This is a genomic window from Ruegeria sp. YTSA219 (assembly GCF_059609985.1).
The window spans coordinates 111,922-167,218 of record NZ_JBXWMT010000002.1 but is presented as its reverse complement, the minus strand read 5'-3'; the positions used below and the strand labels follow the sequence as shown (position 1 = coordinate 167,218).

At 57.7% G+C, this 55,297-nt stretch carries 58 protein-coding genes and 1 tRNA gene (2 of these 59 running past the window's edge); 29 read left to right on the top strand and 30 right to left on the bottom strand.

The annotated features are described in order from the left end of the window. Positions 1-320, bottom strand: partial view of a hypothetical protein gene (locus tag AC2FFB_RS03870; protein WP_496691088.1) — the 5' portion only. It extends 73 nt beyond the left edge of the window; only the first 320 of its 393 coding nucleotides appear in the window; the start codon lies at positions 318-320; its stop codon lies off the left edge, out of view. A gap of 8 nt (positions 321-328) precedes the next feature. Further along, positions 329-2,080, bottom strand: a complete 1,752-nt coding sequence (locus AC2FFB_RS03865) for an acetolactate synthase 3 large subunit (RefSeq protein WP_271947532.1) — start codon at positions 2,078-2,080, stop codon at positions 329-331. Positions 2,081-2,502: 422 nt separating this feature from the next. On the opposite strand from AC2FFB_RS03865, the gene AC2FFB_RS03860 reads away from it, so the two are divergent. Beyond that, positions 2,503-3,348: a HalD/BesD family halogenase gene (locus tag AC2FFB_RS03860; protein WP_142633288.1), complete on the top strand. Its 846-nt coding sequence runs from the start codon at positions 2,503-2,505 to the stop codon at positions 3,346-3,348. A 78-nt stretch (positions 3,349-3,426) separates the two neighbouring features. On the opposite strand, the gene AC2FFB_RS03855 is transcribed toward AC2FFB_RS03860, so the two are convergent. Both AC2FFB_RS03855 and AC2FFB_RS03850 read right to left on the bottom strand, forming a co-directional pair. Continuing rightward, positions 3,427-4,074: a response regulator transcription factor gene (locus tag AC2FFB_RS03855; protein WP_142633290.1), complete on the bottom strand. Its 648-nt coding sequence runs from the start codon at positions 4,072-4,074 to the stop codon at positions 3,427-3,429. Further along, the gene (locus AC2FFB_RS03850; protein WP_282027358.1) at positions 4,071-5,504 is read right to left on the bottom strand and encodes a cache domain-containing protein; all 1,434 of its coding nucleotides are present in this window, start codon (positions 5,502-5,504) and stop codon (positions 4,071-4,073) included. The genes AC2FFB_RS03855 and AC2FFB_RS03850 overlap by 4 nt, the downstream gene beginning before the upstream one ends. A gap of 245 nt (positions 5,505-5,749) precedes the next feature. Here AC2FFB_RS03850 and AC2FFB_RS03845 point away from each other — a divergent pair, with 245 nt between their 5' ends. From AC2FFB_RS03845 to AC2FFB_RS03835, 3 genes are all read left to right on the top strand, one after another. Beyond that, positions 5,750-6,832 (top strand): TRAP transporter substrate-binding protein, encoded by a 1,083-nt coding sequence (locus AC2FFB_RS03845; protein ID WP_142633295.1) that lies wholly within the window; start codon positions 5,750-5,752, stop codon positions 6,830-6,832. Between the two features lie 119 nt (positions 6,833-6,951). Further along, positions 6,952-7,878: a TRAP transporter small permease subunit gene (locus AC2FFB_RS03840; protein ID WP_271947526.1), complete on the top strand. Its 927-nt coding sequence runs from the start codon at positions 6,952-6,954 to the stop codon at positions 7,876-7,878. Positions 7,879-7,895: 17 nt separating this feature from the next. Then, positions 7,896-10,250, top strand: coding sequence for a TRAP transporter large permease (locus AC2FFB_RS03835; protein WP_281971950.1), 2,355 nt, complete (start codon positions 7,896-7,898; stop codon positions 10,248-10,250). A gap of 136 nt (positions 10,251-10,386) precedes the next feature. Here the strand turns inward: AC2FFB_RS03835 and AC2FFB_RS03830 are convergent, their stop codons facing one another. The 4 genes from AC2FFB_RS03830 to AC2FFB_RS03815 all read right to left on the bottom strand — a co-directional run bounded on the left by AC2FFB_RS03830 (position 10,387) and on the right by AC2FFB_RS03815 (position 12,600). Next, positions 10,387-10,776 carry a VOC family protein gene (locus tag AC2FFB_RS03830; protein WP_496874517.1) on the bottom strand — a complete coding sequence of 130 codons (390 nt, stop codon included), beginning with the start codon at positions 10,774-10,776 and terminating at the stop codon, positions 10,387-10,389. 6 nt (positions 10,777-10,782) lie between these two features. Further along, complete coding sequence (locus tag AC2FFB_RS03825; RefSeq protein WP_496688360.1) at positions 10,783-11,607, bottom strand: arginyltransferase; 825 nt, start codon at positions 11,605-11,607, stop codon at positions 10,783-10,785. A gap of 75 nt (positions 11,608-11,682) precedes the next feature. Continuing rightward, positions 11,683-12,114, bottom strand: coding sequence for an RDD family protein (locus tag AC2FFB_RS03820; RefSeq protein WP_142635100.1), 432 nt, complete (start codon positions 12,112-12,114; stop codon positions 11,683-11,685). A 63-nt stretch (positions 12,115-12,177) separates the two neighbouring features. Continuing rightward, positions 12,178-12,600, bottom strand: a complete 423-nt coding sequence (locus AC2FFB_RS03815; RefSeq protein WP_142633305.1) for a DUF2852 domain-containing protein — start codon at positions 12,598-12,600, stop codon at positions 12,178-12,180. Positions 12,601-12,882: 282 nt separating this feature from the next. On the opposite strand from AC2FFB_RS03815, the gene AC2FFB_RS03810 reads away from it, so the two are divergent. Genes AC2FFB_RS03810 through AC2FFB_RS03795 form a run of 4 tightly spaced genes read left to right on the top strand, consistent with a single transcriptional unit; the run spans position 12,883 to position 17,711 of the window. Further along, positions 12,883-15,672 (top strand): [protein-PII] uridylyltransferase family protein, encoded by a 2,790-nt coding sequence (locus AC2FFB_RS03810; RefSeq protein ID WP_496874516.1) that lies wholly within the window; start codon positions 12,883-12,885, stop codon positions 15,670-15,672. Further along, positions 15,659-15,931, top strand: coding sequence for a hypothetical protein (locus tag AC2FFB_RS03805; protein WP_496792504.1), 273 nt, complete (start codon positions 15,659-15,661; stop codon positions 15,929-15,931). The genes AC2FFB_RS03810 and AC2FFB_RS03805 overlap by 14 nt, the downstream gene beginning before the upstream one ends. A gap of 38 nt (positions 15,932-15,969) precedes the next feature. Next, the gene (locus AC2FFB_RS03800; RefSeq protein WP_281971954.1) at positions 15,970-17,172 is read left to right on the top strand and encodes an RSP_2647 family RNA methyltransferase; all 1,203 of its coding nucleotides are present in this window, start codon (positions 15,970-15,972) and stop codon (positions 17,170-17,172) included. Beyond that, positions 17,169-17,711, top strand: coding sequence for an RSP_2648 family PIN domain-containing protein (locus AC2FFB_RS03795; RefSeq protein WP_496695740.1), 543 nt, complete (start codon positions 17,169-17,171; stop codon positions 17,709-17,711). Before AC2FFB_RS03800 ends, AC2FFB_RS03795 begins: the two co-directional genes overlap by 4 nt. Before the next feature lie 71 nt (positions 17,712-17,782). Here the strand turns inward: AC2FFB_RS03795 and AC2FFB_RS03790 are convergent, their stop codons facing one another. Beyond that, a complete protein-coding gene (locus tag AC2FFB_RS03790; RefSeq protein ID WP_142633315.1) occupies positions 17,783-18,469 on the bottom strand; it encodes a M48 family metallopeptidase in 687 nt (228 codons plus the stop codon). Between the two features lie 171 nt (positions 18,470-18,640). On the opposite strand from AC2FFB_RS03790, the gene AC2FFB_RS03785 reads away from it, so the two are divergent. After that, positions 18,641-20,125: an inorganic phosphate transporter gene (locus AC2FFB_RS03785; protein ID WP_142633316.1), complete on the top strand. Its 1,485-nt coding sequence runs from the start codon at positions 18,641-18,643 to the stop codon at positions 20,123-20,125. Between the two features lie 36 nt (positions 20,126-20,161). Here AC2FFB_RS03785 and AC2FFB_RS03780 read toward each other — a convergent pair whose 3' ends face one another. From AC2FFB_RS03780 to AC2FFB_RS03760, 5 genes are all read right to left on the bottom strand, one after another. Further along, the gene (locus AC2FFB_RS03780) at positions 20,162-21,346 is read right to left on the bottom strand and encodes a vWA domain-containing protein (RefSeq protein ID WP_281971955.1); all 1,185 of its coding nucleotides are present in this window, start codon (positions 21,344-21,346) and stop codon (positions 20,162-20,164) included. Between the two features lie 3 nt (positions 21,347-21,349). Further along, positions 21,350-21,520, bottom strand: a complete 171-nt coding sequence (locus tag AC2FFB_RS03775; protein ID WP_496874515.1) for a hypothetical protein — start codon at positions 21,518-21,520, stop codon at positions 21,350-21,352. 16 nt (positions 21,521-21,536) lie between these two features. Further along, the gene (locus tag AC2FFB_RS03770) at positions 21,537-22,889 is read right to left on the bottom strand and encodes a DUF2927 domain-containing protein (protein ID WP_496874514.1); all 1,353 of its coding nucleotides are present in this window, start codon (positions 22,887-22,889) and stop codon (positions 21,537-21,539) included. Then, positions 22,886-23,335 carry a GNAT family N-acetyltransferase gene (locus AC2FFB_RS03765; protein WP_496688347.1) on the bottom strand — a complete coding sequence of 150 codons (450 nt, stop codon included), beginning with the start codon at positions 23,333-23,335 and terminating at the stop codon, positions 22,886-22,888. Before AC2FFB_RS03765 ends, AC2FFB_RS03770 begins: the two co-directional genes overlap by 4 nt. 115 nt (positions 23,336-23,450) lie before the next feature. Beyond that, positions 23,451-24,296 carry an AAA family ATPase gene (locus tag AC2FFB_RS03760; RefSeq protein ID WP_271948074.1) on the bottom strand — a complete coding sequence of 282 codons (846 nt, stop codon included), beginning with the start codon at positions 24,294-24,296 and terminating at the stop codon, positions 23,451-23,453. Between the two features lie 373 nt (positions 24,297-24,669). Between AC2FFB_RS03760 and dksA the strand changes: the two genes are divergently transcribed. Both dksA and AC2FFB_RS03750 read left to right on the top strand, forming a co-directional pair. Further along, positions 24,670-25,092: an RNA polymerase-binding protein DksA gene (gene dksA / locus AC2FFB_RS03755; protein ID WP_271947500.1), complete on the top strand. Its 423-nt coding sequence runs from the start codon at positions 24,670-24,672 to the stop codon at positions 25,090-25,092. Positions 25,093-25,162: 70 nt separating this feature from the next. Then, positions 25,163-26,314 (top strand): FAD-dependent monooxygenase, encoded by a 1,152-nt coding sequence (locus tag AC2FFB_RS03750; RefSeq protein WP_496688345.1) that lies wholly within the window; start codon positions 25,163-25,165, stop codon positions 26,312-26,314. Between the two features lie 4 nt (positions 26,315-26,318). On the opposite strand, the gene xth is transcribed toward AC2FFB_RS03750, so the two are convergent. Both xth and AC2FFB_RS03740 read right to left on the bottom strand, forming a co-directional pair. Continuing rightward, positions 26,319-27,098, bottom strand: a complete 780-nt coding sequence (gene xth / locus AC2FFB_RS03745) for an exodeoxyribonuclease III (RefSeq protein ID WP_496874513.1) — start codon at positions 27,096-27,098, stop codon at positions 26,319-26,321. A gap of 282 nt (positions 27,099-27,380) precedes the next feature. After that, entirely contained in the window at positions 27,381-27,704 is a 324-nt protein-coding gene (locus AC2FFB_RS03740; protein ID WP_142633331.1) for a HesB/IscA family protein, read from the bottom strand. 75 nt (positions 27,705-27,779) lie between these two features. On the opposite strand from AC2FFB_RS03740, the gene AC2FFB_RS03735 reads away from it, so the two are divergent. Next, positions 27,780-28,952, top strand: coding sequence for a deoxyguanosinetriphosphate triphosphohydrolase (locus AC2FFB_RS03735; RefSeq protein WP_496688343.1), 1,173 nt, complete (start codon positions 27,780-27,782; stop codon positions 28,950-28,952). On the opposite strand, the gene AC2FFB_RS03730 is transcribed toward AC2FFB_RS03735, so the two are convergent. After that, the gene (locus tag AC2FFB_RS03730) at positions 28,934-29,485 is read right to left on the bottom strand and encodes a putative pterin-binding protein (RefSeq protein WP_271947491.1); all 552 of its coding nucleotides are present in this window, start codon (positions 29,483-29,485) and stop codon (positions 28,934-28,936) included. The genes AC2FFB_RS03735 and AC2FFB_RS03730 overlap by 19 nt on opposite strands. A 131-nt stretch (positions 29,486-29,616) precedes the next feature. Between AC2FFB_RS03730 and argS the strand changes: the two genes are divergently transcribed. The 6 genes from argS (at position 29,617) to AC2FFB_RS03700 (ending at position 35,249) form a co-directional block, all read left to right on the top strand. After that, positions 29,617-31,362 (top strand): arginine--tRNA ligase, encoded by a 1,746-nt coding sequence (gene argS / locus AC2FFB_RS03725; protein ID WP_496874512.1) that lies wholly within the window; start codon positions 29,617-29,619, stop codon positions 31,360-31,362. An 87-nt stretch (positions 31,363-31,449) separates the two neighbouring features. Next, positions 31,450-32,514, top strand: a complete 1,065-nt coding sequence (locus AC2FFB_RS03720; protein ID WP_281971960.1) for an SPOR domain-containing protein — start codon at positions 31,450-31,452, stop codon at positions 32,512-32,514. Beyond that, positions 32,511-33,518, top strand: coding sequence for a beta-N-acetylhexosaminidase (gene nagZ, locus AC2FFB_RS03715; RefSeq protein WP_496874511.1), 1,008 nt, complete (start codon positions 32,511-32,513; stop codon positions 33,516-33,518). Before AC2FFB_RS03720 ends, nagZ begins: the two co-directional genes overlap by 4 nt. Beyond that, entirely contained in the window at positions 33,508-34,302 is a 795-nt protein-coding gene (locus AC2FFB_RS03710) for a segregation and condensation protein A (RefSeq protein WP_142633343.1), read from the top strand. Before nagZ ends, AC2FFB_RS03710 begins: the two co-directional genes overlap by 11 nt. Further along, positions 34,295-34,942: an SMC-Scp complex subunit ScpB gene (gene scpB / locus AC2FFB_RS03705; protein WP_281994496.1), complete on the top strand. Its 648-nt coding sequence runs from the start codon at positions 34,295-34,297 to the stop codon at positions 34,940-34,942. The genes AC2FFB_RS03710 and scpB overlap by 8 nt, the downstream gene beginning before the upstream one ends. A 64-nt stretch (positions 34,943-35,006) precedes the next feature. Then, positions 35,007-35,249 (top strand): hypothetical protein, encoded by a 243-nt coding sequence (locus AC2FFB_RS03700; protein WP_142633348.1) that lies wholly within the window; start codon positions 35,007-35,009, stop codon positions 35,247-35,249. On the opposite strand, the gene AC2FFB_RS03695 is transcribed toward AC2FFB_RS03700, so the two are convergent. From AC2FFB_RS03695 to AC2FFB_RS03660, 8 genes are all read right to left on the bottom strand, one after another. After that, a complete protein-coding gene (locus AC2FFB_RS03695; protein WP_496688338.1) occupies positions 35,250-36,329 on the bottom strand; it encodes a 2'-deoxycytidine 5'-triphosphate deaminase in 1,080 nt (359 codons plus the stop codon). It lies immediately after the preceding gene. Positions 36,330-36,390: 61 nt separating this feature from the next. After that, positions 36,391-36,467 (bottom strand) — tRNA-Pro (locus tag AC2FFB_RS03690). Between the two features lie 61 nt (positions 36,468-36,528). Next, positions 36,529-37,128, bottom strand: a complete 600-nt coding sequence (locus AC2FFB_RS03685; protein WP_496688336.1) for a MerR family transcriptional regulator — start codon at positions 37,126-37,128, stop codon at positions 36,529-36,531. 18 nt (positions 37,129-37,146) lie between these two features. Then, positions 37,147-37,449 (bottom strand): integration host factor subunit alpha, encoded by a 303-nt coding sequence (ihfA, locus tag AC2FFB_RS03680; RefSeq protein ID WP_037316145.1) that lies wholly within the window; start codon positions 37,447-37,449, stop codon positions 37,147-37,149. 96 nt (positions 37,450-37,545) lie between these two features. Then, positions 37,546-38,517: a beta-ketoacyl-ACP synthase III gene (locus tag AC2FFB_RS03675; protein WP_281994500.1), complete on the bottom strand. Its 972-nt coding sequence runs from the start codon at positions 38,515-38,517 to the stop codon at positions 37,546-37,548. 21 nt (positions 38,518-38,538) lie between these two features. Continuing rightward, positions 38,539-39,627, bottom strand: coding sequence for a phosphate acyltransferase PlsX (gene plsX, locus AC2FFB_RS03670; RefSeq protein ID WP_142633356.1), 1,089 nt, complete (start codon positions 39,625-39,627; stop codon positions 38,539-38,541). Positions 39,628-39,649: 22 nt separating this feature from the next. Then, positions 39,650-39,856 carry a 50S ribosomal protein L32 gene (gene rpmF, locus AC2FFB_RS03665; protein ID WP_037316137.1) on the bottom strand — a complete coding sequence of 69 codons (207 nt, stop codon included), beginning with the start codon at positions 39,854-39,856 and terminating at the stop codon, positions 39,650-39,652. Between the two features lie 206 nt (positions 39,857-40,062). Next, entirely contained in the window at positions 40,063-40,599 is a 537-nt protein-coding gene (locus AC2FFB_RS03660) for a YceD family protein (protein WP_281994501.1), read from the bottom strand. An 85-nt stretch (positions 40,600-40,684) separates the two neighbouring features. Between AC2FFB_RS03660 and AC2FFB_RS03655 the strand changes: the two genes are divergently transcribed. From AC2FFB_RS03655 to AC2FFB_RS03645, 3 genes are all read left to right on the top strand, one after another. Continuing rightward, a complete protein-coding gene (locus AC2FFB_RS03655) occupies positions 40,685-41,161 on the top strand; it encodes an outer membrane protein assembly factor BamE (protein WP_142633360.1) in 477 nt (158 codons plus the stop codon). Between the two features lie 98 nt (positions 41,162-41,259). Next, entirely contained in the window at positions 41,260-41,994 is a 735-nt protein-coding gene (locus AC2FFB_RS03650) for a GNAT family N-acetyltransferase (RefSeq protein ID WP_496688333.1), read from the top strand. 41 nt (positions 41,995-42,035) lie between these two features. Beyond that, positions 42,036-43,844, top strand: a complete 1,809-nt coding sequence (locus tag AC2FFB_RS03645) for an ABC-F family ATP-binding cassette domain-containing protein (protein ID WP_496874510.1) — start codon at positions 42,036-42,038, stop codon at positions 43,842-43,844. A gap of 81 nt (positions 43,845-43,925) precedes the next feature. On the opposite strand, the gene AC2FFB_RS03640 is transcribed toward AC2FFB_RS03645, so the two are convergent. Then, positions 43,926-44,681 carry a 3-hydroxyacyl-CoA dehydrogenase gene (locus tag AC2FFB_RS03640; RefSeq protein WP_496712903.1) on the bottom strand — a complete coding sequence of 252 codons (756 nt, stop codon included), beginning with the start codon at positions 44,679-44,681 and terminating at the stop codon, positions 43,926-43,928. A 197-nt stretch (positions 44,682-44,878) separates the two neighbouring features. Here AC2FFB_RS03640 and AC2FFB_RS03635 point away from each other — a divergent pair, with 197 nt between their 5' ends. Continuing rightward, positions 44,879-45,634 (top strand): hypothetical protein, encoded by a 756-nt coding sequence (locus AC2FFB_RS03635; protein ID WP_496712905.1) that lies wholly within the window; start codon positions 44,879-44,881, stop codon positions 45,632-45,634. 80 nt (positions 45,635-45,714) lie between these two features. Here AC2FFB_RS03635 and tyrS read toward each other — a convergent pair whose 3' ends face one another. Further along, a complete protein-coding gene (gene tyrS / locus AC2FFB_RS03630; protein WP_496693431.1) occupies positions 45,715-46,962 on the bottom strand; it encodes a tyrosine--tRNA ligase in 1,248 nt (415 codons plus the stop codon). A 183-nt stretch (positions 46,963-47,145) separates the two neighbouring features. On the opposite strand from tyrS, the gene AC2FFB_RS03625 reads away from it, so the two are divergent. Next, complete coding sequence (locus AC2FFB_RS03625; protein WP_496822838.1) at positions 47,146-48,270, top strand: anhydro-N-acetylmuramic acid kinase; 1,125 nt, start codon at positions 47,146-47,148, stop codon at positions 48,268-48,270. Here the strand turns inward: AC2FFB_RS03625 and AC2FFB_RS03620 are convergent. Together AC2FFB_RS03620 and AC2FFB_RS03615 are read right to left on the bottom strand one after the other, a co-directional pair. Continuing rightward, on the bottom strand, positions 48,236-49,126 hold the full coding sequence (locus AC2FFB_RS03620; RefSeq protein WP_496874509.1) for a fatty acid desaturase: 891 nt from the start codon (positions 49,124-49,126) through the stop codon (positions 48,236-48,238). The genes AC2FFB_RS03625 and AC2FFB_RS03620 overlap by 35 nt on opposite strands. Before the next feature lie 3 nt (positions 49,127-49,129). Next, positions 49,130-49,549, bottom strand: coding sequence for a cupin domain-containing protein (locus AC2FFB_RS03615; RefSeq protein WP_496712911.1), 420 nt, complete (start codon positions 49,547-49,549; stop codon positions 49,130-49,132). An 85-nt stretch (positions 49,550-49,634) separates the two neighbouring features. On the opposite strand from AC2FFB_RS03615, the gene AC2FFB_RS03610 reads away from it, so the two are divergent. From AC2FFB_RS03610 to AC2FFB_RS03585, 6 genes are all read left to right on the top strand, one after another. Further along, positions 49,635-51,053 (top strand): protein adenylyltransferase SelO, encoded by a 1,419-nt coding sequence (locus AC2FFB_RS03610; protein WP_496874508.1) that lies wholly within the window; start codon positions 49,635-49,637, stop codon positions 51,051-51,053. A gap of 127 nt (positions 51,054-51,180) precedes the next feature. After that, on the top strand, positions 51,181-51,885 hold the full coding sequence (locus tag AC2FFB_RS03605; RefSeq protein WP_142635102.1) for an endonuclease/exonuclease/phosphatase family protein: 705 nt from the start codon (positions 51,181-51,183) through the stop codon (positions 51,883-51,885). A 73-nt stretch (positions 51,886-51,958) separates the two neighbouring features. Next, positions 51,959-52,372, top strand: a complete 414-nt coding sequence (locus AC2FFB_RS03600; protein ID WP_142633379.1) for a Fur family transcriptional regulator — start codon at positions 51,959-51,961, stop codon at positions 52,370-52,372. Positions 52,373-52,508: 136 nt separating this feature from the next. Further along, entirely contained in the window at positions 52,509-53,390 is an 882-nt protein-coding gene (locus AC2FFB_RS03595; protein WP_496874507.1) for a DMT family transporter, read from the top strand. A gap of 124 nt (positions 53,391-53,514) precedes the next feature. Then, a complete protein-coding gene (gene eno, locus AC2FFB_RS03590) occupies positions 53,515-54,792 on the top strand; it encodes a phosphopyruvate hydratase (protein WP_496688322.1) in 1,278 nt (425 codons plus the stop codon). 272 nt (positions 54,793-55,064) lie between these two features. Next, a complete protein-coding gene (locus AC2FFB_RS03585) occupies positions 55,065-55,232 on the top strand; it encodes a hypothetical protein (protein WP_185956604.1) in 168 nt (55 codons plus the stop codon). A gap of 52 nt (positions 55,233-55,284) precedes the next feature. On the opposite strand, the gene AC2FFB_RS03580 is transcribed toward AC2FFB_RS03585, so the two are convergent. Further along, a protein-coding gene (locus AC2FFB_RS03580; protein ID WP_142633385.1) for a GNAT family N-acetyltransferase crosses the window boundary here: on the bottom strand, positions 55,285-55,297 show its end. The gene runs 437 nt beyond the window's last position; only the last 13 of its 450 coding nucleotides appear in the window; the start codon falls outside the window, past its right edge — the gene reads right to left on this strand; its stop codon occupies positions 55,285-55,287.

Sequence of the window (55,297 nt, the reverse complement as noted above, 5' to 3'; positions counted from 1 at the left end):
GCATCCACCTTGGGGGCTGCGTGGTATTTCTTGAACATCTTTCTCACATGCTCGGTCTTTGGTGAGAACTGAACCAGATGGCCATCACCATAGTTTGAGCAGCCGAAAACCAGGGCAAACGGCTCGTCATGATCAATTTCGTGATACCATCCCCAGTCCTCGGCACAGGCGAAGGAAACCTCAAACCCGGATGCGGCAAGCTCTTTACTCAGAAAGATGCTGAGTTCCTTGCCAAACACATCCGGATTGATGAAATCATCAGCTTCTTCGTTCAACTCGTCCGGCGTAGGCTGGAAGCGCGTTGCGTCAAAACTGATCATCTGCGCTGTCATACCAGAACCGAACCTTTGCTATCGATCACGCCCTGCGTCTCGGCCTCGCCCAGCAGCATCTCGTTATGGGCCTTGCCCGACGGGATCATGGGGAAGCAGTTCTCGTGCTTTTCGACCAGACAGTCGAAGATCACGGGGCCGTCATAGTTGATCATCTCCATGATCGCATCGTCCAGATCGGCGGGGTCAGAACACAAGATACCCTTGGCGCCAAACGCCTCGGCGAGCTTGACGAAATCAGGCAGCGCTTCGGACCAGGAATGCGAATACCGTTCGCCATGCAGCAGTTCCTGCCACTGGCGCACCATGCCCAAGCGTTCGTTGTTCAGGATGAACTGTTTCACCGGCAGGCGATACTGCGTTGCGGTGCCCATTTCCTGCATGTTCATCAGCCACGAGGCCTCACCAGCCACGTTGATCACCAGCGCGTCGGGATGTGCCATCTGAACACCGATAGAGGCCGGGAATCCGTAACCCATCGTGCCCAGACCACCTGAGGTCATCCAGCGGTTGGGATCTTCGAAGCCAAGGTATTGAGCGGCCCACATCTGGTGTTGGCCAACCTCGGTCGTGATGTAACGGTCATGTTTTTTAGTCAGTTCTTCAAGGCGTTGCAGCGCGTATTGCGGTTTGATGGTCTTTTCGCTGTTGGTATAGGCAAGGCAGTTCACCTTGCGCCATTCGCCGATCTGTTCCTGCCATTTCGCAATAGCTGCGGTGTTGGTCTTGCGACCGCGCGATTTCCAGACCTTGAGGATATCCTCAAGCACGTGGGCCACATCGCCAACAATCGGGATATCAACGCGGATCACCTTGTTGATCGAAGACGGGTCGATGTCGATATGCGCTTTTTTGGAATCGGGCGAGAACGCGTCGATCCGTCCAGTGATGCGGTCATCAAAACGAGCGCCGATATTGATCATCAGATCGCAATCATGCATCGCCAGATTGGCCTCATACAACCCGTGCATGCCCAGCATACCAAGCCAGTTTTTGCCCGACGCCGGATAGGCGCCCAGACCCATCAGGGTCGAAGTGATCGGGAAATCTGTTGCGTCTACCAGTTCCCGCAGCAACTGGCTGGCTGCCGGGCCCGAATTGATGACGCCGCCGCCGGTGTAAAAGACGGGTTTCTTGGCGGTCTCAATCGCAGCAACCAACTCGGTGATCTCTTCCAGATCGCCCTTCACTATCGGTTGGTAGTGCGAGGTCGAGGGCTTTGGGGCGCTATAGTCACCGGTTGCGAACTGAACGTCTTTGGGGATATCGACCAGAACCGGACCAGGGCGGCCCGAGGTGGCGACATGGAACGCCTCGTGCAGGGTATCGGACAGCGAATTCGTGTCCTTTACCAGCCAGTTATGTTTGGTGCAGGGGCGGGTGATGCCAATAGTATCAGCCTCCTGAAAGGCGTCCGAGCCGATCATGAAGGTTGGAACCTGTCCGGTCAGAACAACAATCGGGATCGAGTCCAGAAGCGCATCTGTCAGCCCGGTCACCGCATTGGTAGCGCCGGGGCCCGAGGTCACAAGTGCAACGCCGGGCTTGCCGGTCGAGCGGGCATAGCCTTCGGCGGCGTGAACCGCACCCTGTTCGTGACGCACCAGAATGTGGCGAATGTCGTTTTGCAGAAAGATCTCGTCATAGATCGGTAGCACGGCGCCACCGGGGTATCCGAATACCGTGTCCACGCCCTGATCCTTGAGGGCCTGAACTACCATCTTTGCGCCGGTCATCTCACGTGTCATCTGCTTTGCTCCGTTCGCGACATGTGTCTTGCGTTTCGCATAAAAAAAGCCCCCGAGATTTTCGGAGGCGCATGGGTTCGATTATGGTTTACCGTTACCGGCCCATGCGCGTGGTTCCTACGATTACGACTAGCGTTCTCATCGCCAGAGGCTCCTTTTTGCGTGGGTTGGACATTATGGGCGGTGGAAAGGGGCGTCAACAGGCAATTGCACCAATTTTCTAACTTCTGGGTGGTATTTTGCGACATTTTATTGCGCATTTTGACGCATGTTCGGAACTTTCGGGATTTTCGCCCCTTTGCAATGCTTGGCGAGTGGCACGGAAGTGTCGAAATGCGTCATGCCGATGTCCGAAACGGGCATGATCGTGATTTTAGGCTGAGTCACGCTGGACTTAATTGCAGTGGCGAGGGAGGCCGAACATGTTGCAGGATCTGGTTGATCTCGGGCGATACCCGATAGACCGCCCCGGTTCATGGGCATATGAGCAGCTGATAGGTGATCTGAGGCGCGAGCTGGATCGGGACGGCTGTGCTGTTCTTCCAGGTTTCGTACACGAGGATGGCGTGGCGCGTTTGCTGAAAGAAGCTGATAAGACTGCCGTTGGTGCACATAGGTCATTTAGCCGAACGAATCCGTATTTCACCAAAGACGACCCGGCATTGGCGCCAAGCCATCCGGTGCGTCGATTTTATGATCGGTCGAATGCCTTTGTGCCAGCGGACAGTTTTTCCAAATCCGGACCGCTGCGACGTATTTATGAGTTCGCTGGTTTTTTACCTTTCATTCGAACGGCATTGAACGAGTCCGAAGACCGGTTCTTTCGCTACGATGATCCTTTGGCTGATGTCATCATCAACGTGGTCGAAGAAGGGCAGGGGTTTCCCTGGCATTTTGACACCAACAACTACACCGTGACGCTGGCCATTCAGAATGGAGAATTCGGTGGTGAATTCGAATATGCCCCCAACCTGCGAAGCGCCGAGGATGAGAATTTCGCGGCTGTTTCTGCGGTTCTGGGCGGTGATCGGACACGGGTGCACCAGTTGGTGTTGAACCCAGGGGATCTGCAGATTTTCAAAGGGCGCTATTCCTTGCACCGGGTCGCTCCCGTGAAAGGAGAGCGCAGACGATATGTCGGGATCTTTTCTTTTGTCGAAACCGAAGGCATGTGCGGTGGGGTGGAACGGACCCGTCAGTTATATGGGCGTGTTCTTCAGCATCACCATGACAAGGAAGGAGTCCGGCGCGACGCCCTTCTGGATTGACGGTAACTAAGAGTGCTCTCGCCCGTTGCCCGCCTGCCTGCGGCGGCTAGGCCGAGCAGCGCGTGCCGCGCTACGGGATCAGAACCCTGGGCTGGTGCCCTGTAGAACGCCGTGCTCCAGCGCATAGCGGGTCAGGCCGGCAGTTGAGGATATGCCCAATTTTCGTTTGATGTTCTTGCGATGGGTTTCGACCGTTCGCACTGAGATATCAAGTGTTTGGGCGACTTCCTTGTTCGATTTCCCTTGTGCCAGCTCCAGCAAGATCGTCTGCTCGCGCCCGGTCAAAGCCTCGCGCGTTGTGTCGCCTTTGGGTTTGAGGGAACCGCTTGCGCCCGTGCACAAATATTGTTCACCCCGCATGACGGCGTCGATGGCCTTTTTGATTTCATCCGTTGGGACGTCCTTGAGCACGTACCCTTTTGCACCATGGCTGAGAGCAGTCGAAATATATTCGGGGCTGTCATGCATGGACAGGATCAGAATGCAGGTGTCCGGTATGCGTTCAAGGATGATCTCGGTTGCGCTCAGACCGCTTAGCCCGGGCATGTTCAGGTCCATCAGGATGACGTCAGGCTTCAGATCGGCAACCTGATCAACCGCTTTCTTTCCGCTGCTGAGTGTCCCGACCACGGTAATGTCATCATAGCTTTCGAGGATCGACTGGATCCCCTCGGCCACCATTGGATGATCGTCGACAATCAGGACCCGGATCGTCTGGTCGCTCATGTACCGGCCTTTCGGTTCGGAGTTGCGTCTTCCTGTGGCGGCAACAGGTGGCTGAGTGGCAGGCTGACCTCGATCACTGTGCCGCTGCGGTGGCCGCGTGATGACAGAATACGCAGCGATCCGTCAAGTTGCTCGATCCGTTCCTGCATATTGCGCAACCCAATCCCGGTACTGCCCCGACCCGGAGAGTTGCGCAAACCGCGGCCATTGTCGGTTATTCGCATGGTTGCGCCTTTCTTGTGCCCGCGCAGATCGATGGTGACATGGGTGGCACCGGAATGGCGTTCGATATTGGTCAGGGCCTCTTGGGCAATGCGATAGAGGGCGATCTTGCTATCCTGATCCAGCCGGTTGCGGAAAACAACGGTCGAGAAATCGGTCTCGATCCCGGTTCTCTCGCGGAAATCATCTGTCAGAGCCTCAAGCGCGGGGCCGAGGCCCAAATCGTCCAGCACGCCGGGGCGCAAGTCGCGACTGATGCGGCGGACCTCGCTGATGGCGGTTCCCAGATGCTCGATCCCCTTGTCCAGTGGATCATGCGCGCCCACATCATCGCCGCGCGACAGGCGACGGCGGGCGTTGTCCAACGCAAAGCGCACGCCCACAAGGATCTGACTGATCCCGTCATGAAGCTCGCGTGCCACACGGCCGCGCTCTTCCTCTTGCGCGTCGAATACCCGCTGGGTCAGCTGTTTCAGTTTGGCATCGGCCAGACGTCTTTCGCGGATGTTGAGCAACATGCCTGAGGCAAAGACAATCAGAACAGCGGCCAGAACAATGGCACCGATATACATGAAGGTACGCTGCACGCGCGCTTCAACCTCGGCCCGTGCGCTGGCAACTGCAGCAACAATGTCATCGATGAATACCCCGGTGCCCACGACCCAGCGCCAATCCTGAAGGCCGACGACATAGGCGATCATCTGCGCTTCTTCCCCGGTCGAGGGCTTTTGCCACATAAAGCTGTGCCAACCCGCACCCTGACGAGCAAGGCGAATGAACTCATTCACCACCGGTGTGCCGTCGCTGTCGGTCAGACCCTCCCAATTTCGGTTGATGAACTCAGTCTGACGGGGGCTTACCAGATTGGTGCCGTCATAGTCATAGACGAAAAAGAACCCGTCCTGCCCATAGATCATGGCCGACAGGATTTGCGCTACCTGAGTTTTGGCGGCGGCGTCATCCGGAGCCGCGCGCCCGTAGATATAGGCAAACCCATTGCGCGCCTGAGTCACATAGTTGCGCAGCTCTTCCTTCTTGGCCTGAATCAAAGAGCGTTCCAGTGCTTCAATTTCGCGCTCGGCAGTGGCGCGCGCCTCATAGGCAACCATCACCGCAATCGCGGCCACCGCCACGACCAGCGGGATCGCCGCCACCAGCGACAGCTTTTGAGCATAGGTCAACGAGACCAGTTGTCGAAGTCTTTGCATGGACGAATCGATACGCAAGCCACAGCAAAATTGCAAAAAGATTGGGCGTCTGGCGGGAAAACGGCACCAAAAATCCCTGTTTTGCTATGATTGGACCGTTATTGCCTGTGCAATTCGCGCAGAAAGCCGCGTTTCTACGCAGTAGTAGGTATTCCCTTTCACTTCCTTGTGACTAGTCTTGCCGCTGTTGAATACGACAGGCCCGGACAATCCGGGTCATGATTATGAAGGGGAGGATCACTCATATGGACCGTCGTTCATTTCTGAAAACATCCGCACTGGGCGGCTCGGCTGCTGCAGCGACCACGCTGGCGGCACCGGCCTATGCACAGGGCAAGCGCACGCTGACCATGGTCACATCCTGGGGCCGTGGCCTTGCAGGTGTGTTCGACAGCGCGCAGCGCTGCGCCGACAGCATCACCACCATGTCGGACGGCAACCTGAACGTTGAGATCAAAGCAGCCGGTGAGCTGGTTGGCGCGTTCGAAGTGTTTGACGCGGTATCATCCGGTCAGGCCGACATGTACCACGCGGCAGACTATTATTTTGTGGGTCAGCATCCGGGCTATGCATTCTTTACCGCTGTTCCGTTTGGTATGACCGCCCAGGAACTGGTGAACTGGTACTACCATGCCGGTGGTATGGAACTGCATGACGAGCTGGGCGAAATCTTTGGCCTGAAATCCTTCCTGGCTGGTAACACCGGTGCGCAGGCGGGTGGCTGGTACTCGAAAGAGATCAACAGCCCCGAAGATTTCAACGGCCTGAAGTTCCGCATGCCGGGGCTGGGCGGTAAAGCTCTGGGTAAACTGGGCGCATCCGTACAGAACATTCCGGGCTCCGAAGTGTATCAGGCGCTGTCATCCGGCGCGATCGACGGAACCGAGTGGATCGGTCCGTGGGCTGACGAAAAAGCCGGTTTCCAGGAAATCACCAAGACATACTACACCGCGGGCTTCCATGAGCCGGGTGCGGGTCTTTCGCTGGCAACCAACCGCGAGGTCTATGACAGCCTGTCTGCCTCGCAGCAGAAGATCATCGAGATCGCCGCAGGTGAATGCCATCAGTGGAACCTGGCGCAATTCTTGGCCAACAACGGCGCGGCGCTGCAGCGTCTGCAGGCAGGTGGCGTCAAGGTCATGGAGTTCCCGGACAGCGTTTGGGACGCGTTTGGTGCCGCAAGCCAGGAAGTCCTGGACGAGAACATGGGCGACGAGCTGTTCAAGCGCATCCACGACAGCGCGATGGAATCCATGGCCGCGTCTTCGGCCTGGAACAATCTGTCGTCGGGTGTCTACACCTCGCAGCGCGACCGCGTTCGCGGCTAAGTCACTTCGATCTTTGAAATCGGTTCCCCCGCATGTCGGGGGAGCCATTCCCGTTGCGCATCTGACGGTCGGACAAACTGTAACTCTCAAATGTGCAACTGACGCGACCTGGGGACAACATGCAGGACGAAAACGGTATCTCGTTCTTCGGCGCCCTGTGGAATGGACTGATATGGTTCATTCAGAACATTGCCGAAGCCTTCATTAATTTCGGATACGCCATCACGCATCCGCAACTCTGGCTAGACTGGTCGGACAAAGAAGCAGTCATGCGCTTTGTCTATTACGGCGGGTCGGTCGAGTTCTTCTTTGTGGTTTTCACGCTGTTTCTAGTGTTGACGGCCATTGGTCTTTACTACCGCAACTTCATGTGGGCGATGGTGCGCGGGCTTGAAGGCTTTGCCAACACGACGGGGCGTTTCTTCGCCTGGGCAGGCCTTTTGATGGTGGTTCAGCAGATCATCATCGTGTTCATGCAGCGGGTCTTTACCCGCCCGGATATGTCCTTTGGGCTGGGTATCCCGTTTCAGATGGATATCAGCTGGTTCGCTGAAGAGCTGAAACTGTATAACGCCATGGTCGTGTGCCTGTGCTGCACCTACACCTTTGTACAGGGCGGCCATGTCCGCGTTGACCTAATCTATGCCGGCATCAGCCACCGCGCCAAACGTGTGGTCGACATGTGTGGTGCCATACTGTTCATGATGCCGATGGCGGTGCTGACCTGGATGTATGGCTGGTACTTCATGTGGCGGCATCTGATCGTGCCGAAGCCCTCGGCCAGTGATACTTTGGACCGGCTGGTGGCCAAGTCCCGCGCGCTGCGCTGGAACGTGGAAACCATCGGGTTCAGCCCCAACGGATTCAACGGCTATTTCCTGTTCAAGATCTTGCTGATCGCCTTCGCAGCGATGGTGTTCCTGCACGCGATTGCATTCCTGTACCGCTCGTATCTGGAATATGTGGAAGGCCCGGAAAGTGTTGGAAAATACCTCGACAAGGACAGCCTTGGCGAGGGTGAAGAAGCCTACGAAGGCGCGCATTAGGGACGGAGAACCAGACAATGCTATTCGGACTTGATGGCGTCGAGATAGGCCTCATTATCGTATTTTTCTGCCTCTTCGGAGGTATTCTATCCGGTTTTCCGGTGGCCTTCGCCATCGGCGGGGCAGGAGTGATCTCATTCGGCATCATCGCCGCATTGGACAGCGCAGGTTTGCTGATTCACCAGGCGATCGACACCGGCTCTGCGGCGTATCAGGATCTGGTCAGCACGGGGGTTAAACCCGATACCATATCAGTGTTCCGCTTCCCGGACTTACCAAGGATTGCCGAGCCTGTTTTTGTCTCGGGCTGGGAAACCGCTCTGGACCGCAACGTGTCGTTCATCGTGAACCGCATGAACGAGCGTGTTCTGGCCGGTCAGTCCATTGAAACCCTTCTGGCGGTTTTGATGTTCGTGCTGATGGGCATCACGCTTGAACGGTCGAAGATCGCCAATGATCTGCTGACCACAATGGCGCGCGTCTTTGGACCGTTGCCGGGTGGTCTGGCCGTTTCGATTGTGGTCGTGGGGGCGTTTCTTGCGGCCTCAACCGGGATCGTGGGCGCGACCGTTGTAACCATGGGCTTGCTGGCGCTGCCAACCATGCTGCGCAACAACTATTCGCCTGAATTGGCGACGGGTGTCATTGCGGCTTCAGGTACGCTGGGGCAGATCATCCCGCCCTCGATCGTGATTGTTCTGCTGGGAACGCTGGCCGGTGACTTGTATTCGACGGCTCAAGAGACCCGCGCGGTTGACGCAGGATGCACGGACGCACTGACCTATCTGGGTGAGCCTGCGGTTGTCTCGGTCGGTACTTTGTTCCAGGCCGCCTTGCTGCCAGGGATCATGTTGGCGCTGCTATATGCGCTTTATGCCTTTGGCTATGCGCTGCTCAACCCGCATAAGGCGCCTGCGGTGCCCATGACCGGCGGCAGCGGAGAGCCCATTACCCGTTCAGAAGGTTTCACCTGGTTGCTGGGTGCGCCTGTCGCGCTGATCGTGGGTACAGTTCTGCTGGGCAATCTGGGGGTTATCGGCAGCCAGAACGTCTCGGTCTCGGCTTTCTCTGATATCGGGCAGGGCGCATCGCTGCGGACCAACGTTTCCGAAACCTGCAAAGCCTCGATGATTGAGCTGCATGGTCAATCCGCCTGGGATCAGGCCGTGGCCGAGCAAACGGCCATTGATGACGCAGGTGGTGCCGCAGAATCGACCCGTCTGACCGAGGAAGAACTGGCCACCGCGCAGCAAGAGAAGATTGCCAACGCCGCTCCGATTGGAACGGGTGTTGCGGTGATGGTTCTGTTGCTGGGTCTGACCATTGTGCTGGGTCGGGGCATTGCGCCGTCACGGTCGCCACAGCCGCTGATCCTTGGGTCCATTGGTCTGATCCTGATGTTGCTTGTCGATATTCTGTTCGTGTCGCCAACAACGTCGTCAGGGTTGACCTTTGTGATGCTGGCGTTGCCCTTTGCCTTGGCCATCTATGGCTGCAAAGAGGCTGCGGCGCGCTGTGCCACCAATGATCTGATCCGGGTGGTCTTTCCTCCGCTGGTTCTGATCATCGCGGTGCTGGGGTCGATCCTGGGTGGGGTGACCAACCCAACACCGGCGGCGGCTTTGGGCGCAGGTGGTGCGATCATGCTGGCGGCCTATCGCAAGCTGCAAGATCAGGAGCGGTCCGGCAAGGTCATCATCTGGGCCACCTTCGCCGTGGTCATTGCCCTGTTGATGGGGGTCAATTTTGATCTGCGCATCAATCAGAGCAGCGCCTCGGCCGAAACCTGGATTGCCTTCATCATAGCCTATGCGGCCTATCTGTATGCCCTGTTCGGTTTGCTGTTCGGCTGCTGGGTTCTGTATTCCAGCGGCGTGCTGACCCCGGTGGTGCGGGAAACCGCCAAGGTGACCTCAATGGTGTTCACCATTTTGATCGGGTCTCAATTGCTGAACCTTGTGGTGATCTCGTTTGGCGGTGAGCACTATATCCAGCAGTTCCTCAAGAGCTTTGACAATGAATTCACAGTCTTCCTGATCGTGATGCTGGTGCTGTTCTTCCTTGGGTTCGTACTGGATTTCCTGGAAATCATCTACATCGTGATCCCGATTGTAGGCCCGGTAATCTATGGCGGGTCTTTTGATCCGAAATGGGTGACGATCATGGTGGCGGTGAACCTGCAGACCTCGTTCCTGACACCACCTTTTGGATTTGCGCTGTTCTATCTGCGCGGGGTCGCGCCGAAAGAAGTGACCACCGGCCATATCTATCGTGGGATTGTACCGTTTGTGCTGATCCAGGTGGTAGGTATCGGAATCCTTTGGTTCTTCCCTGCGATTGTGACCATCGTGCCGGATCTGATCCCGAATTGATCAAAGATCAGGTGTTCAAATGAAAAGGGGGGCCAGCTGGCCCCCTTTGCTTTGTTTGTAGGTAGAAGGGGCCAGCCCCTTCTTGGCCTGCGGTCAATTCAACCCCGAGGTATTTTTGGCCAGATGAAGATGCGGATCAGGTGAATTGGATCAGATCCCATCTGTTTCCGAACGGGTCCTGCCAGACTGCTACGGTTCCATATGGTTCTTGGCGCGGGGCTTCTTCGAAATGGACGCCTTTGGCCAGCATGTCCTTATAGTCGCGGTCGAAATTGTCTGTTTCCAGAAAGAAGCCGACCCGACCACCTGTCTGGTTGCCGATTGCGGTTCTCTGATCTGCATCGATGGCCCTGGCGAGTAGAAGTGAGCCCCCGGTGGATCCGGGTGGGCTTACGCGGACCCATCTTTTTCCAGCGCCCAAGTCGATGTCCTGCGTCAGGGAAAAGCTGAGTGTATGCGTGAAAAAGGCGATGGCATCATCGTAATCCGGCACGACAAGCGTAACGGCGTGGAGGCTTTGTTGCATCAGGTTTCAGCCTTTGGTCGGGTGACGATCAGGCAGTTGGATGCTGGCAACCTGTTCGGCGATGGGGGCTGTGGACAGCGGGTGGTGGCCGTCATGTGCAATGTCATAGGGATCCTTGACCCGTTTCCATTCGCCCTGACTGTAAACTTCCAGCCCTGCAAAGCGGGATTTGTATCCCATTTTCGGGCTGCCAGGCACCCAGTAGCCAAGATAAATATAGGGCAGACCCGCCTCGCGTGCGATGTCGATGTGATCCAAAATCATGTACGTGCCCAGTGAATTCTGAGGCTGTTCCGGGCTATAGAATGAATAGACCATGCTCAGCCCGTCATCCAAGACATCGGTCAAACTGACAGCGATCAGATTGCCAGATTCCGGGTCTGAATATTCGACCACTCGGCTGCGTATGGGGGTCTCTTCGATCATGGCTGCAAATTCGAAGACGTCCATATCCGCCATGCCGCCATCCGCATGTCGGGTGTCAAGATAGGTGCGGAACAGGTCATACTGTTCGTCGGTAGCCCATGGGGAATTCGCCCGGCGTCGCAGATATGAGTTCCGCCTGACCGCGCGTTTCTGGCTTTTGCTGGGTTGAAAGGCCGAAACGTCAATCCGCGCGGACAAACACGCGGCGCAATCGGTGCAGGAAGGGCGGTATAGGACGTTCTGAGACCGTCGAAACCCTTGCTGGGAAAGGGAGTCATTCAGTTGATTTGCGCCTTCGCCCTGCAGCGCTGTGAACAGCTTACGCTCCATCTTGCCCTCAAGATAAGGGCAAGGCTGAGGGGCCGTAACGTAGAATTGCGGCGCGATTGGCAGCGTGTGTCGCATGAATGTCCTATGGTTCCTGAAACGGGATGATAACAACCGTTCCCGGAGCCGCCAAGTGATTCACGCGACAGTCTTTTAAGCGCGACGGTTAATCATAACAGTTCCGAGAAGGGTGTCAGTCAGGCCCTGGCCGCGCGCGCCGGTCAGCATCATGATGACTGAAATGATTTGCAGCACCGGAAATGCCATGCTGACAAAATAACCGGCTGTGTGTGCGACCGCTTTACCTGTGTCCATTCGTTCACCAAAAGCGTCGCGCAGTTCGACCCCCATGAAACGCATACCCAGAGTGGCCGAGCCGTTGGCGATTGTGACGACGCGATAGACAAAACTGACCACCGCATAAATCAGGGCGAGTATCAGTACGCCTAGCCCGAGGGTCAGGACGATGGCGACGGTACAAAGCAGCGAAATAAAGGCGATATCGAACAGCCAGGCCAGGAACCGTTTGGTCGTGACGGACTGGTAAAACTCGGGCTGTCGGTTCGGGTCTGGCAAGGAGTGCATACGGGTCATTCCGGTAGATGTTTCAAATACCCTGTCCCGATTGTCGGAACAGGGCAAGGTCGATCAGGCGTTATCGCCGGTTTCATCGCTTTCGCGGTTCTCGCGGACGCGTTCATCCATGAACTGGTCGAATTCGGCCTTGTCTTTCGCTTCGCGCAGGCGATGCAGGAACGCTTCGAATTCCTGTTGCTCACGCTCCAGCCGAGCCAGAGTGTCGGACTTGTAGGCGTCGAATGCGCTGTTGCCCGAGGGTTTCATTGCGCTCATGTGGCTGTGCCAGGATTTGCGACGGCTGCAGGATTTGTTGAACATACGTTTGCTCCAGATCATGTAGGCCAGAAGGGCCAGGCCGACGGGCCAGAAAAAGATAAAGCCAAGGACCATGGCTGCGATCCAGGCCCCTTTGCCTTTATCGTCAAGCCAGGCTTCTGCGCGGCTGAGCCATCCCGGGTTTTCAGGGACGGCGTGTTCGGTCAATGCGGTCATTGGTGCTCTCCGGGTTAGATGTAAATTGCCTTCACATTGAATAGATGGGGGCACCAAACCCAGTTACAAGAGGTCAATGTGAAAATGATTTACATTTCTGAATTTCGGATGGTTGACCTGACATCTGAACAAGCGCAATTTCAGTCTAACGCACCACGGTTTCTTTCAAACATTGGCTGGGTTGTCTGCTGCGGCGCTGTTTTGAGTTAAGCGCCAAATTGTTGCAATGTCGGGTCAGATATTTGGCCACAGAAATACTGAAACCACGTCATCGGAGATGAAATGACAGGACTTCTTGCCGTCAACCGTGTACCGCGCGCCTTTGATCCTTCACTTGGTTCCGAAGCGCGCGATGCAGTGGGTGGCATTACACCTGAGCAGGGGGAACTGATCGCAGGGGCTGCGGGTTCCAGCCCCTATCTCAAAGGCCTGATTGATCTGGAAGCTGACTGGCTACCGCAAGCTTTGGCGCAACCGGACGCGATGCTTGCATCCATTATGGAAACCGCAAGGGCCTTGCCTGCGGATCAACTCAGGCCGGGGCTGAGGCAGGCCAAGAGGCGTTTAGCGCTGTTGACCGCCCTAGCGGATCTGGCAGGGGCCTGGCCGTTGGAAAAAGTTACAGGGGCACTAACCGATTTCGGGGCCATGGTAGCGGATGTTGCCGCCAAGGCCGAGATTGCAACCTTGATCCGGCGAGGTAAATTGCCGGGGATGACCGAAGATGATATCGCCTCTGCCGCGGGAATGATCATATTGGCCATGGGCAAGATGGGTGCGCATGAGTTGAACTACAGCTCTGATATCGACCTGATCGTTTTGTTTGACGAAACGCGCTATGATCCGGACGATTTCTATGATGCGCGGCAAGGGATGGTCCGGGCGACACGGAATTTCTGCGCCACACTCAGTGACAAGACAGCGGATGGATATGTATTTCGCACGGATCTAAGGCTGCGGCCTGACCCTGCGGTGACGCCAGTTTGTCTGGCTGCGGAAGCTGCCGAACGGTACTATGAAAGTCTGGGCCGCACTTGGGAGCGCGCCGCATATATCAAAGCGCGTCCCTGCGCTGGCGATATCGCTGCGGGGCAGCGTTTCCTGGATACGCTCCGCCCCTTCATCTGGCGAAGGCATCTGGACTTCGCGGCTATTCAGGATGCCCATGACATGCGCTTGCGTATCCGCGAAAACAAAGGGACAGGCGGTGCGCTGACCATTCCGGGTCATGATATGAAACTAGGGCAAGGCGGGATACGCGAGATTGAATTCTTCACTCAGACCCGACAGTTGATTGCCGGAGGTCGCGATACGGACCTGCGCGTGCGTGGCACTGTACCGGGTTTGGCGGCTTTGGCCGGCAAAGGGTGGGTGCCCGAGGACGTGGCTGAAAAGCTTACCGATCACTACCGCGCGCATCGCGAAGTCGAACACCGCATTCAGATGATCCATGATGCGCAGACCCATAAGATTCCGCAATCCTCGGACGGGATTGAGCGGATTGCATGCCTGATGGGGATTGATAGCGCCGATCTGACTGCGGATCTGAAACGGCGACTGACCGAGGTTCATGAGTTGACCGAAGGTTTTTTCGCCCCCGGCCCGACAGCCCGTGCACCTTTGCCAGAAGTTGAATTTGACGAAAGCATATTGGCGCGCTGGACGACCTACCCATCACTGCGTTCTCAGCGCGGGGCGCGGATTTTCGAACGGCTGAAACCAGAGCTGCTGACGCGTCTTGCCAAAACCGCCCAACCGGATGAGGCGCTGCTGGCACTGGACGGCTTCCTTCGCGGGTTGCCTGCGGGCGTGCAGCTGTTTTCTCTGTTCGAGGCCAACCCGCAGCTTATCGACCTGCTTGTCGATATAGTAGGCACGTCGCATGCATTGGCCGCGCATTTGTCGCACAACGCCTCGGTCTTTGATGCGGTGATTGGCGGCAGCTTCTTTGACGACTGGCCGGGCCGGACGGTGCTGCAGGGCGAATTGGAGCGAGAACTCTCGCAGGAGCAGGACTACGAAAGCCAGCTTGATCTGGCGCGGCGCTGGTGCAAGGAATGGCATTTCCGGATCGGCGTTCACCATCTGCGCGGGTTGATCGACGGCGTGCAGGCCGGGCAGCAATATGCCGAACTTGCAAGCGCGGTGATCGCTGCGATCCTGCCATGTGTTGTGGACCAGTTCACCAGCAAACACGGGCCCGCACCTGGTCGCGGTGCCGCTGTGTTGGGCATGGGATCCCTGGGGGCAGGGCGGATCAACTCGCAATCTGACCTTGATATGATCGTGATCTACGACCCGCTGGATCAGGACATGTCCGAGGGCCCACGGCCTCTTGCCACGCGGACCTACTATGCCCGGTTCACGCAGGCACTGATCACGGCGCTGTCGGCTCCAATGTCGCAGGGGCGACTTTATGAGGTCGACATGCGGCTGCGCCCCTCGGGCAATCAGGGGCCGGTGGCGACCAGTTGGGCCAGCTTCACGAACTATCAGCAGAATGAGGCATGGGTGTGGGAACACCTAGCCCTGACGCGCGCAAATCCCGTCGCCGGTGAGCCCTCTCTGGCCGACGATATCGAGGGCTTTCGAACAGAGCTTGTTTCGCGCTCCCGCGATCAGGCGCAGGTTTTGCGCGAAGTTGCCGAAATGCGCGCGCGTCTGGCAGCCGCGAAAACCCCCGCCGGTATTTGGGATGCCAAGAATGGGGCCGGACGCATGATGGACATAGAGCTGATGGCCGAAACAGGCGCTTTACTGTCCGGTGTTGCAAAGCGCGATGTACATGCCGGGTTGGACGGTGCAGTCGCAGCCGCGCTTTTGGATGTCGCTCAGGCGCAAACGTTGAAGGATTGCTACGATCTATGCTGGTCTGTGCAATGCGCAGCTCGGCTGTTGTCAGGTAAGGTTATCGAGGCCGATAAAATCGGAGAGGGGGGTTCCGCCTTCCTGTGTCGGGCCACCGGGTATGAGCAGGTAGAACAGTTGCAGGCCGCGTTGCAGGAAAGCTACGATATCGCCGCCGAAGTTATCGGCCGCGTGATTCAGGAGGATAAAGATGCCGCGCAATGACGATCCGAACGATCACAAAGGCCTGATCCGCGAGGCCTATCGCATCGATGGCATCACATTGCCCGAATGTCGCAGTATCTTTCTGGACTGGGCGTTAAGCCTTCCGGAGGGGCGTGATCAGAGGCAAGCCCTGTCTGACCTGCACGCCATCTATGCCAAAGATGAGGTCGATCACCCAATGACACAGGTGCTGACCGAAGGGTTGCAATCTACTCAGGCGCCGAAACGGCGCGGTGGTTGGCGGTCTCGCAACCGCTAGGGCTTTCCCCTCGGCGTGTTCGCGACTATGAGGTCGCCATGACCCAAACTGCAGTCCGTCCCCGTATCCGCCTGAAACCCAAAGCCAATGCGCGCGGCCTGCGCCATGGCTTCCCGTGGGTCTATGCCAATGACATTGTCACCGACCGTCGCACGCGCAAAATCCCTGCTGGCGCGCTGGCCGTGCTCGAGGATGAAAATCGCGCGCCGATCGCGTTGGTGGCGGTCAATCCTGAATCGAAAATCATGTGCCGTGTTCTGGACCGCGATCCTGACGCCGAGCTGACGGCTGATTGGTTCGAAACCCGTCTGCGCCGCGCGCTTGATATGCGCGAACGCCTGTTTGACTCGCCCTTTTACCGCCTGATCCATGCCGAGGCGGATGGCTTTCCGGGTGTCATCATCGACCGGTTCGGTGAGGCCTGTGTGATCCAGCCAAACGCCGCCTGGGCCGAGGCGTATCTCGACATGTTGACCGACGCGCTGGTCGCTGTGACCGGCGTGACGACCGTGCTGAAAAACGCCTCGGGCCGGACACGCGGTCTGGAAGGGTTGGATGATGTCAACCTGACCTTGCGCGGCACTGTCCCAGATGCGCCTTTGCCCGTGTTGATGAACGGTGCAACCTATATGGCGGATTTGGCGGGCGGTCAGAAAACCGGCCTGTTCTATGACCAACGCCCCAATCACGCCTTTGCTGCGCAGCTGGTTCAACCCAAGGCACAGGTACTGGATGTCTTCAGCCATGTCGGAGGCTTCGGGTTGGCAATGCTGGCGGGTGGCGCCGGACAGGCGCTGTCGGTCGATGGGTCGGCCGCGGCATTGGAGTTGGCCGCAAAAGGGGCCGAGGCTTCTGGCTTTGCCGATCAATTCGACACGCGCCAAGGCGATGCCTTTGATGTGTTGGCTCAGTTGAACGACGAAGGCGCTAAATTTGACGTCGTTATCTGTGATCCTCCCGCCTTTGCACCATCAAGGCAGGCGCTGGATGCAGGGCTGCGGGCCTATGAACGCATTGCGCGATTGGCCGCCACACTGGTCAAGCCGGGCGGATATCTGGGCTTATGCTCTTGCTCGCACGCTGCTGATCTGGGCCGCTTCCGCGACGCCTCATCCCGTGGTATCGGGCGCGCCGGGCGCTCAGCCCAACTGATCCATACGGGCTTTGCCGGGCCCGATCACCCGCAACTGCCGCAGCTGGCTGAAAGCGGTTACCTCAAGGCCGTGTTCTACCGGTTATGAAGGCTGTACTCGATACCTGCGTCATCTATCCAACGGTGATGCGTGAGATGCTGTTGGGCACCGCCCGACTAGGTCATTTCACCCCTATATGGTCGGCGCGCATCCTCGAGGAATGGGCCCGCGCCGCACGCAAACTGGGCCCCGAGGGCGAGGCGCAGGCCCGTGCCGAGATTGCCCTGACGCAGGTCAAATGGCCCAAGGCAGAACGCCCAGCCAATGACGGTCTGCAGGCTCGGCTCTGGCTGCCGGACGCAGCAGATATCCACGTTTTGGCCACTGCAGTAGCCGCGTCAGCGGATACCATCGTCACGGTCAACGCCAAGGATTTCCCCAGAAATATTCTTGCAGAAGAAGGGCTTGAGCGGCGTGACCCTGACAGTCTGCTGTATGGTTTCTGGTATAACGACCCGCAAGGGCTGGACCAGCTTGCACAGCAGGTACTGGCCGAAGCAAACCGCCTGTCAGGCGATACATGGACTTTGCGTGGATTGATGAAAAAAGCCCGCCTGCCGCGTCTGGGTAAAGCGCTCGCCAGCTAAGTGGGATCCCTGCTTCATCTGGCTAAAATTACCTCGGAGAGCGCGAGAGGCTGGCCTCTCGCCGCCGAGCCTCAGCCACGCGCCCAACGCTGCTCAAGCACTTCCAGTGCCGCAATCCGCTCATCCGTTTTGGGATGGCTCATCAACCAGGCGGGTACAACGCCCGCGCGTTGCTGCGTCAAATCCTCAAGCTTGTGAAACAGAGACTTTTGCGGGCCGATGCCGATTCCGGCTTTGGTTAGCAGGGCGGCGGCATATTCATCTGCTTCATATTCATCCCCACGTGACAGGCGCGACGCCAAAAGCGCAGTCAGCGCGTTTGCAATCATCGCACCGATGAATGGGATGAACCGGCTCAGAAGCAGCATCAAGGCTGTCCGCAACGCATTCTGTCCAGAAAAATCAATCATCCGTCGCCGTGCATGACCCAAGGCCACATGCCCCAGTTCATGTGCGATGACGCTCGCCATCTCTTCGGCGGAAACCTCGCCATTGAGGAACTTGCGATAAAACCCGCGTGTGATGAATATTCGTCCATCCGGCGCCGCAAGCCCGTTCACCGGGTCGATTTCATATATATAGACCGGAACCCTCTCGATCCCCAGCGCCGCCGCCAGCCGGTCAGTCATACGCTTGAGGGCGGGATCGGCCAGTTCGGTCGATTTCAGGTCAAGCTCGCGATGAGTGCGCCAGACCGAGATCCGGTACATCACCACGGCATACAGAACCGCCAGAAGAATCGGAGTAATTCGGAGCATGGTTCTGATATGGGGATAAGCAGACACAAGGGCAAGGCATCAGCGTTTCCGTGGGCCTGAAAGGTCTCCAAGCTGCCATGACGCAGTGGAAACTGGGTTCATTAGGATTCTAACTGTTGAAAAACGCCGCCTGCCGCCTTATCCGCACGGGAACTCGTCGGAGAACACACAATGTCCAACAATGACCACGAAGCCCGTCACCTGGAAACGCTTGACCGCGACCTTAGACGCTTTTCTCGGCTAGAAGTGGCAACCTCACAGGTGGGTCGCCCATTTGTCGGGTCTGGCATCGCGCTTTCTTTTATCGTTGTCGCAGGTCTTGTGGCAGCCTTCCTGTTCGGACAAGGCAACAACACGCTGATCGTAGTACTTGCGGCAATGTTTGGGGCATATATGGCGCTGAATATCGGGGCCAATGATGTTGCCAACAATATGGGACCGGCGGTCGGGGCCAATGCGCTGACCATGGGGGGCGCCATCGCGATTGCTGCCATATTCGAAAGTGCAGGCGCGCTGATCGCTGGAGGTGACGTTGTTTCCACGATCGCGAAGGGCATTATCGCTCCTGAAAGCATGGGAACGCAGACTGTATTCATCTGGGCGATGATGGCGGCTTTGCTGTCTTCGGCGCTTTGGGTCAACCTGGCGACCTGGGTCGGAGCGCCCGTGTCCACGACCCACTCGGTTGTCGGAGGCGTCATGGGGGCGGGGATCGCCGCAGCCGGTTTTGGCGCAGTAAGCTGGGGGACGATGAGCAAGATCGCGGCCAGCTGGGTTATCTCGCCGATGCTTGGCGGTCTGGTGGCGGCTGGTTTTCTTTGGTTCATTAAGGCCAGGATCATCTATCAGGACGACAAGATCGCGGCGGCCCGGAAATGGGTTCCGATGCTGGTTGGTATCATGGCGGGGGCGTTTGCAAGCTACCTGGCGCTGAAGGGTATCAAGAAGATCGTCAAGATCGACCTGAGCACTGCTCTGCTGATCGGGGCAGTCTGCGGGGCGTTGGTCTGGGCCGTGATGATTCCGGTTATTCGGCGTCAATCCGAAGGGCTGGAGAACCGCAACAAGTCCCTCAAAATATTGTTTGGCATTCCGCTGATCGTGTCCGCTGCACTTCTCAGCTTTGCACATGGGGCCAATGATGTGGCCAATGCCGTTGGTCCTTTGGCGGCCATCGTGCAAGCCTCTGCCTCAGGTGATTTCACCCAGGCGATCAGTATTCCCTATTGGGTCATGATCATCGGCGCCTTTGGCATTTCGTTTGGCCTGTTCCTGTTTGGGCCAAAACTGATCCGAATGGTTGGCAGCCAAATAACCAAACTTAACCCGATGCGTGCCTATTGCGTTGCGCTGTCCGCAGCCATCACCGTTATCGTGGCCAGTTGGCTGGGTCTTCCCGTAAGCTCGACCCATATTGCAGTGGGTGCCGTCTTTGGTGTCGGCTTCTTCCGGGAATGGGATGCTGAAAGACGGCTGCGTAAAGCCCGCATTACAGTGCCTGAGCGGACGGTTCTGGCACCGGAAGAACGCCGCCGGCGCAAGCTGGTGCGCCGCTCGCACTTTATGACGATCATAGCAGCCTGGATTATTACCGTGCCCGCGGCGGCTGTGTTGTCGGGTGTTCTGTTTCTGGGCATTCAGGCCATCGCCGGGTAATCCCGGCCTTGGCAGAACCTGATCCGCGGGCTGGCGTTATCGCGTCAGCTCGCGCATTCCTTTTTCCAGCCCGGCCAGAGTCATCGGCACCATCCGATCCTGAAAAATCTCGCGGATCATTCCGATTGAGTGGGTATATTCCCAATACTTCTCAGGCACTGGGTTAATCCACAGGTTGGATGCCCATTGGTCGCGTGCCCGCTGCAGCCAGATCTGGCCAGCCTCCTGGTTCCAATGTTCATTGGCACCGCCGGGATAGGCGACCTCATAAGGGCTCATCGAGGCGTCGCCGACGAAGATGCATTTGTAATCGGGACCATAGGTGCGCAGCACCTCATGGGTCGGCGTCTGCTGGTCCCAGCGGCGGATGTTGTCACGCCAGACACCTTCGTACAGGCAGTTGTGGAAGTAGTAATATTCCAGATGCTTGAATTCGGTTCTTGCGGCCGAGAACAGCTCTTCAACCACTTTGATATGTGGGTCCATTGAGCCTCCGACGTCCAGAAACAACAGCACCTTGACGGCATTGTGCCGTTCGGGCCGGGTTTTGACGTCTAGATATCCATGCTCGGCTGTGGCGCGGATGGTGCCGTCCAGATCAAGCTCTTCCGCCGCACCCTCGCGGGCCCAGCGGCGCAGGCGCTTCAACGCGACCTTGATGTTGCGCGTGCCCAGCTCGACCGTGTCGTCCAGGTTCTTGAATTCGCGCTTGTCCCAAACCTTGACCGCGCGCTGATGACGGCTTTCCTTCTGGCCGATCCGCACACCTTCCGGATTGTACCCGTAGGCTCCGAAGGGCGACGTTCCTGCCGTACCGATCCACTTGTTGCCACCTTGATGGCGGCCTTGCTGATCCTTGAGCCGCTCTTTCAGCGTCTCCATCAGCTTGTCGAATCCGCCAAGGGCCTCGATCTCGGCTTTTTCCTCTTCGCTGAGGTGCTTTTCCGCCATCTTCGCCAGCCATTCGGCAGGGATGTCGACGGCTTCGAGGACCTGTTCGAACCCGATCTGTTCCAGCCCTTCAAAGCTGGCGGCAAAAGCGCGGTCGAATTTGTCGATATTGCGTTCGTCCTTCACCATCGACACGCGGGCGAGGTAATAAAACGCCTCGACATCATAGGTTGCCAGCCCCTTTTTCATACCCTCCAGAAAGGTCAGATATTCCCGCAGGGATACGGGGATACCGGCTTTGCGAAGGTTTTCGAAAAAGGGAACAAACATGGGCTACACCACAAAGCGAACCAGAACCAAGGACAGGATAAGCCCGACCAGCGCAAAGGCGATTCCATATCCGGCTGCATATTGCGCGATATCGGCGCCGCTGCCGTTGCGTTTGCGCGCGGTCAGCGCCCCAAGGAGCGCACCCAGCACCGCCAGTCCCAGAACCATTATCATGCGTTAATCGCCCCCGTTAATTGACTGGTCCTTCTGCGACGTCCTGCATAAGCGACCGGGCCACTACATCCGAGCCAAAGCCGTATCGTGCCCATCTCAGACTGTCCAGTCTGACGGAACGTGCCTCTGCGGAACGGCCGACTTCATTCAGGACCTCGGCTTTCAGCAACAATAACGTTGCAAGCTGCGAGGCGTTCTCAGCCCGTGTCATCACGTTAATAGCGTCGTCGATTTTGGGCAGGAACTCTGGCCCATTGCCTTGAGAAAGCGCAAAGGCGCCCAGTTGGGTCGTGATGTAGGATCGATGCAATTCCGTGCCCGGTGTAGCGCGCAGAAACTGCAGGGCAATATCATATTGGCGCAACGCTTCATGCGGATCATTGAACTGTTCCATTCGGCCCATCAGGTAATGAGGGTAAGCGCGCCGGTGATCGGTCCAACCTTGTTCCTTGCCAATTCGGGCTGCCTTGCGGGCCTGCCTCATGCGCGATTGCTGGCTGCGACTGGATTGCAAGGATTTCTGAATTGCTGAAATCCAGGCTCGTGGAGTTTCCGACATGGGCTGTACCGGCACCGCATCACCGCGCGGATTCAGACGCGAGAGAATTTCGGGTATGGCCGTTTCGACCTGTTCACGTGTCATACCGCTGTGCAGTTGGGATGAATATGCGGCCTTCAGGATCAACATGTCGAACCCGGTCAGAACCGTGTGGATATTGTCATCGTTGAATACCGAGTCCGGAAGGCGATACAGGTCATTCAGCGGGCCAAGCGCCTGTGCGATCTCTTCGTGCAGGCAGTCACGTTTTTCCTGCGGACTTGCATCTGCGGGAATGAAGATGCCCAGTCGCTCACGGCTGCTCAGTTTGGTCCAGCTGCTTTTCTGTTTGAACCGATCCCGGCGGTACTCCTCAAGGCTTGAGGCATTGGGTACCACGAAACATGCAGCCTGAGGCAGGATGGCCTGAATCTCTTTTTGACTGACCGCCGCGATCGTGATGTTGGCCTGACCGTCCCTGATCTGTTTGATGTCTATCCCGGCCTCGGTGCGCAGACGGGTCAGCAGGCGGCCCAGATCCTTTTGAAGCGAGGCCGTCGCAGCCCCTGTCAACCGCACCGTGATCGGGGTTTCGAACCGGGTAAAAACAGGCAGTTCCGTACCCCCTTCCAGTGCGAAATGCAGAGAGATGAAATCCGCTGCCATGTTTTCATTCGACCGCGCCGGAGGCGAGGGATATGCACGCGTAAAGGACTTGGCGGGGGGCAGGGGTGGTTCGACGTCCACAATCTCGGGTGGGCTTTCGGCAGGCTCAATCGTGGCACATGCAGTCAGGACAAAGCTGATCAAGATTGCGACCCATCGCGTCATGGGCGCTGATACTTGATGAAAGGTGTCTGTTTGCCGATCCTGTCATAGAGCTTTCGCGCGGTATGGTTGAAATCCTGCGTCAGCCAATAGACAGACGGTGCACCTTGCCGGTCCGCTTCGTCGTAAACGGCCTGAATCAAAGCGCGACCGACCCCCATGCCGCGCGCCTCGGGCCGGGCGAATAGGTCCTGCAAGTAGCACACGCTTTCTTCCTTCCAGGCATGGCGGTGGAACAGAAAGTGGGTCAAACCCACAAGCCCTCCGTCGGCCTGCGCGACGAAACAAGAAAAATCGTTCGGATCATCGCCCAGCAGTCGCGAGAATGTGCTGTCATAGACGGAATCCGGAACCGTCGTTTCATAAAACGCCAGATAGTCCCGCCACATATCCGCCCAGTCCTCGCGATCAGTCGGATGCAAGGCTCGAATTGTTACTGTTTCTGGCATTGCTGAGTCCCGTTGGGTCTGATGGTAAATTGCCCGGACAAGCCGGGCAACCCGAGACCAATGCTTGCATCCGAGACTTGCTAAGGCAAGCGGCGATCACCGAGGGTTTACCGGCTCAGCGTTTGTTGCGGGCCATGAATGCCAGGCGTTCGAACAGGTGCACGTCCTGTTCATTCTTAAGCAGCGCACCGTGCAGTTTGGGCAGGGCATTGGCGCCATCGCGCTTGAGATCTTCGGCGGTCAGGTCCTCGGCCAGCAGCAGCTTGAGCCAGTCCAGCACCTCTGAGGTTGATGGCTTTTTCTTCAGGCCCTGAGTTTCGCGAATCTCATAGAACTGGGTCAGAGCCGTTGTCAAAAGCGCGTCTTTGATGCCGGGATGATGGACCTCGACGATGCGGCGCATCGTAGCCTCATCAGGGAACCGGATATAGTGAAAGAAACACCGGCGCAGGAAGGCGTCGGGCAGTTCCTTTTCATTGTTCGATGTGATGATGACGATCGGACGGTTCTTGGCGCGGATCGTTTCGCTGGTCTCGTAGACGTGGAACTCCATCTTATCGAGCTCTTGCAGCAAATCGTTCGGAAACTCGATATCGGCCTTGTCGATCTCGTCGATCAACAACACGACCTTTTCATCGGTTTCAAAGGCCTGCCACAATTTACCCTTGCGGATATAGTTCGACACGTCGTGCACGCGCTCTTCACCCAACTGGCTGTCGCGCAGACGACTGACGGCATCGTATTCATACAGTCCCTGCTGCGCGCGGGTGGTGGATTTCACGTTCCACTCGATCATCCGCAGCCCCAACGCTCCGGCCACCTGCTTGGCCAACTCGGTCTTGCCAGTTCCCGGCTCACCTTTGACCAGCAAGGGACGTTCCAGCGTCACGGCGGCATTTACCGCAATGGTCAGATCGTCTGTGGCGACGTATTCGGCTGTTCCTTGGAAACGTGCGGTCATTGGCCCCTCATCAAGTGTCGCGCGAAATGCGCCCTTGGGGTTACCGCGCAGCAGAAATTTTGACAAGCCAGGTCGCTGCGTCGCATGAAGGGAAATTGCCAAGTAACTACAATGCTTTTGGTTGATTCGTGCGCTAACCTCCGGTGCCGTCTTTTTGGCGTTGCCCTGAAATGGTCAGTTAATTTTCACAGAAAAACAAGGTTTTGTTGTTTGATTGGACGTATTTAGATCACGCGTAATGGCGCGGCGCCGGGGCGACGTTTGCATAGTGACAATTACTGCGCTGTCAGATAAACGCTCCGCAGAAGGGGATTGCCGCATGTCAGGTAATGAGAGAGTGACCGGCGTTGCAGGCCACACCGAGGGAGCAAAAATGAAGCAGGAAGTTTTTCTGCCTGAAGATTACCGTCCAGCTGAAGACGAACCATTTATGAATGACAGGCAGCTAGAGTATTTTCGTCGCAAGCTGCTGGATTGGAAAAACGAACTAATGGCTGGCAGCCGCGATACGATCGAAGGGCTGCAGGACAACACCCGTAACATTCCGGATGTCGCTGACCGCGCAAGCGAAGAAACCGATCGCGCGCTGGAACTGCGCACCCGCGATCGTCAGCGCAAACTGGTGGCCAAGATCGACTCGGCCCTGCGCCGGATTGATGAAGGCGAGTACGGCTATTGCGAGATGACCGGTGATCCGATTTCGCTGAAACGTTTGGATGCGCGCCCGATCGCGACCATGACGCTTGAGGCACAGGAACGGCATGAGCGTCGCGAAAAGGTCCACCGCGACGATTGATCGCTGGGAAAATCTGATAACATAGACGCCGGGGCCTTTTGCTCCGGCGTTTTTGCGTTAAGCCGGTGACATGAACATCAGCGGATCGAAATTCGGCATAGTCGGAGGTGGCATTGGCGGCCTCGCGGCTGCTTTGACCCTGCGACAGCGCGGCGCCGTGGTGACCGTGTTTGAGCAGGCACCAGAATTGACCGAGGTTGGCGCGGGCCTTCAGATCAGCGCCAACGGGATGGCTGTGCTGCGTGCGCTGAAGGTTGTTGCGGACACGCCCGAGGCTGGGCTTTTGTCCCATGGAACGGCCCTTCGTGATTACCGGGCAGGGCGGCTGGTCTGCAAAATCGTGCCACCCTCTGCCGGGCCTACCTATTATTACCATCGCGCTGACCTGCTTGATCTTCTCTACAAAGCGACGGTTCAAAAAGGGGTAGAGTTTCACCTTGGTGCGCGTGTGGAACGGGTGCGAAAGCACCCGTCCGAGGCCGAAATCATCCTCGATACGGGGGCGAGATTTCGGGTTGATTGTGCAGTCGCGGCGGACGGCGGCCAAAGTGCAATTCGTGCTGACCTGACTGGCAGGGAAACACCGAAATTCACACATCAGGTTGCCTGGCGCGCGACGATTCCATGGGACCGGCGCAACAAGAACCCTTGCGCGGTGCTAACCATGGGGCCGGGACGGCATGTAGTGACGTATCCTTTGCGCGATCAGACCCTGATGAACATCGTGGCAATCGAAGAGAGGTCTGACTGGCAGGAAGAAGGCTGGCGTCTGCGCGGTGATCCAGAAGAGCTGAAGGCGCGATTTGCAGGTTTTGGCGGCTTGGTCAAAGAGATTTTGCAAGAGGTTCAGGACCCGAATATCTGGGCATTGTTCCTGCGCCCTGTTGCTGAATGCTGGCAGAATGGGCGTGTGGCGCTTTTGGGCGACGCAGCTCATCCAACGCTGCCTTTCATGGCCCAAGGTGCTTGCCTTGCACTAGAAGATGCCTGGACTCTGGGGCGGTCTTTCGAAGAACAATCCGGCGTTTCGCAAGCACTGGCCGCCTATGAAGCGACCCGTCGCCAGCGGGCAACTCGGGTGGTCGCTGCCGCTGGAGCCAACGCGCGCAACTTCCATCTACGTGGCCCTATGCGTGTCGGGGCGCAACTGGCGTTGATGGCAGTTGGATCGCGGTTGGGCCGAAAATATGATTGGATCTATGAGTTCGATGCCACGGCTTAGCCGATTACAGATCTAGATCTATCCAAACCGGAACATGATCTGAAGGTTTTTCGTGCCCCCGAATTTCGGAATCGATTTTGCAATCGCGCAAAAGGTCAGCGGCCTGAGGGGTCAGAAGGAAATGATCAATACGAATCCCGTCATTTCGGTTCCACGCACCCGCTTGATAATCCCAGAATGAATAATGTTCCGGACCTTGCGTGCCAGCGCGAAAGGCCTCGGTGAAGCCGAGATTCAGAATTTTCCGAAATGCGGCCCGGCTTTCAGGGCGAAACAATGCATCCTCGCGCCAGGCATCGGGACGCGCTGCGTCTTCGGCCTGGGGAATGATGTTGTAATCACCTGCCATCAGAGCGGGTTCTTCACTGTTCATCAGGTCGCGGGCCCGATGATAGAGTCGCTCCATCCAGGCAAGTTTGTAGTCGTATTTTGACCCCGGGGTGGGGTTGCCGTTTGGCAGATAGAGCCCGCAGATACGCAGTGCCTGTTTGCCGACGACAGTGGCCTCGATCCAGCGGGCCTGTTCATCCTCATCATCACCGGGCAAACCCCGCGAGACGTCCTCGAGCGGTAGCTTCGACAGAATGGCAACGCCGTTAAAGCTTTTCTGCCCGTGCGTTTCTACGTTGTACCCGCGCGCCTCAAAGATCTCTCTGGGGAAGTTATCGTCGACTGACTTGATCTCTTGCAGCAGCACAACATCGGGCTGGGCATCATCCAGCCAACGCGGCAATGCTTCGGCCCGCGCCTTGATGCCGTTGATGTTGAATGTGGCGATTTTCATGCGCGGCCCTCCGACAGTCCTTGGCAACCTATCGCCCAGAACGGGCCCAACGGCAAGGCGGAGAACAGGTTTGCGAGGCGCTGCCTCGTGCTCCGAGGTATTTTTGGCCAGATGAAGAAACGGACCGTTAACCAGAATCTCCGAAAACCAGCTGGCGGTACAGGCGGAGGCGCCGATGACCGCGCCAGGTGAAGCTCTCCGGTCTAGAAATCGGAGAGCGGATCCCTGCTTCATCTGGCTAGAAATACCTTGGGGGTGTGGGGGTGAAACCCCCACGGGTGATCACATTGAAAACGAAGTGCCGCAGCCGCAGGAGGAGGTGGCGTTTGGGTTTTCGATCACAAAGCGTGCGCCGATCAGTTCTTGTGTGAAATCAATCACCGCATTTTCAAGAAACGGCAGTGAGATTGCGTCGACAATGACCTTCTGCCCCTTACCCTCAAGAACCAAATCGTCGTCTTTGGGTTTGTCCAATGCAATTTCGTACTGAAAGCCCGAACACCCGCCGCCTTCGACAGCGACACGCAGGGCTTGACCCTGATCGGCTGCGCCGATCTCGGCAAGGCGGTCAAAGGCGCGTTCTGTAACTGTCGGGGGCAGATTCATGCCAAACTCCAAAGGTTTATTTCTTAACCACTCTACCATATAGAAAGCCCAAGGACAGGCGACAAGGACAGACCGTTGGACAGAGCATGTTTTGCCTCGAATCCCGACCGCGCAAGAGGGCGGTTGGTGCCAGAGGAAGAAAGCAGTTTCCGGTCATGCTTTCAGCGCGACCGGGACCGGATCATTCATGCCAGCGCCTTTCGGCGGCTCAAGCACAAGACCCAAGTTTTTGTTGAGCACGAAGGGGATAGTTATCGAACGCGGTTGACCCATTCCATCGAGGTCGCGCAGGTGGCGCGGACGATTGCCGGGGCTTTGGGTTTGAATCCAGAACTGACCGAAGCGGTGGCTCTGGCCCATGATCTTGGCCACACGCCGTTCGGACATACTGGCGAGGATGCCTTGCATGAGATCATGCAGCCGTATGGCGGGTTCGATCATAACGCGCAGGCCATTCGGATCGTCACCCGGCTCGAGCGTCATTATGCCGAGTTCGATGGGTGCAACCTTACGTGGGAAACCCTGGAAGGCATTGCAAAACATAACGGACCGGTGGAAGGGGAACTGCCCTGGGCGCTGGCGGAGTGCAATGCGGCGTTTAATCTTGAACTGCACACGCACGCAAGCGCAGAGGCGCAGGTGGCGGCCTTGTCTGACGACATCGCCTATAACAATCATGACCTGTTGGACGGGCTGAGGGCGGAGTTGTTCAGCGACGAGGACATTCAGCGACTGCCGATCGTGGGCGACTGTTATTCGGAGGTGGATCGCAAGTACCCGGGCCTCGACCCCTATCGCCGTCGGCATGAGGCGTTGCGGCGGGTGTTTGGGGTTATGGTGTCGGACGTGATCGACACGTCTCGGGCTCTGATCGCAGGGTCCGGTGCCCAGAGCGTCGAAGAGATCCGGCATCTTGGCTATCCGGTCATTCAGTTCTCAACAGGCCTTTGGGCGCAACTGAAGGAAATTCGCGCTTTCCTGTTTTCGCGGATGTACAGGGCGCCGTCGGTGATGACGGTGCGCGCCGAGGTCAGCAAAGTGGTCGAGGATTTGTTTCCAATCTACCTTGGCGATCCGAAGCAAATGCCCGCGCGCTGGCACGCGGACATTGAAGAGGCTGAGGATGAGACTGCCTTAGCCCGGATCGTATCGGACTATATTGCCGGGATGACCGACAGGTTTGCGCTACAGGATCATGCCAGACTGACTGGCCACCCGATACCGGCGGATCACTCGACCCCGATATAGGCCAAAGCCCAGACTTGTTGGCCCGTCTGATCCTGCGCCGCCTCAGCGTCGTCGGTGGGTGGGAAGACGATCATCGTTGGGCCATACCCTCCGATCCCCATGGGGGCGCCGTCGGCGTGGGTGGCGAGGATAGGCTGATAGGTCGAGATACTATGCCAGGGAATTTCGGCTTGATACCCGTCCATTGCCATCGGTTTGGCCGTCTTACCTTCGGCACCGGCTATGACCATCACATCCGACAAAAGCGGGCCGCTAAAGGTGATGTCGCGCTGGTTGTCCTCGGTGCCGTAGGGAATTGTGATCTCGACCTGATCCAAACTATCCAGCAATGTCGCGTCAAAGCCAGCTGCCCCGTCATGGGTGACCTCCAGATATCCCAGCAAGCCGCCGTCCTCTGCACCGCGTGCGGGCAGGTTGGTTTTCTCAACCGAGCCGCCGAGCGTTATCAGCACATGGCCTTGCGGGGCGGGCATTTCTGCAAAAGCGGGCAGGGCGGTCGACAAGAGCAGGCACAGGGGCAGGGCAAGGCGCATAGGAATCTCCGTTTAGATAGATATGACCGACCTTAGCGGCGGCGGCTCTTATTCCAAGCGCATTCTGGCGCCGTCCATTGACCTTGCTGCACCGCGTGGTAAACCGCCGGGCAAGCAAAAGGACATTCGAAATGAACCTGTTTTCCGAGATCCGCAGCCTCGTGCTGGACGCGCTGGCACAGATGCAGTCCGAAGGCGCGCTGCCCGAAGGGCTGAGCTTTGACAACGTGGCCGTTGAACCGCCGCGCGATGCGGCGCATGGCGACATGGCGACGAATGCGGCTATGGTGCTGGCAAAGCCCACCAAGATGAAACCGCGCGACATTGCCGATGCGCTGGCCGGAAAGCTGGCCGAGGATAACCGGATCACCAGTGCCGAGGTTGCCGGGCCGGGGTTCTTGAACCTGCGGTTGGCGCCATCGGTCTGGCAGAGTGTACTGGCTGCGGTGCTGCAACAGGGCACGGACTATGGCCGCTCGACCATGGGGCATGGGCAGAAGGTCAACGTGGAATACGTCTCGGCCAACCCGACCGGCCCCTTGCATGTGGGTCATACGCGGGGCGCGGTGTTCGGAGATGCGCTGGCAAGCCTGTTGGCCTATTCCGGCCATAACGTGACCCGTGAATACTACATCAATGATGGCGGCGCGCAGGTGGATGTTCTGGCACGCTCGGCTTACGAACGGTATCGCGAGGCAAACGGGCTGAGCCCCGAGATTGCCGAAGGCCTGTATCCTGGCGACTATCTGATCCCGATTGGTGAGGCGCTGAAAGAGAAATACGGTGACAGCCTGATCGACAAACCGGAAAGCGACTGGCTGGAAGAACTGCGCGAGTTTTCGACAGACGCGATGATGGACCTGATCCGCGCCGACCTGAAGGCGCTGGGCGTTGAGATGGATGTGTTCTTCTCGGAAAAGTCGCTCTATGGCACGGGTCGGATTGAAGCTGCGTTGCAATCCCTGACCGACAAGGGCCTGATCTATGAGGGCGTGCTGGAGCCGCCCAAGGGCAAAAAGCCCGAAGATTGGGAACCACGTGAGCAGACCCTGTTCAAATCGACCGAGCATGGCGACGACGTGGATCGCCCGGTCAAGAAATCGGACGGGAGCTGGACCTATTTTGCCCCGGATATCGCCTATCACTATGACAAAGTGACCCGTGGGTTTGACGCGTTGATCGATGTGTTCGGCGCTGACCACGGTGGCTATGTCAAACGGATGAAGGCCGCAGTATCGGCTCTGTCCGATGGCAAGGTACCGCTGGATATCAAGCTAACCCAGTTGGTGAAACTGTGGAAGAACGGCGAGCCGTTCAAGATGTCCAAGCGGGCAGGGAACTTCGTCACATTGCGTGATGTGGTCGATCAGGTTGGCCCGGATGTGACCCGCTTCGTGATGCTGAACCGCAAGAATGACGCTGCCCTGGATTTTGACTTTGACAAGGTGTTGGAACAAAGCCGCGAGAACCCCGTTTTCTACGTCCAATATGCCCATGCCCGCGTGATGAGTGTTCTGCGCCGTGCAGCTGAGGCCGGGATCGACGCGCAGGACCCAACGCTGAAAAGCGCCGATCTAGGCAAGATCGACCATGCCTCTGAGCTGACTGTTGCCAAGAAGCTGGCCGAATGGCCGCGTCTGGTTGAGATCGCCGCGCGCACCAATGAGCCGCACCGGGTTGCCTTCTATCTGTATGAACTTGCAGGGGATTTCCACGCGCTTTGGAACAAGGGCAACGATGAGACCCAGCTGCGGTTTATTCAGGATGGCGATGTTGCCACAAGCCAGTCAAAAATCGCACTGGCCCGGTCCGTTTCTGTTGTGATTTCAGCAGGCTTGGGTATTCTTGGCGTTACCCCGGCGCAGGAGATGCGGTGAACAACACCGTCCGAACCGCCGGTACGAGGTAGGCAAGAAATGACCCGCGCGCCTTATTTTCGGCGCTAAACGGGCGGTGAGGCGGACATGGCAAGTTACGATTACCCGGGGCAAATGCGCCCCGAGCAGATGCATTATACGAATCAAGCTCATCCTCAGGATGGGTATGACCTCCCTAATGACTTGCACGGATATGACGAAACGCCCCATCCCGCGGGTTTGGGTCGTATTGTTAGTGCTCTAGGTGCCGTTGCATCATTGGCGCTGGTCGCTGGCATCGGTGTTTGGGGTTACAATTTGGTAATGCGCGATGTGAGTGGCGTGCCGGTTGTTCGGGCCTTAGATGGACCAATGCGTATTCAGCCGGATAGCCCGGGTGGCACCCCTGCGGATCATCAGGGTTTGGCCGTGAACACGGTTGCGGCAGTGGGCACAGCAGCGCCGCCTGCTGATCGGCTGATCCTTGCACCGCGCCCGGTTTCCCTGACAGATGAAGATACTCCGGTGGCACCGTTGCAACCGACACCTGCCGTACATGTGGTCCAGGAAAACGTCTCTGACCGGACGGCCACACAGATGCGCCAGGGCGCGGTTGATGCACTGGTTGCTGAACTGGCGGGAGAGGCGGAAAATTCCGATCAGGTTGGCGAGCAAAGTTTTCAGTTGGCCTCTTTGACCATCCCCGAGGAAGAGCCTGCTATTGATCCGGCTGATCTGGCTGCATCGCAACCGGACCCAGAACTGGCGGCTTTGCCTGGTGTGCGCCGGTCGCTGCGCCCGGTCCTGCGCCCCGCTGGCGGTGTGCGCAGCGCAATTACGTCAAACAGCACTACCGAAGACGCGATCAACGCGGCGGTCAAAGCTGCGGTCGGCTTGGATGTAGATCCTGAAACTCTGACCAAGGGCACCCGTATGGCCCAGCTTGGCGCCTATGAAAATTCGGACGTCGCGCGCTCGGAATGGGATCGCATGAATGGACGATTCGGGGATTATATGGATGGAAAACAGCGTGTTATACAAAAAACCTCAAGCGGTGGGCGGACTTTCTATCGTCTTCGGGTTCTGGGGTTTGACGATCTGAGCGACTCGCGCCAATTCTGTGCCGCTTTGCAGGCCGAAGGCGCTGATTGCATTCCGGTTGCCGCGCGGTGAATTTCGGCGCAGTCATTACCGACGCTGAAGGTCTGCGCCTGACGCCTGATGAGAAAAAACTGTTCCGAGAGATGAACCCATTAGGGTTCATTCTGTTTGCCCGTAATATCGAGTCTGCGGATCAGGTGCGCGCCCTATGCGACGATTTCCGCGAGGCTGTGGGGCGAAACTGCCCGATCACTGTTGATCAAGAGGGTGGACGCGTGCAACGACTGCGCACACCGCTGGCACGGGAATGGATGCCGCCGCTGGATCACGTGGCCCAGAGCGGAGAGCAGGCCGAACGTGCCATGTATCTGCGCTATCGTCTGATTGCGAATGAACTGTTCGAGCTTGGGATCGACAGCAACTGCGCCCCCATGGTGGATCTGGCCCGGAACGAGACGCATCCGTTCCTTAGAAACCGCTGCTATGGGTCTGATCCCAAAATGGTTTCCCGGATCGGTCGTGCGGTTGCCGAGGGGCATTTGGATGGCGGTGTATTGCCGGTGCTCAAACACATGCCGGGTCATGGTTTGTCCACGCTGGACAGCCATCATGACCTTCCCCATGTCGATCTGACGCAAGAGGACCTGACCGAGGCCGATTTCGGCCCGTTTCGGGATTTGAACGATCTGCCGATGGGGATGACGGCGCATCTGGTCTATGACCGGATTGACCCTCAACCTGCTACGATTTCTCGGACCATGATCAGCCTGATCCGCAAAACGATCGGGTTTGGCGGGCTGATCATGACGGATGATATCTCGATGAAGGCCCTCAGCGGAAATCCAGAAGAGATTGCCAATCAGGCGCTAGCTGCAGGGTGCGATGTGGTTTTGTACTGCAACGGCTCTTTTGATGCCCGTGCTAGGGTGCTGAGCACCGCCGAAAAGATGTCCGAACAGGCACAGAAACGCGCTGAACGGGCGTTGGCGATGCGCAAAGCCCCGCAGGAACTTGACATCCAAGCCGCCGAAGCCGAACTTTCTCGCCTAATGGGCGGGCAGGTGTATGTCGGATAATCTTTTTAGCGAAGACCCCGTCTCGGTCGCGGATCGCCTTGCGGCAGAGGCATTGATCGTAGACGTCGACGGGTTTGAAGGTCCGCTCGATGTGCTGCTGATGCTGTCCCGCACGCAAAAGGTTGATCTGCGCAAAATATCGGTTCTGGCGCTGGCGCAGCAATACTTGTCCTTTGTTGAAAAGGCACGGGCGCTGCGGATCGAACTGGCCGCCGACTATCTGGTGATGGCGGCATGGCTGGCCTTTCTGAAATCGCGCTTGCTGCTGCCTCCGGATCCGAATGACGAAGGCCCCTCGGGCGAAGAACTGGCTGCGCATCTGGCATTTCAGCTCGAGCGGCTTCAGGCCATGCGCGATGCTGCCGCCCGATTGATGGGGCGCGATCAGCTGGGGCGTGATTTCTTCAAACGCGGGCAGGGCGAGGATGTCACGCGCATCCGCACCGTGACCTATTCCGCCACTCTGCTGGACCTGATGCAGGGCTATGCCCGCATTCGCACCCGTGATGAATTCCGCCCCTTTGTCATGGACCGTGACGCCGTATTCACGATGGAACAGGCGCTGGAACGTATGCGCCCGCTGATCGGCTTTGCCGGGGCCTGGACGGATATGGAGACCTATCTGCCCGAGGGCTGGGATGCCGACCCGGTGCGCAGGCGGTCCGCGACGGCGGCTACTTTTGCGGCCTCACTTGAGTTGGTGAAAGAAGGACATATGGAAATTCAGCAGAGCGAAACTTTTGCTCCGATACAACTACGCAAGAGGACCCAATCCCGTGACTGACGCGCCTCAGGAAGAAGGTACCGGCACCCTGTTCGAAGCTCCGCCTATGGCCGAACAGGAACGCATGGTTGAGGCCGTGTTATTCGCCAGTGCCGAGCCGGTGACGATTGCCGATCTTGAAGTGCGGATGCCCCATGGCAGCGACGCGTCACAGGCGGTGGAAATGCTTAAGAAACGCTATGAAGGGCGTGGTGTTCGTGTGGTTCAGGTTGGTGAATCCTGGGCCATTCGCACTGCCCCAGACTTGGGTTTTCTGATGCAAAAAGAAACGGTTGAAACCCGCAAACTCAGCCGGGCCGCGATCGAAACGCTGGCGATCGTGGCATATCACCAACCCTGTACACGTGCCGAGATCGAAGAAATTCGCGGCGTATCGGTCTCGCGCGGGACCATCGACCAACTTTTGGAGATGGAGTGGATCAGACTGGGTCGTCGTCGCATGACGCCGGGCCGTCCGGTGACTTTCGTGGTGACTCCGCAGTTTCTGGATCACTTTGGGCTGGAGAACGCCAGGGATTTGCCGGGGTTGAAAGAATTGCGCGCTGCCGGTTTGCTGGAGAACAGACCGCCTCCGGGAACGATCCCACTGGGAGAGGGGCAGGAAGACGAAGATCAAACCGAACTGTTCGAGGAAGAGTGATCACGCGGCCCTTTTGTTGCCGCACAAATCGACTATTTAGAAGCCTGGAAATCGGAGTTGAGCAATGAATGCCAATCGTATCATTGACATGATTGTGCGACAGGTCATGCGGCGGCTTGTCACCAAAGGGGTGGACAAGGGGTTCGACATGGCCAGCCGCGTGGGCCAGAAGTCGGGGCAAGAGCAGCCGCCGCACGAGAGCTCAGGTGCCTCTGATCAGCTGCAGGCGGACGGAAACCGCCAGCGTCAAAACATGCGTCAAGCCCAGCGAGTGGCCAATCAGATGCGCCGGTTTATCCGGTTCTGATCAGGTTACCGCTTTGAAGTGCTTGGACAGTTTCAATCCTTGTCCCTGATAGTTCGAGGCGATGCCTGCACCATAAAGCTGCGTGGGCATTTCTGACATCCGCTCGTACACCAGCCGCCCGACGACTTGGCCGTGCTCCAATACAAATGGGGCCTCGTGACAGCGGACTTCCAACACTCCGCGTGATCCTTCGCCACCTGCGGCGGCATGGCCAAAACCGGGATCGAAGAAACCGGCATAATGCACCCGGAATTCCCCGACCATCGCCAGATAAGGGGCCATTTCAGCCGCATACATCGGCGGGATATGCACCGCCTCGCGGCTGACCAGAATGTAAAACGCACCGGGGTCGAGGATGATGCGCCCATCGGTGGTACGCACCTCTTCCCAATATTCCTGCGGGTCGTATTCGCCGATCCGGTCCAGATCAATGACACCGGTATGAGGTTTGGCGCGGTAGCCCACCAAATCGGTGTCGGGCAGCCGCAGGTCCACCGAGAACCCGAGCCCGTCTTGAATGACAGCGGGGCCATCGACCAGCGGGGATTCGGCGTGCAGGGCGCTTAGATCGGTATCGCTCAGCACGGCCTGTCCCTGCCGGAACCTGATTTGGTTCAGCCGCATTCCCGGACGCACCAGAACCGAGAATGAGCGGGGGCAGATCTCGGCATACAAGGGGCCGGTATAGCCTGCAGGCACCCGGTCAAACTCGGTCCCGCCATCGGTGATCGTGCGCGTCAGAAGGTCCAGCCGCCCAGTCGAGCTTTTTGCATTGGCGGCCGCGCTCAGCCCCTGGGGCAGGGCCAGCGATTCCATCAACGGCACTAGATAGACACAGCCCTTTTCCAGCACAGCACCTTCAGAGATATCGATGCGGTGCATCTCAAATTCCGACAAACGTTCGGCTACGGTGCGACCTTCGCCTGCCAGAAACGAGGCACGTACCCGGTAAGCAACTGTACCTAAACGCAAATCAAGGCTGGCGGGTTGAATCTGGGCGGGGATGACCTCTGGGCTTGCGGTAATCTCACCGCGCGCGATCATCGCCTCTATCTGCTGGTTCGGGCATACGCCGGTCATTCCGATCCCCCCTGATGCCAGAGCGGGATCTGGCCTGTGTGCCATAAACGTCGGTGTGATTTGGTCGGGCTAGCAGGACTCGAACCTGCGACCTTCCGTCCCCCAGACGGACGCGCTACCAGGCTGCGCCATAGCCCGACGTTGAGGTGTTCATAAAGACTTTCCCGGCGGGGGCAAGAGGAAATCATCGCCTTTTTTCTTATCCCGCCGATCGGTTTTCTATTCGGTTCAACACGCTGCGCAGCTCTTGCGCGATGGGTGCTATCTGGCTGAGCAACTGGTCATCGAATGCGTCTCGGGTCCAGGCCAGTGTCGCGATCCCACCCAACAAGGGCGAGGCGTCGGGATAAGACGGCTGGGCTTGGGCCGCAGGCTCAGCTTTTGGCGGAGCGGGGGCAGGGGTCGGTTCGGGTTTTTGCGCGTCGCCAAGATCTAGATGTATCTGCTCATGCGGGGGGGCTGGCTTGGCCGTGAATGGCACAACGACATTTGCATCGGGTGCGGGTTCAAGATGTGCCATTTCATCCAGGCCCTGGGACACTGAAGAAACATGCGCCACGCCCTGTTCACGCAAAATGCGCTGTACGCCTTTGATGGTGATCCCATCTTCATGCAAAAGCTTCTTGATGCCGCCCAGCAGGCGCATATCGTTGGGGCGATAATATCGGCGCCCACCGGCCCGTTTTACCGGTTTCACCTGATTGAAGCGGCTTTCCCAGAATCGCAGAACATGCGGCTGCACACCCAACCAGTCCGCAACTTCACTGATGGTGCGAAAGGCGTCTGGGGACTTGCTCATATTCGTGCCGTCCTGATCTTATTTGCGGTTCCCTGCGGCGACGCGATCTTTCATCAGATGCGACGGGCGGAAGGTGAGAACACGGCGAGGCTGAATTGGAACTTCTTCGCCTGTCTTGGGATTGCGGCCGATACGAGCTGTCTTGTCCCGAACACTGAACGTTCCAAAAGATGAGATCTTCACCTGTTCACCGCGCACCAATGCGTCGGACATATGGTTCAGAACGCTCTCGACCAGTTGCGCGCTTTCATTGCGTGAAAGGCCAACTTCACGAAATACGGCCTCGCTCAGATCCATTCGGGTCAGTGTTTTGTCGCTCATGCCAATTCCCCTGTTGCTATCAGAGCATAGGGTCAGGGCAAATTCGCTGTCAATATCAATGAATTGCGGGCGAGTGTGTAAGCTGAATTGCGCTTGTTACCACCGCAAGAGGACTGAGCCCCAGGCCAATCCACCTCCGATTGCCTCTGTGACCAGCAGATCACCCTGTTTGAACTGCCCACGCTGTTTCGCAACAGACATTGCCAGGGGAATAGATGCGGCCGAGGTATTTCCGTGGTCCTGCAGGGTAACGACAACGTGTTCCATAGGAACGCCCAATTTCTTGGCTGTGCCCTGAATGATTCTAATGTTTGCCTGATGCGGTACGATCCAATCCACATCTTCATGGCTTAGCCCAGCCTTCTCGAGGCAGGTTTCTGCGGTAGAGGTCAGACGTTCAACTGCCTGCCGAAACAGCTGGTTTCCTTTCATCCGCAGATAGCCTGTGGACTGGGTCGAGACGCCTCCATCCACATAGAGCAGGTCCTTATAGCGCCCGTCCGAGTTCAGGTCGGTTGCCAGAATGCCCCGATCGTCCGAGGTTCCTGCGCCCTCATGCTGTTCAAGGATTATTGCCCCGGCGCCGTCGCCGAAAAGCACGCAGGTCGACCGGTCGGTCCAGTCCATGATACGAGAGAACGTCTCGGCGCCGATGACCAGCACGCGTTTGGCCTGGCCTGACACGATCAGCGCATTGGCATTGGTCATGGCATAGACGAATCCGGCGCAAACCGCCTGTACGTCAAAGGCGAAGCCTTTGGTCATGCCAAGCTGCGATTGAACCATTGTTGCGGCAGAGGGAAACGTCAGGTCAGCGGTCGATGTTGCAAGAATAATCGCATCAATATCATCTGCCTCCAGACCCGCATCGACCAGTGCGGCACTGGCAGCCTTTGTAGCCATAATCGAAGTGGTTTCGTCTTCCGCTGCAAAATGCCGGCGTTCGATCCCGGAACGTGTCCGTATCCACTCATCAGACGTATCGAGCGTTTCTTCGAACTCGGAATTCGGGACGATGCGCTCTGGCAAATAGTGCCCGACACCAACTATAATTGAACGGCCTGCCATGCTGGGGTACTGCCTTTTTTGTTATTCACCGGCCTTCGACGGCGTGTCTGCGGCATCTTGTGCAAGCTCGGCTGTCGATGCAACCCGTGCTGCCAATTTTTCGGCGAAGCCGGACTCGGCCAGGGTAAAGGCCAGCTTTACAGCGGCTGACACGCCGGTCGAGTCTGCACCACCATGTGATTTGACGACGGTTCCGTTCAGGCCAAGGAAAACCCCACCATTCACGCGCCGAGGATCAATTCGTTTCTTCAACCGCTGCAAAGATGTGATTGCAAGGATCGAGGCCAGTCGTGAGAGCGGAGAATATTTGAACGCCTCGCGCAGAAGATCTCCGATCAGGCTGGCTGTGCCTTCTCCGGTCTTGATGGCGACGTTGCCTGTAAACCCGTCTGTTATAATGACATCGGCTTTGTCTCCCGGGATGTCGCTGCCTTCGACAAAACCCACAAAGTCAAAGCTGGCCTGATCCGCAAAATCCGAGATCATGCCATGCGCTTCTTTTAGCTCGGCGCGCCCTTTATGTTCCTCGGTGCCCACATTCAAAAGGCCGATCCGTGGACGTTCCAACGCCATGCCGTTTCGGGCATAAGAGGCACCCATCAAAGCATATTGCAGCAGGTCCTTGGCGTCCGCGCGCACATCGGCGCCTACGTCCAGCATTACATTGAAACCCTGCGGATTGCGCGAGGGCCACAAAATAGCGATTGCCGGGCGGTTTACCCCCGGCAGCTTACGTAGACGCATCATCGACAGGGCCATCAATGCGCCGGTGTTGCCACAGGAGACCGCGCCATGGGCTTCACCCTGACGTACTGACTCCAGTGTGGACCACATCGAAGTTTGCTTACCGTGCCGGACGACCTGGCTGGGCTTGTCCTCCATCGTGACCACATCGGGACAATCACGAAAAACGACGCGCCCGTTCAGGACACGCCGTTTTGCGACAAGTTTGCGCAACATGGCCTCAGGCCCGTGCAAGATGAACGCGATATCGGGGTTCTTATCCGCCGATTTGGCGATCCCCGCCACAACAGCAGCGGGCCCCGAATCTCCGCCCATTGCGTCAACCGAGATGGTAATCCGTCCGGCGTGCGTGGGCTGTTCTGTCATGCTTGGCCTGCGCTTTTAGGGCTTAGGCCGCGTCTTCGTCCAGGTCGATTTCGTCGGCCTGAGCGACGACTTCGCGGTCATCATAGTGGCCGCAGGACGCGCAGACGTGGTGCGGGCGCTTCAGCTCACCACAGTTGGCGCATTCGTTCGGGTTTGCAGCAACCAGAGCGTCGTGCGCGCGGCGGTTGTTGCGACGCGACTTGGAAACTTTGTTCTGTTGGACAGCCATGGTCTCAACCTTTGTCTACTAAGGGCCGGCAGATTCGCTGCGGGCCAGGTTTCATTCTTCGTTTTTCTCGTGGTTTGACGCGCGTTTAGGGGACGGGCCCCGCGATGTCCAACCCAAATTCCGATGAGCGCGCGAAAATACTGCGATTCTCAGCATGTTCAAGCGATTTTTCTGAGCGCCTGCTATGACAGGATTTCAGGCCCGTGTCACTCGTCTTTTTTCAGTGCATCGCGCAGCCCGGCCAAGCCCGCAAAGGGTTTGACATCTTCATCCGTTATTGCCTGTTTGCCGGGTTCGGTAAAGCCCGCCTGTTCCAATTCGGCACCTTCTTTCCGGGGATACTGGGGCAGGGCAAGCGCCAGCGCTTCGGACATGACCTCGGTCAGAACGATTTCGGTCCCTAGCGGCTCAGATTCGTCACCTTCCGGGATTTCGAACTCTTCCTCGTCAGGGTTTGTCCAATCTGACAGAAACATCCGGGTCACCGGAATGTCGATCCGCGTGGTAACCGGTGTCAGCGTCACGACACAGGGTTGAATCACGGTTGCCCCCAGTTTTCCTGAAAGCGCCCAATCACGCTTTCCATGCGCACGCACCTCGCCGACAAAACTCAGCTTACGTAGCCCAAGCAGGCTCAACTCGTTCTTTAAGACATCCAACTCCTGTGCGTCAGGGCGAATTTCAAAGGGCGTCGGTGCGTTCTGAGGCAGGTCGGCGACCCTTAAAGATGTCTGGTTGCTCATACGTGGCCCTTTCGTGTGTTGAACCGGGGTGGCGGTTTGATGTAATCGGATAGGGGCCGCACGGTCCCAAGGCAAGAGGGTGTGAATGTTGAAAGTTATGAGCAGGTTGAAACCAGCGTCCAGAACGCTCGTATTTGCGGCCTGTCTGACCGCTGCTGGTGCGTGTGCTCCGGTCTTCAAGAAACACGGATATGTCCCCACAGCCGAGGACCTGGCCGAAATTCAGGTGGGTGTAGATACACGTGAAAGCGTACTCGAATCCGTTGGCGCGCCCAGTACTTCAGGCGTCGTTCGCGATTCCGGCTTTTATTATGTGACATCACGCGTTCGTCATTATGGTCCGAAACGACCGAAAATCGTCTCGCGCGAGCTTGTGGCGATCAGCTTCGATGACCGAGGTGTCGTGCGCAATATTGAACGCTTTGGCCTTGAGGATGGAAACGTTGTGACGCTGGATCGTCGTATTACCGAATCCTCAGTTCAGAACCGTGGGTTCTTGCGGCAGCTGCTTGGCAATATCGGCAACTTCAACCCGGCAAACATTCCTGGCGCGACCAACTAATTCATAGTCACGTCTTGTCAACTTCACAGGGCGGTCACAAATCCTGTGTTATTGACCCTGCAAGACGAAACAGGTCAGCAACCCAGGAGGATGCGACCATGGCACTATTGCTCGGCAAGGGCCGGTACCGTGCGCGTCAGGCGCAAACACCGCAGGATGTTGCGGCGGCACAGTGTCTTCGAACACTGGCTTTCGGGACTGATCAGGTGGATCAGGATGAGTTCGACAGCCGTTGTACGCATATTCTGGTCGAGGATATGCGTGCCAACGGTAAACTCGTGTGCTGCTTTCGCTTGTTGATGATGGAGCGCGGGGCCGAGATTGGCCAAAGCTATTCCGCCCAGTTCTATGACCTCTCGGCACTTGAAGGGTTTAAGGGGCGTATGGTCGAGATGGGGCGCTTTTGCGTGCATCCTGGTCGAAACGACCCAGACATTCTGCGTGTTGCCTGGGGGGCGATGACTGCATTTGTCGATCAGAATAATGTTGAGATGCTGTTTGGCTGCTCTTCGTTTGCGGGTACAGAAACGGCGGAATATCTTGATGCTTTTGCGATGTTGAAACATCGCCATCTGGCCCCGAAACGCTGGTTGCCACGGGTCAAGGCCCCAGATGTTTTCCGGTTCGCCGCGAGATTGCGTCGGCGCCCGGATGCCAAAAAAGCCATGATGCGCATGCCCCCTTTGCTGCGTACTTACTTGATGATGGGCGGCTGGGTCAGTGACCACGCAGTCGTTGACCGTCACATGAACACTTTGCATGTCTTTACCGGCCTCGAAATCTGCGCCATTCCGCCCGCACGTAAACGTTTGCTGCGGGCCGTTGCCGGGTAATCGCCGTTGACGGCTCGACGCTGCGGGGTTAGCTGGCGGGCATGGCAAGAATCCCTTTATTGCAGATGTCCGGCATTTCCCTGACTTTCGGGGGCGATCCGGTTTTTTCAGACCTTGATCTGGTGGTTCAACCAGGCGACCGCGTCGCTCTGGTTGGGCGGAACGGATCCGGCAAGTCAACTTTGATGAAGGTGATGGCCGGTTTGGTGGAAGCGGACAAGGGCGAGATTGTAATTCCCCCGGGTAAGTCAGTCGGTTACATGGAGCAAGACCCCGGAATGGAAGGGTTTGCTACGCTCGGCGACTATGCCTCCAGCGGGTTAGAGCCGGGTGAGCTTTACAAAGTCGAACGCGCAGGCGAAGGGCTGAAATTCGACCCGGCGCGCGCTGTTGAGACGGCCTCGGGCGGTGAACGCCGCCGTGCCGCGCTGGCCAAGCTGATGGGCGAAGCCCCGGATTTGATGCTGCTGGACGAGCCGACCAACCATCTTGACATCGAAGCCATCGCCTGGCTCGAGCGTGAGCTGGGATCGACACGGACGGCCTATGTGCTGATCTCACACGACCGTGCCTTTCTGCGCGCCTTGACCCGCGCGACGCTATGGATCGATCGTGGGGCGGTCCGACGGCAGGAGCAGGGGTTTACGGCATTCGAGGCTTGGCGCGACAAGATCTGGGAGGAAGAGGACCAGCAACGTCATAAGCTGAACCGTCTGATCAAGTCCGAGGCGCGATGGGCCGTCGAGGGCATCAGCGCCCGTCGCAAGCGCAACCAGGGTCGGGTCCGCGCCTTGCAGGACCTTCGATCTGAAAAAGCCGCACAGATAAAACGTCAGGGTTCGGCCGCGATGACCCTTGAGTCTGGACCAAAATCAGGGCGAAAAGTGTTTGAAGCCAAAGGCCTATCCAAGTCTTTTGGTGATCATCAGATCGTGCGCAACTTTGACCTGTTGGTACAGCGGGGCGACCGCGTGGCCTTTGTTGGCCCAAACGGCGTCGGCAAGACAACATTGCTGAAAATGCTGTTAGGACAAGAGAACCCGGATGAGGGGTCGGTCACGCTGGGCACCAATCTTGAGATTGCGGTTTTCGACCAGACCCGCGCGCAGCTGGACCCCGAAATGAGCCTTTGGGACAGCCTGACCGGTGACCCCGAGATGCGTGTTTCCGGCAAGGCGGATCAGGTGATGGTCGGCGGCCAACCCAAGCATGTGGTCGGCTACCTCAAGGAGTTTCTGTTTGACGAGGGGCAGGCCAGAGCAGCCGTTAAGTCACTGTCCGGTGGGGAAAAAGCTCGTTTGCTGCTGGCAAAGCTGATGGCCAAACAGTCGAACCTGCTGGTATTGGACGAACCGACCAACGATCTGGATGTGGAAACACTGGATCTGTTGCAGGAACTGCTGGACGATTATGACGGCACCGTTTTGCTGGTCAGTCACGACCGGGATTTCTTGGACCGTGTGGCCGCAACGACCATCGCGATGGAGGGTAACGGCCGTGCAACCGTCTATGCCGGGGGGTGGTCGGACTACCTCGCTCAGCGCGGCGAGGTGGCTGATAAGAAAGAAGTAAAAACAAAAGCTTCCAAGCCAAAGGTAAAGCAAGAGGCGCAGCCGAAACTGGGGCTATCATTTTCAGAGAAACACCGTCTTGAGAAATTGCCTGCCGAGATTGAGCGGCTTGAGGCGGAAATCAGAAAGCTTGAAGAGCTGATGTCCGATCCCGAGCTTTTCAGCCGTGAACCTGTTAAGTTTCAGAAAGCGACCGAGGCTTTGGTCGAGCGGCAGGAAAAGCTGGCCGCAGCCGAGGAAGAGTGGCTGATCCTCGAGGAAAAGGCCGAGGGCGCCTAGATCAGCTTTCGGGCTGTGGCCGGCTATCCGACCACAGTTCATTTGAGCGAGCTGTTTTCATCGGTAGGTGATCAGCCACGCTCAGCGCATTCGCAGCGCGCCGTCGATACGGATGACCTCGCCGTTCAGGTAACCCATTTCGACGATGAACCCGGCCAGTCGCCCGTATTCGCGGGGGTCGCCAAGGCGCACAGGGTTGGGAACGTCAGAGGCCAGTTGTTGCTGCACCTCTTCGGGCAGACCGGCCAGCATCGGAGTCATAAAGATTCCGGGTGCGATGGTCATCACGCGGATACCGGACGCGGCTAGATCCCGTGCCATGGGCAGTGTCATACCCACCACACCGCCTTTCGAAGCGGCATAGGCAGCCTGACCCTTTTGCCCATCAAAGGCGGCAATTGAAGCCGTGTTGATGATAACCCCACGCGCGCCATCCGGTTCTGGGTCGTTCTTTGCCATTTCCGCGGCTGCAAGGCGTGAAACGTTGAATGTACCCACAAGGTTGATGTCTATCGTGCGCTGAAATGCATCAAGCGGGTGCGGGCCATCCCTGCCTACGGTTTTCATGCCAACCGCGATCCCGGCGCAATTCACTGCCGCGTTGATCGCTCCCATCTTCTCGCGGGCATGGGCGATGGCCGCGGCCACGGATGTTTCATCGGTTACATCCGTCTGGGCGAAATGCCCGCCAATTTCTGTTGCGACCTGGCTGCCTCGGTCCACATCCCGGTCCAGAATGGTTACCTGTGCATTGTTTTCTGCAAAAAAGCGGGCCGTTGCCTCACCCAGCCCCGAGGCGCCTCCGGTGACAATGGCTGCGGTGGTCGATAGGTGCATCTGGATCTCCTTCCAAAAGATATGAACATACGTTCATTTAATATCAGCCAAGGGACAGTGTCCATAGGGGGGCGTCGGGCAGGCGGCCCTTCCTCAAGGCTTTCTCAGGTCAGCTTCAGGCGTTCTTAATGTTGAAATCTCAAATCGACACTGAACGCAATCGAGCGTCTGGGTGGCGCATTTGAGGAGGACAAACTATGCGAATTGGAACCAAATCAGGGCTTTCCGCTTTGGTTGCCGCTCCGTTTCTGGGGATTATGGCGGCTGGAAGTGCGGCCGCTGCACCAGAGGTCTGCAACTGGAAAACGGCGCGGAATGCTGCAAACAGCGGCGATTATGCGACCATGTGTGAGTGCACGCAGGTAACCCCCAGCTTTCTGGAGCGCTTGCAGAAACGTGCGGATTTCGAAACCACATTGCGAAACACATCCGCGCAATGCCCGGGGTTGGCCGCCTTGTTGACCGACTTTCCGACAGCATCAATCGTAAGCGCGGCAAATGCGGGCGAAGACCGCAGTTCGGACCCAAGCCGTCCGGTCACGCCGGTTGGCGGCGGTGGAACAGGGTCCGGGGGGTCGGGCGGTAACGGTCCCGGCAACGGCGGTGGCGATGATCCGGGTGGCGATAACCCGGGCGATGATCCGGGTAACGGTGGTGGGGATGATCCCGGTGACGACAACCCAGGTGATGACCCCGGCAATGGAGGTGGCGATGGCCCCGGCAAACCTGGAAATGGCAATGGTCCCGGCAAAGGGGGCAATGGTCCGGGTAAAGGCGGTAACGGCCCCGGAAATGGCAATGGAAACGCTGGGAACCCCGGCAATGGCGGGGGCAATAATGGCGGCTCTGGCCCCGGCACCGGAAACGGTGGAGGTAACAACGGCCACGGCGGAGGTCACGGTAATGGCGGCGGCGGCCATGGAAACGGCGGAGGCAAAGGGGGCAAGCGATAAGCCTGCAAGTGACGGATTTGCTCATGCAAAACAGAAACGGCCACCCAATTAGGTGGCCGTTTTTCTTTCAGAGGTCTTAGTTAACCCAACTGAACCAGCGCGTGCCGTTTCTTGCCGGCGCTTAGTTTGATTGGCGAGGACAAGGCGCCTGCGTCGATCATCAATCCCGCGTCTGTTAAAGAAGCGTCGTCCAGTTTGGCGCCGTTTTCTGCAATCAGGCGCTTGGCCTCTTTGCCAGATTTCGCCAGGCCAGACTGTACGATCAGTTGCACGATGGATATCGGCAAGTCTGCTTCGCCGACCGTTAGGGTCGGCAGATCGTTCCCGACGCCACCTTTTTCGAACACTTCGCGAGCGGTGGCCTCGGCGTTTGCCGCAGCCTCGGCCCCGTGCAGCAAGGAGGTGACCTCGTTTGCCAGGCGGATCTTGGCCTCGTTGATCTCGGACCCCTGCAATGCGCCAAGGCGGTCACACTCATCCACAGGCAGTTCGGTGTACAGCTTAAGGAACCGCCCAACATCCGCGTCGGTGGTGTTGCGCCAAAACTGCCAGAACTCATAGGGTGAGCGCATCTCGGCATTCAGCCAGACCGCACCGTCTTGCGATTTGCCCATCTTCTTGCCATCGCTGGTGGTCAGCAGGGGTGAGGTCAGGCCATAGATCTCGTTATCCAACACGCGACGGGTCAGGTCGATACCGTTGACGATATTGCCCCACTGATCGCTACCGCCAAGCTGTAGGACACAGCCATAGCGACGGTTCAGTTCAAGGAAGTCATAGGCCTGCAGGATCATGTAATTGAATTCGAGGAAGGACAGCGATTGCTCGCGGTCCAGCCGGGATTTCACCGATTCAAAGGCCAACATCCGGTTGACCGAGAAATGCCGGCCGATGTCGCGCAGGAAGTCGAGGTAATTTAGGTCGTCCAGCCACTCTTCGTTGTTCAGCATCAGTGCTGCGTTTTCTGCGTCGCTATCATAGTCGATATAGGCGGCAAACACCTTTCTGATGCCTGCGATATTGGCGTTGATCTGGTCCGGGCCCAGCAGGGGGCGCTCATCTGACCGGAAGGACGGATCGCCCACCTTCGTGGTGCCGCCGCCCATCAGGGTGATCGGCTTATGACCTGTTTTCTGGAACCAGCGAAGCATCATGATCTGGATCAGGCTGCCCACATGTAGGGACTTTGCCGTTGCATCAAACCCGATATACGCCGACTGACACCCGCTGATCAGCGCCTCGTCAAGGCCCTGATAATCGGTGCAGTCAGCCAGAAAGCCGCGCTCGATCATCGTGGCGATGAAATCCGATTTGGGGTGGTAGGTCATATCGTGCCCTTTGGGTTAATGTTGCGGGGCAGTGTATAGGCGGTGGGGCTGACAAGGAAAAGGCACCTTGTCCAAGAAAAACACGCGGCTTATGTGATCTGGCTTGCCTTGGGTTTGCGTTAACGTGCAGGTTGTGGACAACGCGACGACAGAACGGGCGCGAACAGGCGAAAGAGGGCTGGCGTGGGTCGGGCAATTAGCAAATCAGGCGTATTGACTGCATTGGGTGCAATGTCGGGGACCTCGCTGGATGGCGTGGACGCGGCGGTGATCAAAACGGACGGTTACAGAATTCTTGGCTTTGGGCCCACCGGATACCGCGCCTATTCAGATGCGGAGCGGAAAACGCTTCGTGCTGCATTGGGACAGTGGCATGGCCCCGAGGTGGATGCCGCGGCGGAATTGGTTACGCTTGCCCATGCCGAAATACTGGCGGACTTCGACAAGATTGATCTGATCGGGCTTCATGGTCAGACCCTAGCGCATGAACCAAGCGGGCGCGGCACGTTGCAGGTGGGTGACGGCGATGGCCTGACGCAGGCCTTGGGTGTCCCCGTCGTTTGGGATTTCCGCAGCGATGATGTGGCGATGGGGGGCGAGGGCGCTCCGCTTGCGCCCTTTTTCCACTTTGCCTGTGCCAAGTGGATTGAGGCCAACCAACCGCTTTGTTTTCTGAACCTGGGTGGGGTCGGGAACCTGACCTATGTAGATCCCAGGTTTGATGGCCCTGAAATACCAGGTGCGCTCTTGGCTTTTGACACCGGTCCGGCCAACGCACCGGTTGATGATCTGATGCAGGAACGTCTGGGTCTGCCCATGGATCGCGACGGCGCGGTTGCGCGCGGCGGTAGGGTCGAGGCCGGAGCACTTGAACTGTTTCTGGCAGAGCCTTTCTTTAACAGGATGCCGCCGAAATCGCTGGACCGGAACGACTTTGCCGAGATGATCCGCCTGGTTCAGGAATTATCAGATGCTGATGCAGTTGCCACGCTTACCGGCATGTGCGCCGCCGGAGTTGCGCAAGGGATCGAGCATTGCCCGGAACCGCCGTCGCGTGTGTTGGTGACAGGAGGGGGACGGCATAACCCGGTCCTGATGGAGATGCTGCGCGTTTCGCTGGATTGTCCGGTGGAGCCGGTCGAAGCGGTTGGTCTGGATGGGGATATGCTGGAAGCACAGGCCTTTGCCTATCTTGCTGTCCGTGTCGCGCGCGGGCTGCCGACCTCTTGTCCCGGCACCACAGGGGTTAAGGCACTGGTCGGGGGCGGGATGGTCAGCGTTCCATCGAGCGAACGTAGTCTGACGTAAATTCTGAATACCCGTCAGAGGTCGATTTCAAATGTGCTTTGGTCCAGTCATGCAGCGTTGGCAGCTGGTGAAACGGCACGTTTGGAAAGGCGTGGTGTTCGGCGTGATAGGGCATGTTCCAGGCCAGAAATCGGACCAATCGGTTGGTGAACGTAGTGCGCGAGTTTTCAAGCATATTCGCCACCGGCGGGCAGAGACCGTGTTCCGCAAGCAGGTACAGCCGAAGAACGGGCTGTGCCACCAAGACCGGCAACAGCGATAAGCTGACCACCAAAGGTGACACCAGCAGGCTTGCCCCTGCAAGCGCGTAAATGGCCAGCAGGACACGGGCCTCAATCCGCATGGCCTTATGTTGGCGATGCGGCAAATAGGGCGCCTCGATCCGGCCCATTGCGTTACTGATCACAACGCGCGCCATTCCAGACCAATAGGGCCAACCACTCAGATAGATCAGCAGGCTCGGCCAGCTGTCGGGCCGCGGTTTGCCCCCCAGTTCGGGGTCTTTGTCCGGGTGGTTGGTCCATTTGTGATGCGCGAGGTGAAAGTATCGAAACCAGGTAAAGGGCAGGGCGATTGGGATTGAGACAAGATGCCCAACCGCATCATTCATCCAGCCAGTCCGAAACGGCGTTTTGTGGGTGCATTCATGGCTGAGGGTGAACAGAAACACCAGCAGCACGCCTTGCGGCAGGATCAGCAGCGGCCAGAGCGGGATTTGCACGGCGATGCCTGTACTCGTTGCGCTCAGCACCAATAGATACAGAACCAAGTGCCTCAGACCCGCCGCGTCAGACCGCATCTGCAGCCGGTCTTTGGCCTCGGCCGGGAGTGATGCGATGAGGGCGCGGTGATCCATCGGTCAGCCTCGGGGGATGTCGAACCCTGGGGCGGCGAGTTCGAACCCGTCGAATTCAAACCCCGGGGACACGGTGCAAGAGACCAGCGTATAGGCCCCGCTGCTGCGCGCGGCCTGCCAGTGATCCTTGGGCACGATCAGTTGTGGTGCGCCTTGCGACAGGTCCGGGGTCAGCATGTGGTCGGTCGCCGGGCCAGTTTCGGTTGCGCTGAGCGACAGCACCAAGGGTGCCCCTGCGTGATACAGCCAGATCTCGGTCGCATCGACGCGGTGCCAATGGCTGGCCTCGCCCTCGGGCAGCAGGAAATAGATGCAGGTTCCGGTCGCACGGCTCTGGTTCTTGGCGCGCCAGGTTTCGCGGAACCAGCCGCCCTCGGGGTGGCGTTGCAGGTTCAGGTGTTGGATGATCTCTTGTGCGGTCATGGGGCCTCGGGTGTTTCTGAGAGATTATGCACGGGTTTGAACGATCCGCTATGGTATTCGTCCCGATCAGGAATATGTTTGGGCAATGACCCTGATGATCCCCTTCGACAACAGTTACGCCCGTTTGCCAAACAGCTTTTATGCGCGGCAAGCGCCGGTGCCGGTTCGTGCGCCTCGCTTGATTGCTTTCAACTCCGATCTTGCGCAGATTCTGAGAATCGCGCCCGGCGAGGTGCATGAAATGGCCGAGGCCTTTTCCGGCAACACCCTGCCAGAAGGGGCGGAACCGATTGCACAGCTCTATTCAGGGCATCAGTTCGGGAATTATAACCCCCAGCTTGGGGATGGGCGCGCGGTTTTGCTGGGCGAGACAGTTGGGACGGATGGCGTCCGACGGGATATCCAGTTGAAGGGATCAGGCCCGACGCCGTTTTCCCGACAGGGTGACGGACGTGCATGGCTGGGTCCGGTGCTGCGCGAGTATGTGGTGTCCGAGGCGATGCACGCGCTGGGCATCCCGACCACAAGGGCGCTGGCCGCCGTTGAGACTGGCGAGGCCATTTTTCGAGAAGGTCCAATGCCTGGTGCGATCCTGACCCGTGTCGCACAAAGCCACCTGCGCGTAGGTAGCTTTCAGATCTTCGCTGCGCGTGGACAGTTGGACAGTCTGCGTCGACTGACAGATTATGCCATCCAGCGCCATTACCCGCAGGCCGACGGCCCGATGGGTCTTTTGCGCGCTGTTGTCGACGCACAATCGCAGTTGATTACCGCATGGATGAGTGTGGGATTCATCCATGGGGTGATGAATACTGACAACTGCTCGATCTCAGGCGAAACCATTGATTACGGCCCTTGCGCCTTCATGGATAACTATCATCCCAATACCGTCTACAGCTCGATCGACCGCATGGGTCGCTATGCCTATTCCAACCAGCCCGAAATCGCCGTTTGGAATGCAGCGCAGCTGGCGACCGCGCTGATCCAGCAGTTCGACGATAAAGCGGCCGCCGTCGCTGAGGCCACCGAAATCGTCCACGGGATGCCGGATCTTATGCAGCAAAATTGGCTTGCAAGGTTCCGGGCAAAGATCGGTCTTGTGACGCAGGAAGACGGCGATCTTGAGATGATCTCGGACTTGCTGAATTGCATGGCGCAGAACCAGGCGGATTTCACCAATACCTTCCGGGCGCTGGGCGGCGATCAGGCGCGGGATCAATTCACCGATCCGCAGGCCTTTGATCAATGGGCAGACGGTTGGCGGTCGCGGCTGTCTCGTGAAAAAAAACCTGCTGAGGTGATTAACAAGGCCAATCCGGCCTTTATCCCGCGCAACCACCGGGTCGAACAGATGATCCAGGCGGCGGTGCAGGGGGAATTTGACCCATTCCACCGGCTCAACAATGTGCTGTCCCGGCCCTATGAGGATCAACCCGGCGCTTTGGATCTGACACGGCCACCGGCACAGGATGAGGTTGTTCAGGCGACCTTCTGCGGTACATGAGTTCCTCACACCTGTTTTCGCAGTCAGCTACGTCGGTGTTTCGCCATGCGCTTGCTTTGGTGAAGCCGGCTTGCAATCAACGATGAGCAGCGCAATCCTGCGATCTCAAACGGACTTTCAGGAACCCATGTCTCAGACCGCAATCCTGCGCATCGCCAGCTATAATATTCAGAAATGTGTCGGACTGGATCTACGTCGACAGCCCCAGAGGATTCTTCAGGTCATCGAAAGCCTGCAGGCCGATATTGTCGTCTTGCAAGAGGCCGACAAACGATTGCCTCCGCGCCCTGCGGCCCTGCCGCATTTCATGCTGGACGAAGCGGGATGGCAGATCGTTGATTTGGGTGGGGCTGGCAGCTTGGGGTGGCATGGGAATGCAGTGATCTGGCGGGGTGATGCGATCCGTGTCCGGCAGACCGGGCATCACGAATTACCGGGGCTGGAACCGCGTGGGGCTGTCAGGGTCGAGTTTGACACACCAATCGGTCCGCTTCGGGTGATGGGCATGCATCTGGGGCTCTTGCCCGCCTCACGCCGTCAGCAAATCACCCACCTCAGACGGTGCGATGCGAATCTTGAGGATTTGCCAACTGTCTGGGCGGGGGATTTCAATGAATGGTCCCGACAGCCGGTTCTGGATCACCTGGCCCCGGATATGCACTTTCTTCCACCATTCCCCAGCTTTCCAGCGGCACAGCCGCTGGGCGCGCTGGATCGGATCGCGCTCGGCGCGGGGCTTGAGGCTGTTTTGCATGGCGTGCATTCGGTGCGACCCGCGCACATCGCCTCGGATCACTTGCCAATCTGGGCCGATCTACGGCTTGTAGCTTAGCCGGTAAATCCCCTGTAGCGCCGATCACGCATACGGTTTAATACAGAGAACCGAATATATGCCGAGGGTTCCTATGTCCGACACGATCATCGCCCGTTGCGAAGCCAAAGGCCTGCGTATGACAGGACAGCGCCGCACGATTGCACAGGTGCTGCAACAAAGCGATGATCATCCCGATGTCGAAGAGCTCTATTCGCGCGCCTCGCAGGTTGATTCTGGTATTTCCATCGCCACCGTCTATCGGACCGTCAAACTGTTCGAAGAGGCCGGGATTCTAGAGCGTCTGGAATTCGGTGATGGTCGCGCGCGGTACGAGGATGCCGAACGGGACCATCATGATCACTTGATCGACATGCAGTCAGGTGAAGTCATCGAATTTGTAGACCCTGAGATCGAAGCGCTACAGGAAAAGATTGCAGCTAAGCTGGGCTATAAGCTGAAAGGGCACCGGCTGGAACTGTATGGCGTTCCGCTAGACCACGACTGATCCATCACAAAAAACGAACGGCCTGCGCACGGGAATTCATGATTCCCAGGCGGATATTGCTTGCCTGACCGCCCGGCATCGGCTTTTGCTTGGATATGACCGGCTGAACGCGCCGCAATATTCTACGGACAAAACTATGAACAACGTGAACGGCATTTTGCTGGTCGTCGGCGCAATGGCGACCTTTGCACTTGAAGATATGTTCATCAAACACCTGTCGGTCACAGTGCCAACAGGACAGATCATGGTTCTTTTGGGCCTTTCCTGTGGTCTGGTCTTTGTTGGTATGGCGGTGTTCACACGCAAACGCATCTTTGATGCTGCCGCGTGGCAGACTTTGCCCCTGATACGTGCGCTCTGCGAGGGGTTCGGGGCCGTGGCTTTTGTGACCGCGCTGTCTCTGGTCGATTTGTCAACGGTTGCCGCGGTGTTTCAGGCAATGCCTTTGGTCGTTACAATGGGGGCGGCGTTGTTCCTGGGCGAGCAGGTTGGATGGCGGCGATGGAGCGCAATCGGCGTTGGTTTCATCGGTGTTCTCTTGATCATCCGACCGGGGTTGGACGGGTTCCAGCCGGAAACCCTTTTCGTCGTGGCCAGCGTTGTGGCTATTGCCGCCCGCGATCTGATCACACGCAGGCTGGATGTGCGTGTGGCCTCGGCAGTAGTTGCGATGCAGGCCTATGGGGCGGTTACCATTGCCGGTTTTGTGCTGATCTCGATGGCCGGCCAGCCGGTCGTTGCACTGAACCAGGCGCAATTCGGGCCGCTCCTGGGCGCGATTGGATTTGGTGTTCTGGGGTATTACGGGATTGTCAGTGCAATGCGGATTGGCGATGCCTCGGCCCTGACCCCGTTCCGATACACCCGGCTGGTGTTTTCTATCGCGGCCGGAATGCTGATGTTCGGGGAACGCCCGGATATGATGACGGTTGCCGGTGCCTCGCTGATCCTGGGGTCGGGGCTCTATACATTCCTGCGCGAACGGCGTCTGGCGCGGTCGCTGGCTGTCGCGGCCTGACGGATCGTCGCAGGTTTGCGCAAACAGGCTCTCAGATCTGTGTTAGCGATAACATGAGTGGTTTACTTTTTGCCCTATACTGATATGAGGCTGGCAACTGATTGCAGCCACAGGGACGGGCCTCATGAGCACCATCATCGACATCCATGCACGCGAAATTCTGGACAGCCGGGGCAACCCGACCGTCGAAGTGGACGTGATCCTGGAAGACGGCACCATGGGCCGTGCCGCCGTCCCGTCGGGTGCCTCGACCGGCGCCTATGAGGCGGTCGAAAAGCGTGATGGCGACAAATCGCGCTATATGGGCAAGGGCGTGCTCGAAGCGGTTGCCGCCGTAAATGGTGAGATCGCCGAAGAACTGGTTGGGTTCGACGCGACCGAGCAGGTGGCGATCGACCAGACTATGATCGAACTGGACGGCACCGAGAACAAAGGCCGTCTCGGCGCAAACGCCATCCTGGGCGTTTCGCTGGCAACGGCCAAGGCGGCAGCGGATTTCACCACGCAGCCGCTGTTCCGCTATGTCGGCGGCACCTCGGCCCGTATCCTGCCCGTGCCGATGATGAACATCATCAACGGTGGCGAACATGCTGACAACCCGATCGACATTCAGGAATTTATGATCATGCCGACCTCGGCCGCGAATATCCGCGACGCGGTGCGCATGGGGTCCGAGGTGTTCCACACTCTGAAGAAAGAGCTGTCGTCGGCAGGTCTGGCCACAGGTGTCGGCGACGAGGGCGGCTTTGCCCCAAACATCGCCAGCACGCGCGAGGCACTGGATTTCATTCTGAAATCCATCGAAAAGGCGGGCTACAAGCCGGGTGAGGAAATCCATCTGGCTTTGGACTGCGCCGCGACCGAGTATTACAAAGACGGCAAATACGTCCTGTCCGGTGAGGGCAAGAGCCTGACCTCGGAAGAAAATGCCGACTATCTGGCCGCTCTGGTCAACGACTATCCGATCATCTCAATCGAAGACGGTATGTCTGAGGATGACTGGGACGGCTGGAAGGCCCTGACCGACGCCATCGGCGACAAGGTGCAACTGGTGGGCGACGATCTGTTCGTCACCAACCCCACGCGACTGGCGGAAGGGATTGAACGCGGCTGCGCCAACTCGATGCTGGTCAAGGTGAACCAGATCGGATCGCTGACCGAGACGCTGCGCGCCGTCGATATGGCCCATCGCGCACGCTATACCAATGTGATGTCGCACCGCTCGGGCGAGACCGAAGATGCCACGATTGCCGATCTGGCAGTGGCCACGAATTGCGGTCAGATCAAAACCGGATCATTGGCGCGGTCAGATCGGTTAGCCAAGTATAATCAACTGATCCGTATCGAAGAATCTCTGGGTGAGATTGCCGAATACGCAGGGGCCTCAATCCTCAAGCGCTGAAAACTGTAAGCCTGAATTTTGATTGCCTGGCCTGTGGAAATGGGCCGGGTTTTTTGTGTTGGATTGTAGGTTTTGCCCATGTCTAAATCTCAAACCGGCACTTTAGCATGATTGGGTCAGAAGAAACTTGGGAGGTTATGAATAGTATTATCTAGATATATTAATGACTTATATAGGGGTCCTGCGCTAGCGATCCTTATGTGTGAACTTTTTCCTTTTTGTTCTGTAGTGCGCATTCGTATCATATTGAAATAACAGATAAGGGGAACACTATGAATGGTTCGAAACTTCTTCTGGTAGCGTCTGCACTCAGCACTGTATTTCTGGTTGCTTGCTCAGAGCCTGGAACATATCCGATCACCGGTACGGCAGTGTCCCCTGACGATCCGGTGGCAAACCTTGAAGCTCCGGTTTACATCCGTCGCGGTGAGGCCCGGTAGGGTCTGTCAATCTTTCGCGGGTGGTCTTGTTGTTCAGCCACACAGAAATGGATCAAAGGGTTTTG

Bases quoted from the DNA above. Each gene is read 5' to 3' on its own strand.
- AC2FFB_RS03720 (WP_281971960.1), top strand. From the start codon at position 31,450: ATGGCAAGTTACGATTACCCGGGGCAAATGCGCCCCGAGCAGATGCAT.
- AC2FFB_RS03650 (WP_496688333.1), top strand. From the start codon at position 41,260: ATGGCACTATTGCTCGGCAAGGGCCGGTACCGTGCGCGTCAGGCGCAA.
- AC2FFB_RS03780 (WP_281971955.1), bottom strand. From the start codon at position 21,346: ATGTTTGTTCCCTTTTTCGAAAACCTTCGCAAAGCCGGTATCCCCGTA.
- AC2FFB_RS03785 (WP_142633316.1), top strand. From the start codon at position 18,641: ATGTCCAACAATGACCACGAAGCCCGTCACCTGGAAACGCTTGACCGC.
- AC2FFB_RS03850 (WP_282027358.1), bottom strand. From the start codon at position 5,504: ATGCAAAGACTTCGACAACTGGTCTCGTTGACCTATGCTCAAAAGCTG.
- AC2FFB_RS03620 (WP_496874509.1), bottom strand. From the start codon at position 49,126: ATGGATCACCGCGCCCTCATCGCATCACTCCCGGCCGAGGCCAAAGAC.
- AC2FFB_RS03805 (WP_496792504.1), top strand. From the start codon at position 15,659: ATGCCGCGCAATGACGATCCGAACGATCACAAAGGCCTGATCCGCGAG.
- rpmF (WP_037316137.1), bottom strand. From the start codon at position 39,856: ATGGCTGTCCAACAGAACAAAGTTTCCAAGTCGCGTCGCAACAACCGC.
- ihfA (WP_037316145.1), bottom strand. From the start codon at position 37,449: ATGAGCGACAAAACACTGACCCGAATGGATCTGAGCGAGGCCGTATTT.
- xth (WP_496874513.1), bottom strand. From the start codon at position 27,098: ATGAAAATCGCCACATTCAACATCAACGGCATCAAGGCGCGGGCCGAA.
- AC2FFB_RS03675 (WP_281994500.1), bottom strand. From the start codon at position 38,517: ATGGCAGGCCGTTCAATTATAGTTGGTGTCGGGCACTATTTGCCAGAG.
- AC2FFB_RS03585 (WP_185956604.1), top strand. From the start codon at position 55,065: ATGAATGGTTCGAAACTTCTTCTGGTAGCGTCTGCACTCAGCACTGTA.
- AC2FFB_RS03795 (WP_496695740.1), top strand. From the start codon at position 17,169: ATGAAGGCTGTACTCGATACCTGCGTCATCTATCCAACGGTGATGCGT.
- AC2FFB_RS03775 (WP_496874515.1), bottom strand. From the start codon at position 21,520: ATGATAATGGTTCTGGGACTGGCGGTGCTGGGTGCGCTCCTTGGGGCG.
- AC2FFB_RS03660 (WP_281994501.1), bottom strand. From the start codon at position 40,599: ATGAGCAACCAGACATCTTTAAGGGTCGCCGACCTGCCTCAGAACGCA.
- tyrS (WP_496693431.1), bottom strand. From the start codon at position 46,962: ATGACCTACCACCCCAAATCGGATTTCATCGCCACGATGATCGAGCGC.
- AC2FFB_RS03710 (WP_142633343.1), top strand. From the start codon at position 33,508: ATGTCGGATAATCTTTTTAGCGAAGACCCCGTCTCGGTCGCGGATCGC.
- AC2FFB_RS03695 (WP_496688338.1), bottom strand. From the start codon at position 36,329: ATGACCGGCGTATGCCCGAACCAGCAGATAGAGGCGATGATCGCGCGC.
- AC2FFB_RS03820 (WP_142635100.1), bottom strand. From the start codon at position 12,114: ATGCACTCCTTGCCAGACCCGAACCGACAGCCCGAGTTTTACCAGTCC.
- AC2FFB_RS03750 (WP_496688345.1), top strand. From the start codon at position 25,163: ATGAACATCAGCGGATCGAAATTCGGCATAGTCGGAGGTGGCATTGGC.
- AC2FFB_RS03595 (WP_496874507.1), top strand. From the start codon at position 52,509: ATGAACAACGTGAACGGCATTTTGCTGGTCGTCGGCGCAATGGCGACC.
- AC2FFB_RS03770 (WP_496874514.1), bottom strand. From the start codon at position 22,889: ATGACGCGATGGGTCGCAATCTTGATCAGCTTTGTCCTGACTGCATGT.
- AC2FFB_RS03765 (WP_496688347.1), bottom strand. From the start codon at position 23,335: ATGCCAGAAACAGTAACAATTCGAGCCTTGCATCCGACTGATCGCGAG.
- AC2FFB_RS03865 (WP_271947532.1), bottom strand. From the start codon at position 2,080: ATGACACGTGAGATGACCGGCGCAAAGATGGTAGTTCAGGCCCTCAAG.
- AC2FFB_RS03655 (WP_142633360.1), top strand. From the start codon at position 40,685: ATGTTGAAAGTTATGAGCAGGTTGAAACCAGCGTCCAGAACGCTCGTA.
- AC2FFB_RS03645 (WP_496874510.1), top strand. From the start codon at position 42,036: ATGGCAAGAATCCCTTTATTGCAGATGTCCGGCATTTCCCTGACTTTC.
- AC2FFB_RS03640 (WP_496712903.1), bottom strand. From the start codon at position 44,681: ATGCACCTATCGACCACCGCAGCCATTGTCACCGGAGGCGCCTCGGGG.
- AC2FFB_RS03835 (WP_281971950.1), top strand. From the start codon at position 7,896: ATGCTATTCGGACTTGATGGCGTCGAGATAGGCCTCATTATCGTATTT.
- AC2FFB_RS03815 (WP_142633305.1), bottom strand. From the start codon at position 12,600: ATGACCGCATTGACCGAACACGCCGTCCCTGAAAACCCGGGATGGCTC.
- AC2FFB_RS03610 (WP_496874508.1), top strand. From the start codon at position 49,635: ATGACCCTGATGATCCCCTTCGACAACAGTTACGCCCGTTTGCCAAAC.
- AC2FFB_RS03685 (WP_496688336.1), bottom strand. From the start codon at position 37,128: ATGAGCAAGTCCCCAGACGCCTTTCGCACCATCAGTGAAGTTGCGGAC.
- plsX (WP_142633356.1), bottom strand. From the start codon at position 39,627: ATGACAGAACAGCCCACGCACGCCGGACGGATTACCATCTCGGTTGAC.
- AC2FFB_RS03790 (WP_142633315.1), bottom strand. From the start codon at position 18,469: ATGCTCCGAATTACTCCGATTCTTCTGGCGGTTCTGTATGCCGTGGTG.
- AC2FFB_RS03740 (WP_142633331.1), bottom strand. From the start codon at position 27,704: ATGAATCTGCCCCCGACAGTTACAGAACGCGCCTTTGACCGCCTTGCC.
- AC2FFB_RS03600 (WP_142633379.1), top strand. From the start codon at position 51,959: ATGTCCGACACGATCATCGCCCGTTGCGAAGCCAAAGGCCTGCGTATG.
- AC2FFB_RS03840 (WP_271947526.1), top strand. From the start codon at position 6,952: ATGCAGGACGAAAACGGTATCTCGTTCTTCGGCGCCCTGTGGAATGGA.
- AC2FFB_RS03730 (WP_271947491.1), bottom strand. From the start codon at position 29,485: ATGCGCCTTGCCCTGCCCCTGTGCCTGCTCTTGTCGACCGCCCTGCCC.
- AC2FFB_RS03830 (WP_496874517.1), bottom strand. From the start codon at position 10,776: ATGCAACAAAGCCTCCACGCCGTTACGCTTGTCGTGCCGGATTACGAT.
- AC2FFB_RS03605 (WP_142635102.1), top strand. From the start codon at position 51,181: ATGTCTCAGACCGCAATCCTGCGCATCGCCAGCTATAATATTCAGAAA.
- AC2FFB_RS03860 (WP_142633288.1), top strand. From the start codon at position 2,503: ATGTTGCAGGATCTGGTTGATCTCGGGCGATACCCGATAGACCGCCCC.
- dksA (WP_271947500.1), top strand. From the start codon at position 24,670: ATGAAGCAGGAAGTTTTTCTGCCTGAAGATTACCGTCCAGCTGAAGAC.
- eno (WP_496688322.1), top strand. From the start codon at position 53,515: ATGAGCACCATCATCGACATCCATGCACGCGAAATTCTGGACAGCCGG.
- argS (WP_496874512.1), top strand. From the start codon at position 29,617: ATGAACCTGTTTTCCGAGATCCGCAGCCTCGTGCTGGACGCGCTGGCA.
- AC2FFB_RS03845 (WP_142633295.1), top strand. From the start codon at position 5,750: ATGGACCGTCGTTCATTTCTGAAAACATCCGCACTGGGCGGCTCGGCT.
- AC2FFB_RS03855 (WP_142633290.1), bottom strand. From the start codon at position 4,074: ATGAGCGACCAGACGATCCGGGTCCTGATTGTCGACGATCATCCAATG.
- AC2FFB_RS03760 (WP_271948074.1), bottom strand. From the start codon at position 24,296: ATGACCGCACGTTTCCAAGGAACAGCCGAATACGTCGCCACAGACGAT.
- AC2FFB_RS03700 (WP_142633348.1), top strand. From the start codon at position 35,007: ATGAATGCCAATCGTATCATTGACATGATTGTGCGACAGGTCATGCGG.
- AC2FFB_RS03615 (WP_496712911.1), bottom strand. From the start codon at position 49,549: ATGACCGCACAAGAGATCATCCAACACCTGAACCTGCAACGCCACCCC.
- AC2FFB_RS03810 (WP_496874516.1), top strand. From the start codon at position 12,883: ATGACAGGACTTCTTGCCGTCAACCGTGTACCGCGCGCCTTTGATCCT.
- AC2FFB_RS03635 (WP_496712905.1), top strand. From the start codon at position 44,879: ATGCGAATTGGAACCAAATCAGGGCTTTCCGCTTTGGTTGCCGCTCCG.
- AC2FFB_RS03800 (WP_281971954.1), top strand. From the start codon at position 15,970: ATGACCCAAACTGCAGTCCGTCCCCGTATCCGCCTGAAACCCAAAGCC.
- AC2FFB_RS03825 (WP_496688360.1), bottom strand. From the start codon at position 11,607: ATGCGACACACGCTGCCAATCGCGCCGCAATTCTACGTTACGGCCCCT.